Source organism: Streptomyces sp. NPDC002520 (assembly GCF_053595235.1).
In genome coordinates this window covers 1-55,331 of record NZ_JBSFXG010000051.1, presented here as the reverse complement: position 1 = coordinate 55,331, position 55,331 = coordinate 1, and the positions used below count along the sequence as shown (strand labels likewise).

The 55,331-nt window shown below is 71.4% G+C and carries 39 protein-coding genes and 2 pseudogenes; 23 read left to right on the top strand and 18 right to left on the bottom strand.

The window, feature by feature from the left end; translation table 11 throughout:
• Positions 1-140: 140 nt before the first annotated feature.
• Positions 141-497: a HesB/IscA family protein gene (locus ACWD5D_RS40690; RefSeq protein WP_094218235.1), complete on the bottom strand. Its 357-nt coding sequence runs from the start codon at positions 495-497 to the stop codon at positions 141-143.
• 263 nt (positions 498-760) lie between these two features.
• On the opposite strand from ACWD5D_RS40690, the gene nadA reads away from it, so the two are divergent.
• Positions 761-1,957: a quinolinate synthase NadA gene (gene nadA, locus ACWD5D_RS40685; protein WP_451377792.1), complete on the top strand. Its 1,197-nt coding sequence runs from the start codon at positions 761-763 to the stop codon at positions 1,955-1,957.
• A 70-nt stretch (positions 1,958-2,027) separates the two neighbouring features.
• On the opposite strand, the gene ACWD5D_RS40680 is transcribed toward nadA, so the two are convergent.
• Both ACWD5D_RS40680 and ACWD5D_RS40675 read right to left on the bottom strand, forming a co-directional pair.
• Positions 2,028-2,474, bottom strand: a complete 447-nt coding sequence (locus tag ACWD5D_RS40680) for a hypothetical protein (RefSeq protein ID WP_451377791.1) — start codon at positions 2,472-2,474, stop codon at positions 2,028-2,030.
• A 156-nt stretch (positions 2,475-2,630) separates the two neighbouring features.
• Positions 2,631-10,397, bottom strand: coding sequence for a golvesin C-terminal-like domain-containing protein (locus ACWD5D_RS40675; protein ID WP_451377794.1), 7,767 nt, complete (start codon positions 10,395-10,397; stop codon positions 2,631-2,633).
• Between the two features lie 1,307 nt (positions 10,398-11,704).
• Between ACWD5D_RS40675 and ACWD5D_RS40670 the strand changes: the two genes are divergently transcribed.
• Positions 11,705-12,319, top strand: a complete 615-nt coding sequence (locus ACWD5D_RS40670; protein WP_451377790.1) for a hypothetical protein — start codon at positions 11,705-11,707, stop codon at positions 12,317-12,319.
• A gap of 79 nt (positions 12,320-12,398) precedes the next feature.
• Here the strand turns inward: ACWD5D_RS40670 and ACWD5D_RS40665 are convergent, their stop codons facing one another.
• From ACWD5D_RS40665 to ACWD5D_RS40645, 5 genes are all read right to left on the bottom strand, one after another.
• A complete protein-coding gene (locus ACWD5D_RS40665; protein WP_451377789.1) occupies positions 12,399-15,533 on the bottom strand; it encodes an efflux RND transporter permease subunit in 3,135 nt (1,044 codons plus the stop codon).
• A gap of 156 nt (positions 15,534-15,689) precedes the next feature.
• Positions 15,690-16,373, bottom strand: a complete 684-nt coding sequence (locus ACWD5D_RS40660; protein ID WP_451377788.1) for a response regulator — start codon at positions 16,371-16,373, stop codon at positions 15,690-15,692.
• Entirely contained in the window at positions 16,370-17,590 is a 1,221-nt protein-coding gene (locus tag ACWD5D_RS40655; RefSeq protein ID WP_451377787.1) for a sensor histidine kinase, read from the bottom strand. Before ACWD5D_RS40655 ends, ACWD5D_RS40660 begins: the two co-directional genes overlap by 4 nt.
• 425 nt (positions 17,591-18,015) lie before the next feature.
• The gene (gene pspAA / locus ACWD5D_RS40650; RefSeq protein WP_451377786.1) at positions 18,016-18,294 is read right to left on the bottom strand and encodes a PspA-associated protein PspAA; all 279 of its coding nucleotides are present in this window, start codon (positions 18,292-18,294) and stop codon (positions 18,016-18,018) included.
• 33 nt (positions 18,295-18,327) lie between these two features.
• Complete coding sequence (locus tag ACWD5D_RS40645; RefSeq protein ID WP_451377785.1) at positions 18,328-19,119, bottom strand: PspA/IM30 family protein; 792 nt, start codon at positions 19,117-19,119, stop codon at positions 18,328-18,330.
• A gap of 279 nt (positions 19,120-19,398) precedes the next feature.
• On the opposite strand from ACWD5D_RS40645, the gene ACWD5D_RS40640 reads away from it, so the two are divergent.
• From ACWD5D_RS40640 to ACWD5D_RS40630, 3 genes are all read left to right on the top strand, one after another.
• Entirely contained in the window at positions 19,399-20,025 is a 627-nt protein-coding gene (locus ACWD5D_RS40640) for a DUF3043 domain-containing protein (RefSeq protein WP_451377784.1), read from the top strand.
• Positions 20,026-20,108: 83 nt separating this feature from the next.
• Entirely contained in the window at positions 20,109-20,846 is a 738-nt protein-coding gene (locus ACWD5D_RS40635; protein ID WP_451377783.1) for a class I SAM-dependent methyltransferase, read from the top strand.
• A gap of 56 nt (positions 20,847-20,902) precedes the next feature.
• Positions 20,903-21,970, top strand: a complete 1,068-nt coding sequence (locus tag ACWD5D_RS40630) for a S1C family serine protease (protein ID WP_451377782.1) — start codon at positions 20,903-20,905, stop codon at positions 21,968-21,970.
• Positions 21,971-22,038: 68 nt separating this feature from the next.
• Here ACWD5D_RS40630 and ACWD5D_RS40625 read toward each other — a convergent pair whose 3' ends face one another.
• On the bottom strand, positions 22,039-22,251 hold the full coding sequence (locus tag ACWD5D_RS40625) for a hypothetical protein (protein WP_451377781.1): 213 nt from the start codon (positions 22,249-22,251) through the stop codon (positions 22,039-22,041).
• Between the two features lie 224 nt (positions 22,252-22,475).
• On the opposite strand from ACWD5D_RS40625, the gene ACWD5D_RS40620 reads away from it, so the two are divergent.
• Entirely contained in the window at positions 22,476-23,678 is a 1,203-nt protein-coding gene (locus tag ACWD5D_RS40620; RefSeq protein WP_451377780.1) for a bifunctional adenosylcobinamide kinase/adenosylcobinamide-phosphate guanylyltransferase, read from the top strand.
• 56 nt (positions 23,679-23,734) lie between these two features.
• Here the strand turns inward: ACWD5D_RS40620 and ACWD5D_RS40615 are convergent, their stop codons facing one another.
• Positions 23,735-24,706, bottom strand: a complete 972-nt coding sequence (locus tag ACWD5D_RS40615) for a class I SAM-dependent methyltransferase (protein WP_451377779.1) — start codon at positions 24,704-24,706, stop codon at positions 23,735-23,737.
• Positions 24,707-24,839: 133 nt separating this feature from the next.
• Here ACWD5D_RS40615 and cobT point away from each other — a divergent pair, with 133 nt between their 5' ends.
• The 3 genes from cobT to ACWD5D_RS40600 all read left to right on the top strand — a co-directional run bounded on the left by cobT (position 24,840) and on the right by ACWD5D_RS40600 (position 28,606).
• On the top strand, positions 24,840-25,952 hold the full coding sequence (gene cobT / locus ACWD5D_RS40610; protein WP_451377778.1) for a nicotinate-nucleotide--dimethylbenzimidazole phosphoribosyltransferase: 1,113 nt from the start codon (positions 24,840-24,842) through the stop codon (positions 25,950-25,952).
• 118 nt (positions 25,953-26,070) lie between these two features.
• A complete protein-coding gene (locus tag ACWD5D_RS40605) occupies positions 26,071-27,867 on the top strand; it encodes a phosphatidylglycerol lysyltransferase domain-containing protein (protein WP_451377777.1) in 1,797 nt (598 codons plus the stop codon).
• Between the two features lie 10 nt (positions 27,868-27,877).
• Positions 27,878-28,606 (top strand): hypothetical protein, encoded by a 729-nt coding sequence (locus ACWD5D_RS40600; RefSeq protein WP_451377776.1) that lies wholly within the window; start codon positions 27,878-27,880, stop codon positions 28,604-28,606.
• Here the strand turns inward: ACWD5D_RS40600 and ACWD5D_RS40595 are convergent.
• Positions 28,546-29,310, bottom strand: coding sequence for a hypothetical protein (locus ACWD5D_RS40595; RefSeq protein ID WP_451377775.1), 765 nt, complete (start codon positions 29,308-29,310; stop codon positions 28,546-28,548). The genes ACWD5D_RS40600 and ACWD5D_RS40595 overlap by 61 nt on opposite strands.
• Positions 29,311-29,370: 60 nt before the next feature.
• Between ACWD5D_RS40595 and ACWD5D_RS40590 the strand changes: the two genes are divergently transcribed.
• A complete protein-coding gene (locus tag ACWD5D_RS40590; RefSeq protein ID WP_451377774.1) occupies positions 29,371-30,156 on the top strand; it encodes an adenosylcobinamide-GDP ribazoletransferase in 786 nt (261 codons plus the stop codon).
• Positions 30,157-30,190: 34 nt separating this feature from the next.
• On the opposite strand, the gene ACWD5D_RS40585 is transcribed toward ACWD5D_RS40590, so the two are convergent.
• The 4 genes and pseudogenes from ACWD5D_RS40585 to ACWD5D_RS40570 form a co-directional block, all read right to left on the bottom strand.
• Positions 30,191-30,841 (bottom strand): spherulation-specific family 4 protein, encoded by a 651-nt coding sequence (locus tag ACWD5D_RS40585; protein WP_451377773.1) that lies wholly within the window; start codon positions 30,839-30,841, stop codon positions 30,191-30,193.
• Positions 30,838-32,343, bottom strand: a complete 1,506-nt coding sequence (locus tag ACWD5D_RS40580) for a hypothetical protein (protein ID WP_451377772.1) — start codon at positions 32,341-32,343, stop codon at positions 30,838-30,840. The genes ACWD5D_RS40585 and ACWD5D_RS40580 overlap by 4 nt, the downstream gene beginning before the upstream one ends.
• On the bottom strand, positions 32,340-33,860 hold the full coding sequence (gene pelF, locus ACWD5D_RS40575; protein ID WP_451377771.1) for a GT4 family glycosyltransferase PelF: 1,521 nt from the start codon (positions 33,858-33,860) through the stop codon (positions 32,340-32,342). The genes ACWD5D_RS40580 and pelF overlap by 4 nt, the downstream gene beginning before the upstream one ends.
• A 119-nt stretch (positions 33,861-33,979) precedes the next feature.
• Positions 33,980-34,693: pseudogene (locus ACWD5D_RS40570) on the bottom strand (hypothetical protein); the annotation flags it as partial.
• Positions 34,694-35,006: 313 nt separating this feature from the next.
• Between ACWD5D_RS40570 and ACWD5D_RS40565 the strand changes: the two are divergent.
• From ACWD5D_RS40565 to ACWD5D_RS40540, 6 genes are all read left to right on the top strand, one after another.
• Entirely contained in the window at positions 35,007-36,533 is a 1,527-nt protein-coding gene (locus tag ACWD5D_RS40565; protein WP_451377770.1) for a leucyl aminopeptidase, read from the top strand.
• Positions 36,534-36,916: 383 nt separating this feature from the next.
• The gene (lpdA, locus tag ACWD5D_RS40560) at positions 36,917-38,305 is read left to right on the top strand and encodes a dihydrolipoyl dehydrogenase (protein WP_451377769.1); all 1,389 of its coding nucleotides are present in this window, start codon (positions 36,917-36,919) and stop codon (positions 38,303-38,305) included.
• Between the two features lie 61 nt (positions 38,306-38,366).
• A complete protein-coding gene (gene sucB, locus ACWD5D_RS40555) occupies positions 38,367-40,127 on the top strand; it encodes a 2-oxoglutarate dehydrogenase, E2 component, dihydrolipoamide succinyltransferase (RefSeq protein ID WP_451377768.1) in 1,761 nt (586 codons plus the stop codon).
• Positions 40,128-40,418: 291 nt separating this feature from the next.
• Positions 40,419-41,042, top strand: a complete 624-nt coding sequence (locus ACWD5D_RS40550) for a GntR family transcriptional regulator (RefSeq protein WP_451377767.1) — start codon at positions 40,419-40,421, stop codon at positions 41,040-41,042.
• A 298-nt stretch (positions 41,043-41,340) separates the two neighbouring features.
• Positions 41,341-44,052 (top strand): pyruvate dehydrogenase (acetyl-transferring), homodimeric type, encoded by a 2,712-nt coding sequence (gene aceE, locus ACWD5D_RS40545; protein WP_451377766.1) that lies wholly within the window; start codon positions 41,341-41,343, stop codon positions 44,050-44,052.
• Between the two features lie 160 nt (positions 44,053-44,212).
• Entirely contained in the window at positions 44,213-44,731 is a 519-nt protein-coding gene (locus tag ACWD5D_RS40540; RefSeq protein ID WP_451377793.1) for a DUF4240 domain-containing protein, read from the top strand.
• A gap of 217 nt (positions 44,732-44,948) precedes the next feature.
• Here ACWD5D_RS40540 and ACWD5D_RS40535 read toward each other — a convergent pair.
• A pseudogene (locus ACWD5D_RS40535) lies at positions 44,949-45,746 on the bottom strand (peptidoglycan recognition protein family protein); the annotation flags it as partial.
• 206 nt (positions 45,747-45,952) lie between these two features.
• Between ACWD5D_RS40535 and ACWD5D_RS40530 the strand changes: the two are divergent.
• A complete protein-coding gene (locus tag ACWD5D_RS40530) occupies positions 45,953-47,146 on the top strand; it encodes a MarP family serine protease (RefSeq protein WP_451377765.1) in 1,194 nt (397 codons plus the stop codon).
• 32 nt (positions 47,147-47,178) lie between these two features.
• On the opposite strand, the gene ACWD5D_RS40525 is transcribed toward ACWD5D_RS40530, so the two are convergent.
• Positions 47,179-47,667 (bottom strand): N-acetyltransferase family protein, encoded by a 489-nt coding sequence (locus ACWD5D_RS40525; RefSeq protein ID WP_451377764.1) that lies wholly within the window; start codon positions 47,665-47,667, stop codon positions 47,179-47,181.
• Positions 47,668-47,749: 82 nt separating this feature from the next.
• Between ACWD5D_RS40525 and ACWD5D_RS40520 the strand changes: the two genes are divergently transcribed.
• Both ACWD5D_RS40520 and ACWD5D_RS40515 read left to right on the top strand, forming a co-directional pair.
• Positions 47,750-48,646 carry a TIGR01777 family oxidoreductase gene (locus ACWD5D_RS40520; RefSeq protein WP_451377763.1) on the top strand — a complete coding sequence of 299 codons (897 nt, stop codon included), beginning with the start codon at positions 47,750-47,752 and terminating at the stop codon, positions 48,644-48,646.
• Positions 48,647-48,809: 163 nt separating this feature from the next.
• Entirely contained in the window at positions 48,810-50,174 is a 1,365-nt protein-coding gene (locus ACWD5D_RS40515; RefSeq protein ID WP_451377762.1) for an NAD(P)/FAD-dependent oxidoreductase, read from the top strand.
• A gap of 150 nt (positions 50,175-50,324) precedes the next feature.
• On the opposite strand, the gene ACWD5D_RS40510 is transcribed toward ACWD5D_RS40515, so the two are convergent.
• Positions 50,325-51,809, bottom strand: coding sequence for a regulator (locus ACWD5D_RS40510; RefSeq protein ID WP_451377761.1), 1,485 nt, complete (start codon positions 51,807-51,809; stop codon positions 50,325-50,327).
• 265 nt (positions 51,810-52,074) lie between these two features.
• Between ACWD5D_RS40510 and lipB the strand changes: the two genes are divergently transcribed.
• From lipB to ACWD5D_RS40490, 4 genes are all read left to right on the top strand, one after another.
• A complete protein-coding gene (gene lipB / locus ACWD5D_RS40505; RefSeq protein WP_451377760.1) occupies positions 52,075-52,872 on the top strand; it encodes a lipoyl(octanoyl) transferase LipB in 798 nt (265 codons plus the stop codon).
• A 124-nt stretch (positions 52,873-52,996) separates the two neighbouring features.
• The gene (lipA, locus tag ACWD5D_RS40500) at positions 52,997-53,962 is read left to right on the top strand and encodes a lipoyl synthase (RefSeq protein ID WP_451377759.1); all 966 of its coding nucleotides are present in this window, start codon (positions 52,997-52,999) and stop codon (positions 53,960-53,962) included.
• A gap of 226 nt (positions 53,963-54,188) precedes the next feature.
• Positions 54,189-54,386 carry an SCO2195 family GlnR-regulated protein gene (locus tag ACWD5D_RS40495; RefSeq protein WP_451377758.1) on the top strand — a complete coding sequence of 66 codons (198 nt, stop codon included), beginning with the start codon at positions 54,189-54,191 and terminating at the stop codon, positions 54,384-54,386.
• Between the two features lie 96 nt (positions 54,387-54,482).
• Entirely contained in the window at positions 54,483-55,187 is a 705-nt protein-coding gene (locus ACWD5D_RS40490) for a DUF4191 domain-containing protein (RefSeq protein WP_451377757.1), read from the top strand.
• Positions 55,188-55,331 lie beyond the last annotated feature (144 nt).

The window sequence follows — 55,331 nt, the reverse complement described above, 5'->3', positions numbered from 1 at the left end:
TTTATTTGATTTGTTTATTGAGGTGTGACGTGCGTTGCTGGGGGGGGGGGGGGCCCATAACAGCCGAGCGCGGCGGGCCCGCGCGGCACCCGCCGCCTTTCGCATGTCAGGCCGTGACCGACTCAGCCGCCGTGGCCGGCTCAGCTGAAGGAGTCGCCGCAGGCGCAGGAGCCCGTCGCGTTCGGGTTGTCGATCGTGAAGCCCTGCTTCTCGATCGTGTCCACGAAGTCGATGGTGGCGCCGCCGAGGTACGGGGCGCTCATGCGGTCGGTGACGACCTTGACGCCGCCGAAGTCCTTCTCCACGTCGCCGTCGAGCGCGCGCTCGTCGAAGAAGAGCTGGTAGCGCAGGCCGGAGCAGCCACCGGGCTGGACGGCGACGCGCAGCGCGAGGTCGTCACGGCCTTCCTGGTCGAGCAGGGCCTTGACCTTGGACGCGGCGGCGTCGGTCAGGACGATGCCGTCGGTGACGGTGCTGGTCTCGTCCGATACGGACATCTACATCTCTCCCGGGTTGTACGGAGACTGCTTGCCGACCAGTGCAACCGGCGTTTGGGCGGATTCATTCCGGGCCGGGCGTTCGCGTGGTCGCCTTTTTGCTTCCTTCCTCATGCTCGCACACGCCCGTGGACGCGGACAGCTGCCCGCGGGAGTCCCGAGGGGGATTCATGTCACATGGACGTTATGGCCGTCGTCAAAGTGACGTGAACGGGTTATGATAGATAACGTCAGTTAGACGAAAAGTAGAAAGGGTGTGTGTCGTGACCACCGCCCAGACCCCGGAGCTCGACGTTCAGCCGTCCCCGCTCGCCCTCCTGCTTCTCGGCCGAGAGGCCGACCCGAAGAGCGAGCGGGGCGTCGAGTGTCCCGGTGACCTGCCCTCGCCGTCCGACCCCGACCTGGTCGAGCGCGCCCGCGCGGCCAAGGAGAAGCTCGGCGACAGGGTCTTCGTGCTCGGCCACCACTACCAGCGCGACGAGGTCATCCAGTTCGCGGACGTCACGGGCGACTCCTTCAAGCTGGCCCGGGACGCGGCCGCGCGCCCGGAGGCCGAGTACATCGTCTTCTGCGGTGTGCACTTCATGGCCGAATCGGCGGACATCCTGACCTCCGACGCCCAGAAGGTCGTCCTGCCGGACCTGGCCGCCGGCTGCTCCATGGCCGACATGGCGACGGCCGAGCAGGTCGCCGAGTGCTGGGACGTGCTGACCGAGGCGGGCGTCGCCGACCAGGTGGTCCCCGTCTCGTACATGAACTCCTCCGCCGACATCAAGGCGTTCACCGGCAAGCACGGCGGCACCATCTGCACCTCGTCCAACGCCAAGCGGGCCCTGGACTGGGCCTTCGAGCAGGGGGAGCCCTCGGCAACAAAGGTCCTCTTCCTGCCGGACCAGCACCTGGGCCGCAACACCGCGGTGCGGGCCATGGGCATGTCCCTGGAGGACTGCGTCGTCTACAACCCGCACAAGCCGAACGGCGGGCTGACGGCGGACGAGTTGCGCGCCGCGAAGATGATCCTGTGGCGCGGCCACTGCTCGGTCCACGGCCGCTTCAGCCTGGACTCGGTCGACGACGTCCGTGCCCGCATCCCCGACGTGAACGTCCTCGTCCACCCGGAGTGCAAGCACGAGGTCGTGGCCGCGGCGGACTACGTCGGCTCGACCGAGTACATCATCAAGGCCCTGGAAGCGGCCCCGGCCGGCTCCAAGTGGGCCATCGGAACCGAGCTGAACCTGGTCCGCCGCCTGGCGAACCGTTTCGCTCCCGAGGGCAAGGAGATCGTCTTCCTCGACAAGACGGTCTGCTTCTGCTCGACCATGAACCGCATCGACCTGCCCCACCTGGTCTGGGCCCTGGAGTCCCTCGCCGAGGGCAACCTGGTCAACCGGATCGAGGTCGACAAGGAGACCGAGGCGTTCGCGAAGCTGGCGCTGGAGCGCATGCTCGCCCTGCCGTAGCCCTGACACGACCGTGCCCCGGCCACCGCTTCGGCGGCCGGGGCACGGTCGTGTCTTGGTCCTTGTACGTCTACGAGGTGCCGCCGGCGGTTTCGCCGGAGATCCGCTCCCAGGTCGCCGGGTAGTTCTCGGTGAGCATCTTCCGCAGCGCCGCGCCGGCCACCGGGCCGCACAGCCGTACCGCCCGGAGCAGGATCGCGCCGCTGTCCAGGAACTGCTCGTAGACCTCGAAGTACAGGGCGTTCTGAATGTGCGGATGGGGGTTCATCGCGAGGCCCTCGATGAACGCGAAGCACGCCCTCAGCGCCTCCTCGTCCGCCGGCTCCTCGCTCAGCCTCGGCAGCAGGACCGGCTGCACGAAGGCCGTCGGGAGGAAGTCGAACAGATCGGTCTCCGCGTCCGGCCAGGCCTCGAAGGCCGAGCGCTGCGGCTCCGGAACCTCCCGCAGCGCGTCGGCGGCCTGCGGCACCGTCCTGAGGTAGGCCCGGACGATGTCCGCGAACTCGATCTTCTCCACCTGTTGTCTCCACGGGCTCACTGGTGCGGTCTCACTGTTGCGGGCTCACTCTCGCGGGCTCACTGCTGTGCACGGGACAGGGCCCGGCACGGACGATCCGTGCCGGGCCCCCGCCTTTCACGTGCTGCTTCTCATGGGCTGCTCACGCAGCCGCGCCTAGGCGCAGGAGGGATTGGTGCTCGGGTCGCACACACCTCCGGCGTTGTCGTCGGGGAAGAACGGATCGGGCTCGCTGTCCGAGACCCCGAGGGGGTCGAACGTGTCCTTGAACATCTCCCAGGCGCCGCGCACCACACCGTACCGCTGGACGTAGCCCGGGGCCTGCGCCGCGGTCAGCAGACCGCCGGTGATGCCGAAGGCCTTGTAGCCGCCCCGCAGGTTCGCCGGCTCGCCGACCGGCCGCGGAGGAGCCTTCGGGTGCACCTGCTCGAATTCCTGTCCGGTGAGGTCCGACATCGACACCGCCTTGAGGATCTCCTCCCGGTTGCTCGAGATGTTCTTCAGCGTCTCCGGGTTGGACTGCACGTGCGCGGTGACGGCACCGGTCACGTCACGCGTGTTGAGCGCGTTCCACAGGTCGGTCGCCTCGCTCCGTGCCACCTTGAGGTCGGATTCCGACAGCAGGCCGTTGCCGCCCTTGAGGCGGTCCTTGCGGTCCAGCTCCAGCAGGTTCGCCAGGCCCTTCAGCTTGTTGGACGCCTTCTCCACGTGCCAGGTGCCGACCGGCTTGCCCGTGTTGTACTCGTGGATCAGCGCGGTGGCGGTGCGCCCGTCACCCTTGACGTCGGAGTCGGCGACCATGTCGCGGGCGTAGAGCTCCTTGATGATGTTGCCCAGCTTCTGGTTCTCCACGTGCGGCACGTGCGCGCGCGGCTTGGCCATGCCCGGGTTGAAGGTCTGCAGGCAGACCGAGCACCACTCCGGTGCCCCCGTGCCGCCGCACACGTCCAGGATCCCCTCCGCGCACGGCAGATGTCCGTCGAGCTCGACGAAGCTCGACGGGTTGCCGCCCCCGAAGGCGTACCGGTTGCCCGTGTACGGGTCGTTGCCGAGGCCCATGTCGGCGAGGGCGCCGTTGTACATGTCCAGGCTGGTGAAGCGGTTCAGGCCCGGACTGTAGTCGCGGAAGCCCATGTCGTAGGTGCCGGACTGGGCGTCCCAGCGCTTGGCGTTGTAGCGGTAGGGGTTGTACGCCTCCTTCGTCGGGTCGGCGGCGTTCGGTTTGTCGATACCGGTGAACTCGGACTCGTCGTCCTTGCCGTACGCGGTGTAGCCGTAGGTCGCCTTCGTGTCGCCGTTCTTGTCCGTCAGGGTCTCGACGTCGGTGTGGCCGTTGTAGCCGTAGTAGCCGTCCTCCGTCGTGCCGTCGCTGTTGTGCTTGACCTGCGACAGCCGCTCGCCCCACGGGCTGTACTGGTACGCCTTGGTCAGCGTGCCCGCGACCTTCTCGTCCAGCACCTCGTGCGACAGGCCCAGGTACTCGAAGTCCGTCGTCTTGCCGCCGGCGGTCTTCGAGATGGTGCGGTCCAGCGGGTCGAAGGCGTACGTGGTCGACTTCATCGCGCCCGTGTCGTCCATCTTCTGGGACTCCACGACGTGGTCGAAGCCGTCGTACACGCTCCGCTCGACGACCTTGCCGCCCGAGGTGACCGACTCCTGCCGGCCGAACGGGTCGTAGGTGTAGGAGAAGGCCGTGCCCGACGTGACCATCGACAGCAGTCGGTTGCGGTCGTAGTCGTACGTCGAGCTCACATTGCCGACGGTCTGGCTGATGACGTTGGCGTTGTCGTCGTGGACGTACGTCTCCGTGCCCGCGCCGTTGCCCGTCTTCACCGCCTGCTTCAGCCGGTCGACCGGGTCGTACGTGTAGTCCGTGGTGGACGTCAGGTACGACGCGTGGTTGTCGGCGTTCATCTTCTTCGCCACGTCCTGCGCCTTGTTGCCGTTGGCGTCGTAGGCGTAGGTGTGCGAGTCGACGAGGGTGCCGTTCGGCTTCTTCTCCGTGGTCGACCTGACCGGGCCGTCGAGGTAGTACGTGTAGTCGACGGTGTTGCCGTTGGCCTTGGTGTCCTTGAGGCGCAGGCCACGGTCGGTGTAGGTGTACGACGAGACCTTCGGCGAGGCGTCCGTGGCGGAATCGCCGACCGACACCGTCTTGACCAGGTCACGCAGGTCGTACGTGTACTTGGAGAACTGGTCGGGGTGCGTGACCGTCTCCATCAGGCCGTTGGCGTCGTAGGTGTACGACGTCGCCTTCTTGTCGGCTCCGTTCAGCGACTCCGTCACCTTCTGGACCTGGTTGAGGCCCGTGTAGGCGAGGGCGTACGCGTCGATCTTCGCGGTCGACGAGGTGTCGTCGATCTTGGTCAGGTTGCCGTTCGCGTCGTAGGTGTACGCGAAGGTCCGCTTCTCGTTGTCGGTGTCGGCGGAGTTGTCGCGGACGAGCTTGACGCCGTCGGCGACGACCGTGCCGCCGCTGTTCTGGAACAGCTGCAGCTTCGAGGCGTTGCCCTGCTTGAACGCGTAACTGCCGAGAGAGACCCAGGTGCCCTGGTTGGCGGCGGCGTTCTGGTCGATCGTCTTGTCGACCGTGCCACCGTCGTAGGTCAGGGTGTACTTCGCCGTCGTCGCGGCGCCCGTCACCTTCGGAACCTTCACGTACGCGGTGTACGTGCCGTCCTTGGGGACGTTGAGCGTCCACGCGAACGAATCGGTACCCGTGCCCGCGGCATGGGTCAGGTGGTTGTAACCCTGCTGACCGGCGATGTCACCGGCCGTCCAGGTGCCCGTCTTCGACGTGTTCTGGGTGTCGGAGTTGTCGGCCAGCACCACCGCGCTGCCCACCGGCACACCGTCGTCCGAACGCGACTTCAGCTTGCCGTCGGGGTAGTACGACCACGACATCGTGCGGTTCGAGGAGCCGCCCGACGAGGTGATGGTCCGGGCCGTCTGCTGGCCCTCGTCGTTGTAGTCGTACGTGGTGGCGATGGACCACGGGTCCGTGGAGGACTTCACCCAGCCGTTGTCGAAGTAGGCGTAGTTCGTCGTGTTGCGGACCGTCTCACCCGCCGACGGCGGCAGCGACGTCGCCTTCACCCGGCCGACCGTGTCGTACGAGGTCTGCGTGTAGACGTCGGCCTTGTTGTACCGGGAGTCCGCGGGGTCGTACGGCTGGTACTGCTTGACCGGCCGGTTCAGCGCGTCGTACTCGGTGCGCGAGGTGAACGCGGTGGTCGTACCGGCCTCGAAGGCACGCGGGGTGATCACCTTGGTGGTGTTGCCGACCTGGTCGTACTCGTACTTCGTCGTGCGGTACGTGACCGGCGCGGTGCCCTCGTGCGGGACCTGGACCTGGGTGACCTTGGCGCGCTCGTCGTAGGTGACGAGCGTGGTGTTGTTCTCGGCGTCCGTGGTCGACGTGACCAGGCCGTCCTTGTCGTACCCCTTCTTCGCGGTCTTGCCGGCCGCGTCCGTGACGACCGTGATCCGGTGGTCCAGGTCGTAGTCGGTCCTGGTGGTGTAGTCGGTGGTGTCGGCCGTCGCGTTCTTCTTCGGGTCGACGACCGTGACGACGTTGCCGACGTTGTCGTAGTCGTAACTGACCTTGTCACCGTTCGAGTTGACGGCGGAGGTCAGCTGGTAGACCGAGTCGTAGGTGCTGGTCGTGACGTAGTCGGTGGTGTCCGACGTGGTCAGGGTGCCCTTGGGCTCCGTCGTCGTCCTGAGGTTGCCGACCTTGTCGTACGTGTACGTCGAGGTCCGCTCGTCCGACGTCGGGGTGTCCTTGGGCGCGGTGGCCGAGATGACCTCGTCCGTGTTGTCGTACACCGCCGTCGACACCGCGCCGTTCGGCTCCGTGGACTTGGTGACGTTGTCGTTGGCGTCGTACTCCGGTGCCGGTGTGGTGATCAGGACACCGGCGTCCTGGTCCTTCGGCTCCGTCTTGACCAGCGGACGCCCGAAGGTGTCGTACGCCTGCGAGACCTTCTTGCCCAGCGCGTCGCTGACCTGAGTGACCTGGCCGCGCTCGTCGTACACGTAGGACGACGCGTTCTGCAGCGCGTCCGTGATGGTGCTGGGGTAGCCGGTCGGACCGAAGTCGCTGTACGCCGTCGGGTTGCCGTTGGCGTCCGTCGACCTGGTCAGCTGACCGTAGGCGTCGTAGTCGTACTTGGTGGTGTAGTCGTCCGGAACCGTCGTGGTCGCGACGCCCTTGGGGTCGGTGACCGTCTTCACGTTTCCGAAGCTGTCGTACCCGAACTGCCAGGCGCGGCCCTCAGGAGAGGTCTTGCGGAAGAGGTCCGCCGAGAAGCCGTCCGCACGCGTCTGGTACTCGTACTTCGCCGCGTTCGCGGGCCACTTGGAGCTGTCGGTGACACAGGTGGCCGTCTGGTCGGGGACGCCCGCCTTGTTGTTCTCCGCGTCGCGCTGCCAGAGCGGGTAGCCCGTCTTCTGGTCGTAGCAGTACGCGGTCCTGGCGCCGTTGGCCTCCTCCAGGTACGTGACGTTGTTGTCCGCGTCCCAGCTCATCTTCGTGCTCTGGGACTTGGCGTTGGTCGTCTGCACCGGGCGGCCGAAGTCGTCGGTGACGTACTTCGTCGTGTGGATCTCGGCGTCCGTGACCGTGGTGTCGACGAACTTGGTGTTCGCCGCGTCGGCCGCGTAGACGAAGCCGGTGTCACCGTTCAGGCGGTCGGTGATCGTCTTCGTCCACCAGTGGTAGGCCGGGTCGTCACCCGCCTTCGGCTCGTTGTACGCCAGCTTCGTGTCGTGGCCGCGCGGGTCGGTGGCCGTGACGAGCTTGACGTTCTTGTTGCCCTGGGTGGCGTCGTAGGTGAACTTGAACACCTTCGGCTGGGCGGAGCCGTCACCGTCGGTGAACTGACCGAGCAGACCCTTCGACGTGTAGAAGAAGGAGATCTTCCGGCCGCTGATGTCCGTGACGGACTTGATGTGGTCGTAGATCTTGGAGTTGGTCAGGTTGGTGCCGCTGGCCTTGGCGCCCGTGTCGTCGATGTAGTCGTACGACGCGTCGCCCTTCTTGAAGTAGTCGACCGTGAGGGACTGCCGGCCCGCCGGGTCCGTGATGTACGTGAGGAACTTCGTCGGCTTGTTGTTGGACTTGCGCTCCTCGTACGTGTACGACTGCGTGTTGCCGTTCTTGTCGGCGATGGACGTCATGTAGCCGTCGCAGCCGAACAGGAAGCGGGTGCCGTCCGGGCGCAGGAGGGTCCAGGCGTCCGGGACCGGGTCCTTGTCCGGGGTGCAGTCCAGGCCCGCCTTGGCGGTGATGCGGTAGTGGACGCCCGCGGGGGCCTTCCAGGTGCCGTCCGGCTGCTTGGTGAAGACGTGCGTGGTGCCGTCACCGTCGGGCAGACGGATCTCGGTCGGGTTGGGGTTGGGGTGGAAGTCCAGCGGCGCGCCCAGCCGGATCGGCCCGGCGAGCTGCGCGGTCCAGCCCGCACCCGACACCGTGTCACTCGTGTCGAGCGAGTTGTAGGAGAACCGGCCGAACGTGGTCAGACCACGGCCCGGGTTCGTGAACGCGTTGTACGACCATACGGTGTTGCCGGAGGCCAGGTTGTTCATCACGGTCGAGCCGGCACCGGTGTTCTTACCGGTGTAGGAGTAGAACTTCTCCAGGCCCAGCGCGTTCGAGGTCGGGTCCTCGACCGCCACGTTCTGCTTCAGCGTCGGGATGCCGCCAGTACCGGCGGACAGCCAGGTGCCGTCGGAGACCTTCTTGACGTCCCAGCCCAGCACGTAGTCGGTGCGCTTGCTGCCCGAGTCCGAGTTGATCGGGGTCTTGACCTGCGCCTTGATCGTCGTCGACTGGCCGGGCGAGAGCGCCGGGATCGCCGTCGACAGCTGGTTGCCGCCGTTCGTCACGTCCGTGCCGTCGGGGAGCTGCCAGGTGTACGACAGGACCCGCTCACCCGTCGCCCAGGCGGCGTTGGTGGTGTTGGTGACCGTGAAGTCCACCGTGTAGGTGGAGTTCGGGGTCATACGGGCCGGGGTCTGCGGCGCGTAGTACGTGTCGTCCGTCGTGGAGTCGACGTAGATCACGCGCAGCAGCGGGCCGATCTGCGGGTCGGCGGCCTCCGAGGCCAGGAACATCGTCTGCTCCTGCGGGCCCGTGGAGGTCTCGTCCTTCAGCTTGATCAGGGCGCCGTGGTTGGAGGTGGGGGTACGGGTCCAGCCCTGCGTGAGGGAGGTCGCGTCCCACCAGTGACGGCCCACGTCGGAGACCGTGGCGACGGTGTCGGAGACGGTTCCGGAGTAGTCGCCGCCCGCCGCGGTCCACGCGGTGGTGGTGCCGGCGTTGTTCCAGGTGGCCTGGGTCTCGGTGAAGTCCTTGTTCAGACCGTGGAGTTCGTAGATCGCACCGTTGGTCTTGGTGGTGGTCTCCGCACCCCACGTGAACAGCCGCGACTCCAGCACCGTGGCGGTGGTGGGGATCGCGGTGGTCGGGAACTTCATCACCGCGCGGGTCTTCTCGGTGGCGTTGGTGGGCGTGTTGTTGCCCACGCTCAGCCACTTCTGCCCCACACCGTCCCGGCCGATCGTGTCCAGGTTCGTCGTCGGGGTCGCGGAGGACAGGGTGGTGTCCGTGACCGCGCCCGCCGTGCCCTGGATCAGGCGCATCGTGCGGCCCGCCTTCGGCACACCGACGATGCGGGTCGGGGAGCCGAGGAGCTGGCCGCTCTTCGTCTTCACCGCCAGCTGGTAGTAGTACGACCGCCCGATCTCCACCGACGAGGAGTCCGGCGTCGGGGTCGCGGTGGTGTCCGTGTACGCCGTCACAGACTTCGAGACCGGCGCGACCAGGGTGGCCGCGGACGGGGTGAACGCCTGCTGCGTGGAGCGGTGCAGCTGGTACTCGACGATGTCGTTGCCCGTGTCACCGGTCGTGTTCGAGTAGGCCTTCCAGCTCAGCTCCGGACCCGTGCCGTGGACGACCGTCGGGGAGTTGAGAGTGGTGCCGACCTTGCCGTAGGTCACGGTCAGGCGCGGGATCGTGGCGGTCTCGCCGCCGTAGTCACCGTCGCCGGCCTCGTAACGGGGGCCGCCGACCGGGCCGGCCGTCGACTCGTCCGCCGCCTTCAGCACGAACCCGTTGTTCACCGACGAACCGTCCAGCCACTGCTGCACCGTGTCCGTCACCGGGAACTTGTGCCACTGGCTGTACTCGCCGATGTCCTTGTTGATCATCGCCGGGTTGGTGAAGCGGACCGCGTCCGCGATCACCGCCGTCGTCGCGGAGGCCGGGCCGTCGCCCAGGACGACCTTGCCCGCCGTACCGGCGGCGAAGTCGATCTGCGCGCCGTTCGCCAGCGGAGCCCACACACCGTTGGTGCCGGACTGCTGGTTCACCGTGTAGGTCGTGGAGCCCGTCTTGGACGTCACCGTGTACGGGGCGTTCGTCGCACGGTCGGTCGCCGCGACGTAGTGCACGTCGACCTGGTAGGTGCCCGCGTCCTTGATGTTCGGCTGCCAGGTGTACGCGTCCCCGGCGACCGCGTCCTTGTTGTAGTGGTAGTCCCCGCCCGTGGCGTACTGCGCCAGCGAAGACGTCGTCAGCGGCCAGGAACCGGTGGCCGCCGTCGTGCCCGCGTCGCCGTCGTCCACCGTGTAACTCGTGCCGGACAGCTCACCCGCCAGAGCACTGGTGTTGCTCCACGTCGCCGTCGACTCGTCCCAGGTGCCGGTCGCCCGGTGCACCTCGACCGGCACCTTCGTGCCGCCGCCGTCGTGGGCGTTGTCGAAGTACATCTCCAGCCGCGCCGAATCGATCTGCGTACCCGAAGGGATCTCACTCAACGGGAACTTGATCAGGGAACGGGCCGTGCCGGTGGCGGTCCGGCCGACCGACAGCTTCCAGCTCGTGTTGAAGTTCGTGGCCGGCTGGTCCGACAGGACCATCGTGTCCTGCGAGCCGCTCGGCGTCGGCGCGATCGTGATCGTGGGGTCGATGACGACCGGGTACTGGCGGTCCTTCGACGCCAGCCACTTCGCGTCCGGGGTCACGGTCAGCTTCCAGGACTTGCCGTCCCGGGTCAGCTTCTGTCGTACGGCCGTGCTGTAGGTCTTGCCGAAGACGGACTGGTCCGCCTTCTTCGCGTCCGTCATGAACGGCGCCGGGATCACCATCACCGGCGTGTTCGGCAGGGCGCCGTACAGCGCCACCGACCCGTCCTTACGAGCGCGCGGCACCAGACCGTCGGTGTCCAGCGTGAACGTGAACTTCAGCGGACCGGACGGGCGCTCGGCGAGGGTGATGTTCTCCTTCACCCGCCCCGGACCGACCCCGTACTCCAGGTCCGCGCCGTGCACCGCGTCCTTGTACGTGACCGTCGAGCCCTTCACCGACGGCTTCAGCGCACCGTCCGCACCCTCAAGGCCCAACGTGACCGTACGCCCGTCCGGCGACCGGAACCGCACCAGACGGCCGGCGTCCGAGCTGAACCAACTACGGCCCTCATTCGTCGTGTTGGCGAAGTCGAAGCCCTTGTCGTCCGTCGCGTGGACGGCCGTGTCGATCGACTTCCAGGCCGCCTTCTCGCCCGAGCCCGAGCCCGAGCGGTACGACGTCGGCACCGCGGACAGCTCCGCCTGCACCCGGCCGTCCGACAGCTGCCAGAACCGAGCCGTCGACGTCCGCCGCCCCGTCAGCTCCTTGACCCGCTTCGCCTTCGGAGCCTTCGCACCCCTCGGCAGCTTCTGCCGTTCCGCCACACCCAACTCGTCGTGCGACGGAGGCGCGGCCGGCTCATGACCGCCGTCGTCGCCGAACCATCCCTTGACGGTATCGACAATTCCCTTACCGTCACCACCACCGCCATCGCCGTCCGAACCGGACGCCGCATAAGCGACCTGCGGCAACGCGGTGCCGACCACCGCGGACACCACAAGGCATGCTATAAGCCTGCCCAACCTGGGTTTCACTGCAACCCTTTCCTTGTGTCATTCGTCATAAACATCGACCGCAAAAACATCCGGCCAGCCCCATCGGGGGAGGTCAGACGTAGCGGCGCCGCGGTTTTAACCACGCAGGTGGCAGCGTGTCAACTGAGTTCACAAATCCTGACAGTTCGCCTATCGAGGGAAATCGGCGCCCGGTTTGTCCACTCGCTGGCGGACGCTGCCCGGCGTCCTGTATAAGAGCCCGGATCCGGGAATTCCGGCAGGTGCGCGCGAAATCCGAGCGACCGATTCAAAAGGGACTTTTCATGGGCGCTGAAGAGCGGGAAACGACGGCGGACGCCGCCGACACCAAGGCGGTCGGCGAGAATGCCGACGAGAATTCCGCGCCCTCCCCGTCCTCCGCACCCTCCGCACCCTCCGCACCCTCCGCACCCTCCGCACCCGATGAGCCGACGCGCGCGTCCCGCCCCGATCGCACCGGATTCCTCGTCGGCGCCGCCCTGCTGGCGGCGTGCACCGGGCTCGTCCTCTACGGCGTGCTCGACAGCGCCGTGGACGACGGCGATCGGCGGCACGCCCCCACCGCCTCCGTGGTCTACGAGGTGACCGGCAGCGGCACCGCCGACATCACGTACCAGGCCCGCAGCGAGAAGGGGCAGGCCGTCACCGTTCGTGCCGCGCGGCTGCCCTGGCGTACGACGGTCGACGTGCCGCTCGGTCAGGACCCCGTCGTCAGCGTCGTTCTCGGCGAGAAGGGCGGCCAGGCCCACTGCAGCCTCACGGTGCGCGGCACGTACGTGCAGGGCGCCACCGCCTCGGGCAGGTTCGGGCGCGCCACGTGTTCCGGCGCGCTGCCCGGCCCGGCCGCGTCCTCCGACGGCTCGGGGGGCTCGGACGGCGCCGGCGCCACCGGCGGCTGAGCGTCCGTGTCCCGGCAGCGGCAATACGGAAGGGGCGCCCCGTGAGTCACGGGGCGCCCCTTCGCTGTGTTCACGGCCGTCAGACCTGTGCGGGCTCCGGTTCGCCGGACTCGGCGTCGGCACCGGTCTGGGCGGGCAGGCCCTCCTTCTTCGCCCGCTTCGCCGCCTTCCTCTTCGCGCGGCGCTCCTTGCGGAGCTCCAGCATCGCGTAGAGCGTCGGGACGAGGAGCAGGGTCAGCAGGGTCGACGTGATGAGACCGCCGATCACCACGACCGCGAGGGGCTGGGCGATGAAGCCGCCCTCGCCGGTGACCCCGAGGGCCATCGGGAGGAGGGCGAAGATCGTCGCCAGGGCCGTCATGAGGATCGGGCGGAGACGGTGGCGGCCACCCTCCACCACGGCCTCGACGATGCCGTAGCCCTGCCTGCGGTACTGGTTGATCAGGTCGATCAGCACGATCGCGTTGGTCACCACGATGCCGATCAGCATCAGCATGCCGATCATCGCCGGGACGCCCATCGGGGTGCCGGTGGCCACGAGGAGACCGATCGCGCCGGTCGCCGCGAACGGGATGGACACCAGCAGGATCAGCGGCTGGGCCAGCGAGCGGAACGTCGCCACCAGCAGCATGAACACGATCGCGATGGCCGCGAGCATGGCCAGGCCCAGGTTCTTGAACGCGTCGTCCTGGTCCGAGCTGACGCCGCCGATCGAGGCCGTGGCGCCCGCCGGGAGCTTCAGGGCCTTGATCTTCGCCTGCAGCTTGGTGCTGACCGCGCCGGTGTTGTCGCCGGTCGGCCGGGCCTTGATGGTGGCGGCGCGCTGCCCGTCGATACGGGTCATCGACACCGGGCCGTCGACCAGCTTCACCGAGGCGATGTCACCGAGCTTCACCGGGCCGAGGCGCAGGTTCTTCAGCTGGGCCAGGGTGGTGGCCGGCTTGGCGGACTTCACGACGACGTCGCGCTCGGTGTCGTCGAGGACCGCCTTGGCAGCCGTCGTACCGCGCACGGCCTGGGCGACCGCGGCGCCCAGCTTCTGGTCGTCGAAGCCGGCGGCGGCCGCCTTGGCGCCCGCCTTGACCGAGATCCGCGGCACGCTCTGGGAGAGGTCGCTGGTGACGTCGGTGACGTGGTCGAGGCCGGCCACGGCGCCGCGGACCTGCTCGGAGGCCGTGCGCAGGGACTGCGCGTCGGCGGCCTTCACCACGACGCTGAGGTCCTGGTTGCCGAAGCCGTCACCGGCGGACACGGTGGTCGTGCCGATGCCCTGGAGCTTCTTCAGCCCGTCCTCGAGGTGCTTCTGCACGTCACCGGAGGACGCGGAGCCCTCCAGCATGATCTGGTACGAGGCCTGGTTGCTGTCCGTGCCGCCGCCGAAGGCCGCCAGGAAGCCGGAGGAGCCGATGGTGACCTGGTAGTCCTTGACGCCCTTGGTCGTGGCGAGCAGGTCCTCGACCTTGCGGGCCTGGGCGTCGGTGGCCGAGAGGCTGGTGCCGGGCTTCAGCTGCTGCTTGACGGTGAGGACTTCCTGCTCGCCCTGGTCGAAGAAGTTCGTCTTCAGCAGACCGGACATGCCGAACGTGCCGACGAGCACGACCACCGCGATCAGCACGCTGGTGACGCGGCGGCGGGTGGCGAAGCGCAGGACGGGGACGTAGAGGCGCTGGAGACGGCTGTTCGCCTCCTTCTCCTCGGCCCTGCGGCGGGCCTCCTCGGCGTCCTCGGGGGTGCCCTTCGGGGCGCGCAGGAACCAGTACGACAGGACCGGCACCACCGTCAGCGACACCAGGAGCGAGGCGAGCAGGGCCGCCGTGACGGTGATGCTGAAGGAGCCGAACAGGGCGCCCACCATGCCGCCGACCAGACCGATCGGCAGGAACACGGCGACCGTGGTGAGGGTGGAGGAGGTGACCGCGCCGGCCACCTCGCGGACCGCGCCGAGGATCGCCTCCTTGCGCTCCTCGCCGTAGCCGAGGTGCCGCTTGATGTTCTCCAGGACCACGATCGAGTCGTCGACGACCCGGCCGATGGCGATGGTCAGCGCGCCCAGGGTGAGCATGTTCAGGGACAGGTCCCGGGTCCACAGCACGATGAGCGCGAGGACGACGGACAGCGGGATGGACACCGCGGTGACCAGCGTCGAGCGGATCGACGCGAGGAAGACCAGGATGATCAGGACCGCGAAGAGCAGGCCGAGCGCGCCCTCGGTGGTCAGGCCCTTGATGGACTTGGACACCGCCGGGCCCTGGTCGCTGACGACCGTGATCCTGGCGTCGGAGCCGAGGTCGGTGCGCAGGCCGGGCAGCTTGTCCTTGACCGCGCTCGAGATGCCGACCGCGCTGCCGTCGTGGTCCATGGTGACGGCGACGGCGAGGCTGGGCCGGCCGTCGGTGCGGGTGATGGAGTCGGCCGGGGCCGGCTGCTGCTTGACGGTGGCCACGTCGCCGAGGCGGACGGGCTTCTTCACGCCCTCGCCGGTGACCATGAGGTCCTGGATCTGCTTCAGCGAGGTGAAGCCGCCGCCGACCTGGACGGTGCGGTTGGCGCCGTCCTCGTCGAAGGAACCGGCCGGGACGGTCGCGCCGCCGGCCTGCAGGGCCTGGCCGAGGGAGACGGGGGTGAGTCCGGCCTTGGCGAGCTTCGCGTCGTTCGGCGTGACGGCGACCTGGAGGTCGCGGACGCCCATGACCTGGACCCGGCCGACGCCGTCGATGTCCTTCAGGGTGGGGACGACCGTCTTGTCGAGCCGGTCGGAGAGCGCCTGCTGGTCCTTGCCGGACGTGACGGCGAGGACGACGGTCGGGATGTCGTCCGTGGAGCCCGAGACGACCTGCGGGTCGACGTCGTTCGGCAACTGGGCACGGGCCCGGTTGACGGCCTGCTGGACATCGGTGACGAGCCGCTTGGTGTCATTGCCGTAGTCGAAGGACGCCATGATCAGGGCGTTGCCCTCACTGGCGGTGGAGGTGACACCGGTGATGCCGTCGACCGCCTGGAGGTTGTCCTCGATGGGCTCGACGACCTGCTTCTCGACGACGTCGGGAGAGGCACCCTGGTACGGCGCGATCACCGAGACCACGGGCAGTTCGATGGTGGGCAGCAGTTGTTGTTTGAGCTGGGGTATCGCGATCAGTCCGAAGACCAGCGCGATGAGGGACATCAGGCCGATCAGGGCCCGCTGCGCGAGGCTGAATCGGGACAGCCAGGACATGGGTTAAGGATCTCTCTTCTGTGAGCGGCAGAAGCTCGGCGGGACGCAGGTGCGCGCCCACCTCACACCCTGAGCCATGGTGGGGGCCCGTTCTGTAGCTCCCAGGTCCATTTCCTTATCCGCCGCCTACTCCCGGCGCAGTACGCCGGGTGGAGTTCACTCCATCCTCGGACGGACCAGACCGGACTCGTACGCGATGACGACGAGCTGGGCGCGGTCCCGGGCTCCCAGCTTGGCCATGGCACGGTTGACGTGCGTCTTCACCGTGAGCGGGCTGACCTCGAGGCGTTCGGCGATCTCGTCGTTGGAGTGGCCGCCCGCGACCTGGACGAGCACCTCCCGCTCCCGTCCGGTGAGGGCGTCGAGGCGTTCGAGGCGGGCGGGGTCGGGGTCGCCGCCGGCGGCGCCGCCCTGGGCGAGGAAGCGGGAGATCAGGCCCTTGGTGGCGGCCGGGGACAGCAGGGCCTCGCCGCCGGCGGCGAGGCGGATGGCGTTCAGGAGCTCCTCGGGCTCGCTGCCCTTGCCGAGGAAGCCGGAGGCGCCGGCGCGCAGGGCCTGGACGACGTAGTCGTCGACCTCGAAGGTGGTCAGGATGACCACGCGGACGTGCGCGAGGGCGGGGTCGGAGCAGATCTCGCGGGTGGCGGCGAGGCCGTCGGTGCCGGGCATCCGGATGTCCATGAGGACGACGTCGGCGTTCTGCTCCTTGGCCAGCCGGACCGCCTCGGCGCCGTCGGAGGCCTCCCCCACCACGGCCATGTCGGGCTCGGACTCGACGAGCACGCGGAACGCGCTGCGCAGCAGTGCCTGGTCGTCGGCGAGCAGGACACGGATCGTCATACGGGCTCCCCCTGGGCCGTCATGCGGGTCTTGACGGGCAGGATCGCATGGACGCGGAAACCCCGGCCGTAGCGGGGGCCGGTGGTCAGGGTGCCGCCGAGGGCGCTGACCCGCTCACGCATGCCGAGCAGTCCGTGTCCGCCGCCGGCCGCGGGCGGGGCGGAGTCCTCGGAGCCGTCGTCGAGCACGGTGACCTCGATGTTCGATCCCACGCGTACGACGCTGACCTCGGCCCTGGCACCCGGCCCCGCGTGCTTCTGCGCGTTGGTGAGGGCCTCCTGGATGATCCGGTAGGCGGCGAGGTCGACGGCGGCGGGCAGCGCGGTGTCCGGGTCGGCGCGGGCCACCTCGACGGGCAGCCCGGCGTTGCGGAACGTGCCGGCGAGTTCCTCCAGCCGGCTCAGGCCCGGAGCGGGCTCGGTCGGAGCCTCCGGATCGTCGGACTGCCGCAGCAGGCCGACGGTGGCGCGCAGCTCGTTGAGCGCGGAGCGGCTGGCCTCGCGGACGTGCCCGAGGGCCTCCTTGGCCTGGTCGGGCCGTTTGTCCATGACGTGCGCGGCGACGCCGGCCTGCACGTTGACCAGGGCGATGTGGTGGGCGACGACGTCGTGCAGGTCGCGGGCGATGCGCAGCCGCTCCTCGGCGACGCGGCGGCGCGCCTCCTCCTCGCGGGTGCGCTCGGCGCGTTCGGCGCGTTCCCGGATGGCCTGGATGAACGCGCGCCGACTGCGTACGGCGTCCCCGGCGGTGGCGCCGATGCCGGTCCAGGCGACGATGGCGAGGTTCTCCTGCGCGTACCAGGGCAGCGGTCCGGCGAGCATGGCGGCGGCGGTCAGCACGGTCATGGTGAGCAGGCCGACGCGCCAGGTGGTGGTGCGGTCCGTGGTGGAGGCGACGGTGTAGAGGGCGATCACCGCGGCCATGGCGACAGGGGCACGCGGATCACCGGTGACGCTCTCGACCACCGACAGCGCCCCGGTGACGGCGAGCACCGCCTTCGGAGCGCGCCGTCGCATCACGAGCGCGGCCGCGCCGAGCACCATCAGGACCAGGCTCAACGGATCCGGCGTACGGGCACCCCAGGACATCCCGTGCTCCCCGTCGGGCGCGACGAACGACCCCGCGATCATGCACAGCAGCACCACCGCGGCGATGGCCGCGTCCAGCGCGAGAGGGTGCGCCCTGAGGCTGCACCGGGCGCGTTCGAGAGTGCTCACCCCAAGAACAGTACGGGTCCCTGCAACGCGGGTCTGCCGCCTGGAGCCCTGTACTGCTGCCGACGCGGGCTACTCACCGACGCCGGGCACAGCGGCTCCCAGGGGCGCGGGGGTGTGCCGAATTGCGGCTCCGCCGCGCGTGCGCGACCGCACCCGTAGCCGGGGAACGCACCTGCACCCGGGAACGCTCCCGCAGACGAACGGCGCTCTCCCGCTGCCGCCCGGAGCCCGGCACTGCCGCTGACGCGGGCTCGCTCATCGGCGCGGGGCACGGCAACTTCCCAGGGGCGCGGGGCCGTATCGATATGCGGCTCCGCCGCGCGGGCGCGATCAGCCGCATCGCACCCGCACCCGGGAACGTGCCCCCGGACGAACGGCGCTCTCCCGCTGCCGCCGCCCCGGGTCGGGCCGGGCCGGAGGCATGCTCAGCCCGGGATCAGCCCGTCGTCGCCGAGCATCTCCCGGACCTCCGCCAGCGTCGCGTCGGAGGCCGGGAGAATCAGCTCGGAGGGTTCCAGCGCGTCGTCCGGCAGGGGCGTGCCGAACCGGCGGACGGCGTCGAGAAGGGTGCCGAGCGTGCGACGGAAGGCCTCCTCGTCGCCGCTCTCCATCTCCCGCAGGAGCTCGTCGTCCAGCTTGTTCAGCTCGGCGAAGTGGGAGTCCGCCAACTTCACCTGGCCCTCCCCCATGATCCGTACGATCACGTCGGCCTCCTCGGCTCGGGTCCCGGCGCCGGACTACTGCTTGTCGAAGCGCGGGGTGTCCTGCGGCTGCTGCTGGGGCTGCGCCTGGCCGGTGCCGCCCTCGATGGCCTGCTGCGGGGCTCCCCCGGCCAGCTCGGCCTTCATGCGCTGCAGTTCCAGCTCCACATCCGTACCACCGGAGATGCGGTCGAGCTCGGCGGCGATGTCGTCCTTGGCCATGCCGGTCGGGTCGTCCAGGGCGCCGGAGGCGAGCAGCTCGTCGATGGCGCCGGCCCGGGCCTGCAGCTGGGCGGTCTTGTCCTCGGCGCGCTGGATGGCCAGGCCGACGTCGCCCATCTCCTCGGAGATGCCGGAGAAGGCCTCGCCGATGCGGGTCTGGGCCTGGGCGGCGGTGTAGGTGGCCTTGATGGTCTCCTTCTTCGTGCGGAAGGCGTCCACCTTGGCCTGCAGTCGCTGGGCCGCGAGGGTGAGCTTCTCCTCCTCGCCCTGCAGCGTCGTGTGCTGGGTCTCGAGGTCCGTGACCTGCTGGTGGAGGGCGGCGCGGCGGGACAGCGCCTCGCGGGCCAGGTCCTCGCGGCCGAGGGCGAGCGCCTTGCGGCCCTGGTCCTCCAGCTTGGTCGACTGCTGCTGCAACTGGTTGAGCTGGAGCTCCAGGCGCTTGCGGCTGGTCGCCACGTCGGCGACACCGCGGCGCACCTTCTGCAGCAGCTCCAGCTGCTTCTGGTACGAGTAATCGAGGGTCTCGCGCGGGTCCTCGGCCCTGTCCAGGGCCTTGTTCGCCTTCGCGCGGAAGATCATCCCCATACGCTTCATGACACCGCTCATGGGCTTCGCGCGCCCCCTTCTGACGGACTCCAGCTCACAGATCCTGCGACAGAACCCACAGTACGGGCCCTGCATCCATTACCGCACCGTTCGGGGAGTGATGCGCTCATCCCCAAGGACGACTGCGGACTGTACTGATCCGGCGTGAGGAGTAGGTGGACCTCGGGGTGGGTCCCCCGGGACCTCTCGGTGACCGCCGGGTGAAGCGTCTGCAACGTCCCCTCTGTCCCCCTACAGACGTCCGGTGTTGCCGGATCGTTCCCCGGCGGGCTGGGGTCCATGCCGGTGAACCCCGTACGCTTGGGTTTTGTGTTCCGTAGCCGTGCCAAGGACGAGAAGGGCCGCGCCGACAAGGCGGCGGTGACCGACTCCAAGCAGACCCGTGACCCGCAGGCCCCCAAGGGCAGGCCCACGCCCAAACGCAGTGAGGCCCAGTCCCAGCGCCGCAGCGTCGCCAACACGCCGACGACCCGCAAGGACGCCGCGAAGCGTCAGCGCGAGGATCGTCGCCAGGCGCTGGAGCGGCAACGCCAGGCCCTGGCCACCGGCGACGAGCGCTATCTCCCGGCCCGCGACAAGGGTCCGGTCCGCAAGCTCGCCCGCGACTGGGTGGACTCGCGCTTCAACGTGGCGGAGTTCTTCCTGCCGCTGGCCATCGTGATCCTCGTCCTCAGCGTGGTCCAGGTGCCCTCCATCCAGAGCATCGCGCTGCTGCTGTGGCTGGTCGTGATCGTGCTGATCGTGGTCGACGCGGCCTTCAGCGGCTTCCGGCTGAAGAAGCGGCTGGCCGAGCGCTTCCCCGACCAGAGCCGCCGGGGCGCCGTCGCCTACGCCCTGATGCGCTCGCTCCAGATGCGTCGGCTCCGCCTGCCGAAGCCCCAGGTCAAGCGCGGAGAGCGGCCCTGAGCGCAGACGCCTTCACCGGAGGTGCGGCCGACGCCTGGCTGAGCGGGCTGGGCGCGCTGCGTGATGTCGTACGACAGGAACTGGTGGCCCGGCAGCTCGACGAGCAGATAGCCGGGCGGTTCCCCGTCGGACAGCGGCTGCGGGTGCTCGACGTCGGGATGGGCCAGGGCACGCAGGCGCTGCGGCTGGCCCGGCTCGGGCACCAGGTGACCGGTGTCGAGCAGGACGCGACGATGATCGCGGCCGCGCGGGAGGCCCTGGCCGGTGAGCCGGAGGGCATCCGCGAGCGGGTCCGGCTGGTGCAGGGCGACGGGCGCGACACCGGTGTGCACTTCCTGCCGGGCAGCTTCGACGTGGTGCTGTGCCACGGAGTCCTGATGTACGTGGCGGAGCCAGACCCGCTGGTGGCGGGTCTGGCCCGGATGCTCGCGCCCGGCGGCCTGCTCTCGTTGCTGGTGCGCAACGGCGACGGGCTCGCGATGCGGCCGGGCCTGTCCGGGGACTGGGCGGGCGCACTGGCCGCCTTCGACAGCACCGCCTATCTCCCCCATTCTCGAATCGACTCGAACGGGGGGACCCCCACCCGCCTGGGCCTGGACGTCCGCGCCGACCGTCTGTCGGCCCTGACCGCCACCCTCGCCGGCATCGCCGCCCCGCTGCACGCCTGGTACGGCGTGCGGGTCTTCACCGACACGGCGGCGGACGGCACGCCGGTCCCGGAGGACCTGGAGACGCTGCTGGCGGTCGAGGAGCGGGCGGGCCGCACGGACCCGTACCGGGGCGTCGCGGCGCTGCTGCATCTGTGCGGGGTACGCGGCTAAGCCCTCTGGGCGTATCCGGCGGGCTCGTACGTCCATCCCGCGGTGAGACTCGGGACATGGACGCTTCCCGTACCCGGGCTCTCGCCAGGTGTGCCCCGGTCGCCGTGCTCGTCTGCGCCGCCTTCCTCGCCTCCGGCTGCACGGGGTCGATGTCGTCGGCGCTGGGGGACGGCTCGACCACCGGGGCGGCGGTGCCGATGACCGCGGAGGACCTCCAGGCCCGGTACCAGAAGATCATCAAGGAGGTCCTGCCGTCGGTCGTCCAGATCCAGGCGAGCTCCGACCTCGGCTCCGGGGTGGTGTACGACGACCAGGGCCACATCATCACCAACGCGCACGTGGTCGGCTCCGAGAGGACCTTCCAGGTCACCACGGCCAACAGCGAGGAGCCGCTGAGCGCGAGTCTGGTCTACTCCTACCCGGACCAGGACCTCGCGGTGATCAAGCTGGACAGGATTCCGGCCGGGCTGAAGCCTGCGGTGTTCGCGGACTCCGAGAAGGTGGAGGTCGGCCAGATCATGCTGGCCATGGGATCGCCGCTCGGACTGTCCTCCAGCGTGACGCAGGGCATCGTGTCCGCGACCGGACGGACCGTCAGCGAGGGCGACTCGGACGGCGGAACGGGCGCCACCATCGCCAACATGGTGCAGACGTCGGCCGCCATCAACCCCGGCAACAGCGGGGGCGCCCTGGTCAACCTCGAGGGGCAGGTCATCGGCATCCCCACGCTCGCCGCCGCCGATCCCGACCTCGGCAACGCGGCGCCCGGGATCGGGTTCGCCATCCCCTCCTCGATGGTGAAGACGGTCGCCGACCAGATCGTCCGCAGCGGCAAGGTCGTGGACTCCGGCCGTGCCGCGCTCGGCATCACCGCGCGCACGGTCGTGAACGAGAGCTACCAGCCGGCCGGGGCCGCCGTGGTCGATGTCCTCAGCGGCGGCCCGGCCGACGGGGCGGGGCTGCGGCCGGGCGATGTCATCACCAAGCTGGGCCACACCACGATCACCACGACCACGGCACTCTCCGAGACACTGGCCGGGGACAAGCCGGGTCAGCGGACGGCGGTGACCTTCGAGCGCGCCGGCCGTGCGCGGTCGGTGGAGGTGACACTGGGCGAGCAATGAGGAGCAGTGAGGAGCAGTGAGAGGCGACGAGAAAGCCCCCTCACCGTCCCCACGCGGCCCCGGACGGGCTACTCCGCGTCCGCGTGCAGGCTCATCGGGCCGTAGATCCGAGTGCTGTCCTCGGACAGGAACACCTGGTCCGCGCCGCCCTCCAGCAGCGCCTTCCAGTTCTCGCCGATCCAGGACTCGGCGTCCCCCTGCGTGGTGAACTCCTCGGGCTGCACCGCGGGCTCGACCTCCGTCCCGTCGGCCTTCTCGAACCGCCACGTCCATGCCGTCATATGGGCCTCCTTTGATCCACCTCGTGCGCGAAGCGTATGCGCTCCGCCGGGTCGGCTGTTAGAGGTGCCTCGGGTCGTGACCCGTCCGCGGGCGAGCGGGCGCTCGTCGCTCCCCCACTCTCGACCTCTCCCCCGTCGCGGCGAAGTCACCTGTCGATACTGCCCCGCGCCCCCTGGGGGACCGCGGTGAGCGGTGTTCGCAAGGGCAGGGGAAAATCGATCTCGTGGAAGTGACTCTGCTCGGTACCGGTGCCCCCGCGGGGCTGCCCCGCCCCGACTGTCCATGTGCGGTGTGTGCGACCGCGCTCGGCGAGGACGCGCGGGCGGCGACCGCGTTGCTCGTGGACGGGGCGTTGCTGCTGGACCTGACGCCGGGAGCCGCGTTCGCGGCGGCGCGGGCCGGGCACTCGCTCGGCGGGGTGCGGCAGGTGCTGCTGTCGCACCCGCACGACGGGCCGCCCGTGGAGGTGCCGGCCGGGCTGCCGCAGCCTGTCCGGGTGCCGGACGGGCGGGAGTTGGCGCTGCTGACGGGGCATCGTGTGCGGGCGGTGGCGATGGACGCGGGCGGCACCGGCTACGCGGTGACCGGCCCGGACGGGCAGCGGCTGCTGTACCTGCCGCCGGGCGGGGCGCCCGCGGGCCTGGAGGAGGGGACCGCGGAGTCGTACCACATGGTCCTCGCCGACGTCGTGGGGCGCCCGGACGCGGCGGCCCGGCTGCGGGCGGTCGGTGCCGTCGGGCCGACCACGGACGTCGTCGCCGTCCATCTCGACCACGACGTGCCGCAGGGCGCCGAGTTGCGGCGCCGGCTCGCGGCGGCCGGGGCGCGGGCGGTGCCGGACGGTACGACGCTGGTGGTCGGGGCGTACGAGGACGTGCCGGACGTGCCGCGCCGGACGCTGGTGCTGGGCGGGGCGCGCTCGGGGAAGTCGGTGGAGGCCGAGCGACGGCTGGAGTCCTTCCCGGACGTGCTGTACGTGGCGACCGGCGGAACGCGGGGCGGCGACACCGAGTGGGCCGCCCGGGTGGCCGCGCACCGGGAACGCCGGCCGGGGTCGTGGCGTACGACGGAGACGACCGATCTGGTGCCGCTGCTCGCCGAGGAGGGGCCGCCGCTCCTGGTCGACTGCCTGTCGCTGTGGCTGACGGACGTCATGGACTCCGTCGGGGCGTGGGACGACGCGGAGTGGGCGGGCGGCGGCGAGAAGGCGCTGCGCGAGCGGGTACGGGACCTCACGGAAGCGGTGCGCAACTCCCGCCGCACGGTGGTGGCCGTCTCCAACGAGGTCGGCTCCGGCATCGTGCCTGCCACGGCGTCCGGACGCCGGTACCGCGACGAACTCGGCCGGTTGAACGCGGCGTTCGCGAACGAGTGCGAGCAGGTGCTCCTGGTGGTCGCCGGGCAGGCTCTGGTGCTGCGGGGCTGAGGGACACGCGGCGGCAGTCGAGGACCAAGCGCGGCCCCAACGGCGGGCGGCCGAGGTCAGACGTCCCGGCGGGCGACCAGGCGGTACGCGTTGGAGAGGCCGGTGCGGCGGGCGAAGGGCGACATGGCGTGATCGAGGGCCGAGGCTGCCGAAAGGAGCGGGGTGGCGGCCCTCCTGGCCAGTGGGGGCACATAGGTCAGCACCAGCGCCACCGCGGCCGTGAGGTCGTACGGAAGGTGGGGCGCTCTTCGGTCCGTGACGACGATCGTGAAGCCCTGCGACTCCAGCTCCGCCCTGAGGTTGGGCAACGGCATCAGGTGGAGGTGGCGGGGCTGGCCGTACGGCAGCCACCACTTGCCCAGCAGCCTCGCGAACGCGCTGTGCGGGTCGGCGACTTCGACGACGAGGTGTCCGCCGGGGCGCAGCGCGATGAGGGCGGCGCGGAGTTCCGCGCGGGGGTCGCTCACGTGCTCCAGGTGGTGGAACATGCTGACCACGTCGTAGCGGGCGCGCAGCCGCTCGGCCATGCCCGGCGTGCTCAGGTGACCCCGGTGGGCCTCCTCGACGCGCCCCTCCACGAGCGCCCACGCCACCCGGGCCGTCGCGTCGAGACCGTCGAAACTGGTGTACGGGAAGAACTCCTTCGCGGCCTCGGGGAACCGGGCGTGCCCGGTGCCCACGTCCAGCCAGCTCTCCGGATCGGGCAGCGCCGACAGCGCCCGGGCGGCCGCACGGTGGCGGCGCCGGACCGACCGGGCGGACAGGATGCGTGCGGCGAACTCCTCCAGGTGCCGTTCGTAGAAGTCGCGGTGGTAGAAGGCGAGTCCCTCCGCGGTGAGGCGGGGGTTCTGGAAGGCGTGGCCGCACTCGTCGCACGCGTCGAGCACGAACGTGCCCGACCGCTGGCGCAGCGGGTCCGCCGTGCGCAGCCGGGTGCGCAGTCGTAGCGACCCGCACCAGGGGCAGTCCTCGCGGCGCGCCTGGAAGAACGGGTCGGTGACCGGCGAGGTGAGGGTCGAGGGCGGCATGGGCGGCTCCCTGTGCGACATTCCGCTGCAAAGCGGAACGTATGGGATCCCGATCTTGGGTGCAACGACGTCATGTCGGTGTGGTGGCGGTGTGGCGCGGAAACGGTCGTGTGCTGGCGGTACTGTTCGGCGAATGAGCAGGCTTAATCTCGACGACTTCACCGATCTGATCGAGCGCCCTGACGGGGGCGTACGCCGTGACGCCGAGGCTCGGCGGGAGCGCCAGGTCGTGCCGCCCGGGTCGCTCGGGCGCCTCGACGAGCTGGGCGAGTGGCTGGCCGCCGCGCAGGGCGCCGTTCCGGTACGGCCGGTCGAACGGCCCCGGGTGGTGCTCTTCGCCGGTGACCACGGGGTCGCCGGACTCGGCGTCTCCGCACGGCCGGCGGGCAGCGCGGAGCAGCTGGTGCGGGCGGTGCTGGAGGGCGGCAGCGCGGTGTCGGTGCTCGCGCGGCGCCAGGAGGTGCCCGTGCGGGTCGTGGACATGGCCCTGGACTGCGCGCCGGACGCGTTTCCCGAGGAGGTCGGACGCCACCGGGTGCGGCGTGGCAGCGGTCGCATCGACATCGAGGACGCGCTGACGACGGAGGATGCCGAGGCGGCGTTCCGGGCGGGGGTCGCCGTCGCCGACGAGGAGGCCGACTCGGGGACCGATCTGGTGGTGCTCGGCGATATCAGCGTGGGCGGGACGACGGCGGCGGCGGTGCTGGTCGCCGCGCTGTGCGGGACCGACGCGTCGGTGGTGACCGGGCGGGGCGGGTTCGCGATCGACGACCTGGCGTGGATGCGCAAGTGCGCGGCGATCCGGGACGCGCTGCGGCGGGCGCGGCCGGTCCTCGGGGATCAGCTGCAGCTGCTCGCGACCGTGGGCGGGGCGGATCTGGCGGCGATGACCGGGTTCCTGCTGCAGTGCGCGGTGCGGAAGCTGCCGGTGATCCTGGACGGCGTCGTGGCCGCCGCGTGCGCGCTGGTCGCGCAGCGGGTCGCCTTCCGGGCGCCGGACTGGTGGCTGGCGGGGCACGACAGCGGGGAGCCGGGCCAGGCGAAGGCGCTGGACCGGATGGCCCTGGAACCGCTGCTGGACCAGGGTGTGAGGCTCGGCGAGGGCGTCGGCGCGCTGCTGGCACTCCCGCTGGTCCGCGCCGCGGCGGCACTGGCGGCGGAGCTCCCCGAGAAGCCGGAGACCGAGGACCCCGAGAAACCCGAGGACCCCGAGGACCCCGAGAAAGAGGCCACGGAGGCGGAGTAACCGGTCCCGGCCGGCCGGACAGAGGTCGCGCCCACCCCCGCCGTGCGGACAGAGGTCGTGCCCGGGTGCGGGGTGGGATCGGTGCGGTCGGCGGGGTGGGCCAATATGATCCTCCCTCATGGGAGATGCCCGAATTGCCGCGGAACAGGAAGCGAGCCCGGGACGCCCGGGTGACACGGTGCGGTCGGGCGGCGCAGCCTCTTCGCGGGCCGCGGCCTTCGCCGTCTGGTACCTGCGGGCCGTCACCTTCATCAACTTCCTCAGCGCCGTCTGGGTGTCGCTCGGCCAGGACGTGCGCCGGCACAACCAGGAGAACTTCTTCACGCCGTACCTGCTGACGGCCGGTTTCGCCTCGGGCGTGTTCACCGCGTTCCTTGCGATCACCATGCGGCGGCGCAAGCGGGCCGCGTGGATTCTGAACCTGGTGCTGAGCGGCCTGTTCCTGGCCCTGTTCGCCTTCGCCATGGCGTTCCCGGAGATCCGGCAGTACGCGCAGAACTGGATCTCGCTGGTGCTGACGGCCGCGTTCGTGGGCGCGCTGCTGGTCGGGCGCCGGGAGTTCTACGCCAAGGGTGACCGGTCCAACCCGCGGCTCGCCGCGACCGTGGCCGTCGGCGGCGGTCTGGTGGCCTCGCTGCTCGCCGGGCTGCTGGTGACGGTCACCAACCAGGCGCCGGACGGGGCCCGTTCGACGTTCCTGGAGCGCTGGCACTACGGCGCCCTGCGGCTGGTGTCGGTGGCCGCGGAGGAGTCCCGCTTCCCGGGCATCGACCCGCCCAACTGGGCGAACGTGGCCATCAACGTCCTCAGTACGGTCCTGGTCCTCGCCGTCTTCTACGCCGCCTTCCGCTCCCGCCGTGCCGTCGACCCGCTCACCGAGGACGACGAGAAGCGGCTGCGGGCCCTGCTGGACCGGCACGGTGACCGGGATTCGCTCGGCTACTTCGCGCTGCGCCGGGAGAAGAGTGTGGTGTGGTCGCCGACCGGGAAGGCGGCCGTCGCCTACCGGGTGGTCGGCGGGGTGAGCCTGGCCTCCGGCGATCCGATCGGGGATCCGGAGGCGTGGCCCGGGGCGATCGCGCCGTGGCTGGCCGAGGCCCGGGCGCACGGCTGGATCCCGGCGGTGATGGGGACGAGCGAGGAGGCCGGGACCATCTACGCCCGGCACGGTCTGGACGCGCTGGAGCTGGGTGACGAGGCGCTCGTGGAGGTTGCCGAGTTCACTCTGGAGGGGCGGGCCATGCGGACCGTCCGGCAGGCGTACAACCGGGTGAAGCGGGCCGGGTACGAGGTGCGGATCCGGCGGCACGCGGACATCCCCGCGGACGAGATGGCACACCTCGTCGAGCGCGCGGACGACTGGCGGGACGGAGCGACCGAACGCGGGTTCAGCATGGCGCTCGGCCGGCTCGGGGACCCCGAGGACGGGCAGTGCGTGATGCTGGAGTGCACCGACGGCGAGGGGAGGCTGCGGGCCCTGCTGTCGTTCGTGCCGTGGGGTCCGCACGGGCTGTCCCTGGACCTGATGCGGCGGGACCGGGACTCCGACAACGGGCTGATGGAGTTCATGGTCATCGAGCTGCTGCGGCGGGCCGGGGAGATCGGCATCACGCAGGTCTCGCTCAACTTCGCGATGTTCCGGTCGGTCTTCGAACGCGGCGCGCGCCTGGGTGCGGGACCGGTGCTGAGGCTGTGGCGGTCGCTGCTCAGCTTCTTCTCCCGCTGGTGGCAGATCGAGTCGCTCTACCGCGCCAACGCGAAGTACCGTCCCATTTGGGAGCCTCGGTTCCTGCTCTTCGAGAAGAGCGCGGACCTGCCGCGCATCGGCCTCGCGTCGGCGCGCGCGGAGGGGTTCCTGGAGGCGCCGGGCCTGCCGAAGTGGCTGCACCGGCGGCACCTGGACACGCACCGATGAGGAACGCCCGATGAGACGACTCGCCCGATGGGCCCGGGCGGAGTGGGGGCTGCTGTACGTCACCGTGCGCGACCGCCTGCTGGAGCGGGGGCCGTGGGCGATTCCCGTGACGCTGGCGGGGGTGTGCCTGACCGCGCTCCTGCAGTACGTGCAGAACCAGCCGTGGGGCTTTCAGCTGGTGCAGAACCTGGGTGCCGTACGCGCCCAGGCCCCGTTGGGGCCGGCACTGCTGCGCACGCCGCTGTCCGTGTACGTCCCGGCGCTGGACCTGCCGGTGTGGGGGGCGCTGGCGCAGATCCTGTTCGTGTTCGGGATCGCCGAGATCTGCCTGGGCTGGGCGCGGACGCTGACCATCGCGTACGTCGCCACGCTCGCCGGGACGCTGTACGCGCGCGTCGGCATCGCGCTCGGCCCGCACGCCCCGTTCGGTCTGCCCGCCTCCTACGCGCAGGTGGTGGACACCGGCCCCTCGGCGGCCGTGGTGGGGCTCGCCGTGTTCGTGGCCTGGCGGTACGGCGCCGACGTGACGGCGAGCGCGGTGACCGCCGCGATAGTCGCGGAGGTGCTGGTCAAGGAGAACCTGGCGGGCAAGGAGCACCTGGCCGCGCTGAGCGCGGTGGGGCTGCTGTGTCTGCTGTCGGCGGCGCGGCACCGCTACGGGTCCTCGCCGCTGCCGGTTCACCGGCTGTCGGGCAGGCGGGCCGGGCGCGGGTCGGGTTTGCCGCCGATCCAGTCCTGAACGATGCGCCGGGGCACGGCCCAGCGGCGGTCGTGGTGGTACGAGCGCAGGGTGGCCTTGGCGCGGGCGCGGGGGCGGTTGCCGTAGAAGCGGCGGGCCCACGGGGAGCCGGAGCGGGCCAGCCGGACCGCGCCGACGAGGGCGATCACGGGCACGACCGCCCCGAAGATCGCGATGCGGGTCTTGCCCTTGCTCAGTGCGACGAGGGCGAAGAGGAAGTTCACGACGATGGTGGCGACGACGGTGCCGCGGCTCTGGAGTTCCTCCTGGGAGAGGTCGTTGACGCCGAACGGCGAGAAGCCGGCCAGCAGCAGCCCGACCAGGGCGGCGGTGACCGCGACGACCTCGACGCTCTTGCGGCCCTCGGCGCTCCAGTAGACGTCGTCGAGGTGCAGGATCAGGGCGAACTCGTCGAGCACCAGCCCCGCGCCGATGCCGAAGACGACGGCGGAGACGGCCGCCTCGGCGCCGTGCCGGTCGCTGGCGACCGCGCCGAAGCCGCCGACGACGGTGAGGACGACGCCGGGCACCACGTGGTGGATGTGCAGCCCGCCCGCCTTGATGTTGCCGAACGGACCCTTGCCGGCCCGGATGAGGCGCGTGATGATCCGGGTGACGACGAAGGTGAACACGAAGGCGGCAAGCGCCAGCAGGAGCGGGAGTTTGCCCGGCTCCAGGATGTTCCGCGCCCACCAGTGCCCCATGTGCGCACTTTATCCCCGGGTGCCTCGGGGAGCCCGCCACCCGCCGGGTAGCCTGCGCCGGTGCTCACGACCTCCCCCTTCGACGGACTCCGCTTCGCCTTCGGCACCCTCACCGTGCTGCCCGTACGGGTGCGCCGCTGGGACCGCCGGGCCGCCCGCGCGGGCATGCTGAACGCCCCGGTGGCCGGGCTGGCGGTCGGGGGCGGCGCGGCCGGGCTCGGGCTGCTGCTCCTCCTCCTGGGTGCCGGTCCGCTGCTCGCCGCCGTCGCCTCGGTGGCCGTGCCGGCCGCGCTGACCCGGGGGCTGCACCTCGACGGGCTCGCGGACACGGCGGACGGGCTGGGCAGCGGGAAGCCCGCCGAGGACGCCCTGCGGATCATGAAGCAGTCGGACATCGGGCCGTTCGGGGTGATCACCCTGCTGCTGGTGCTGCTGGCCCAGGTCGCCGTGCTGGCGCAGCTGTACGCCGACTCGTGGGTGCGGGGCGGGATCGCGGCGGTGATCTCGGCGGTCGTGGCCCGGCTGGCGCTCACCCTGGCCGCGCGCACCGGGGTGCCTGCCGCCCGCCCGGAGGGCCTGGGGGCGGCGGTCGCCGGAGTGGTGCCGGTGCCGGGCGCGCTGGCGGTCACGGCCGCCTTCACGATCGTCTCGGCGGCCTGGGGGACGGCCTTCGGCCCCCTCGGAGCCCTCCACGCCGCGGCCGCCGTCCTGCTGGCGCTGGCCGCCGCCGAACTCCTTCTGCGCCGCTGCCTGCGTCGCTTCGGCGGGGTCACCGGGGACGTGTTCGGCGCCCTCGCGGAGACGGCGGCGACGACCGCGCTCGTGGTGCTGTCCCTGGGGCGTTAGCCCCTCCGGCCGGCACCTCGGTGGTGGGCGCGCCTCAGCGGGCGGAGCCCAGCCCGTGGGGCAGCGTGCCCCAGGGGTGAGCACCCGTGCCGGGCACCGCGCAGTGCACGTCCGCGCCCCGCTCCCGGGCCGCCGCCTCGACGTCCGCGCCGGCCGGCACGCCGTACACCAGGTGGCACAGCCGCACCCCGGGCGGACGGTGCCGGGGCCCCGCGGGGGTGCGCCGGTACGCGGTCCAGGGGCCCTCGAAGGTGACCAGGAGGTCGGCCAGGGCCGCGTACGCCGGGTGCGGCGGGGTGCCGTGGTTCAGCGCCAGCGCGGTGCAGCCGAGGCCGCGGGCGGTCGCGGCCAGCCGCTCGTAGCGGGGCGACTCGCCGAGTCCCGAGGGCACTTGGTCGAGGAAGTCGCCGTGGGTGCCGTACCACTCGCGGTGCCGGCGCAGATCGCGCACGACGTCCTCGTACGGCCGTGTGCCGTAGCCGGTGTCGGTGTAGCCGAGCAGGGTGACGCCCGCGGTCCGCAGCCGGGCGGCGGTCTCGGCGAAGGCCGGGTCGGGCCGGTCGCCGGGGCCGCTGGCCGGGTTGAGGACGACGCCGTACAGGCGGGGCGCCGCAGCGAGGATCGCCGCCCACTCGGCGGGGCGGACCGCGGGGTGCTCGTAGTACGGGACCAGCAGGGTGTTCATCGGTGTGCGGTCACCCTTCCGAGCAGGCCGCAGGCCAGGCCGGCCTGGGCGGTGGCCGCGGCCGCGTACACGACGAGGGCGACGGTCCCCGGTGCGCCGGTGTGGGTGAGCAGTGCCAGGCTCTGGGCGAGGGCGGCCGCGCAGCACACCCCCGCCGCGCCGAGCACGGTGCCGAAGGACTGGAGCAGCAGTCCCGTCCACAGGACCGCGCCGAGCGCGAGGAGCCCGGCCAGCCGGACGCCGGTGGGCACGGGGGCGTGCGGCCACAGGGCTGCGGTGGCGAGCGCCAGGGCGAGCAGGGCGGCCAGGTAGCCGGCGAGGCAGCGGGCCAGGGTGCGGGCCGCGTGCCGGCAAAACGCCCGCGACGTCCCGCTGGCCCGCAGCCCGGCGAGGCTGCCGCACCGGAACCGGTACAGCAGCCATTCGGCGGCGCCCATGCTGAGCGTCAGGGCCACGGCGGCCGGCGCCTCGACGGCGCCGCGCCCGGCGCCGGTGAGGACGTCACCGAGGGCGGCGTACACGACCAGCACGCCTGTGCCGAGGCCGAAGACGGCGTACGGCAGGGAGGCGAGGAGCGGGGGGCCGGCGACCGCGGGGCGTGCGCGGCCGGCGCCGTGGCGGCCGGGCGGGAGCAGCGCGACGAGCCGCGTGGTCCAGGTGCCGTCGCCCGAGTCCTTGAGGGCCGGGGCGACTTCGAGGAGGCCGAGGGTGGCCACGGCGCTGAGGGAGGTCACCAGGAGGAGCAGGCGGACGGGTTCGGGGACGGGATGGGCGAGGGTGAACAGGGCGCCCGCCGTCATGGGGAGCAGGGCGGCGAGCAGGGCCCGCTCGCGGCCCAGCACGAGCAGCACGCCGGACGCGCCGAGGTAGCAGGACTGTCCGGCGGCGAACGCGGCGGCGGCCGGGTGTGCGGTGTCCGCGGCGGCGAGGGCGACGAGAGTGCCGAGCAACATGCCCGCCGGGGCGCCGACGAGCAGGCAGCGGTGGGCCGCCGGGCGGTCGCCGAGGCTCAGCCAGGAGTGGGCGCGGTGGGCGAGCCCCTGGTTCCAGGCCCAGCCGCACAGCGCCACCGCCAGCAGCGGGAAGGTGCCCGCCGGCAGGCCGTACGCCTCGCGCGGTCCGGCGAGCAGCGGGGCGCCCAGGACGTAGGCGAGCCCCGGCAGTGCGAAGACGAGCCCGCGCAGCAGGCAGCCGGGCAGGTCGGCCCGCCAGGGGGCGGGGTGGGCGCCGTCGGGTTCGGGGTGCCGGCGCGGGGTGCGGTCGTAGAGTTCCTCGGCGAGCGCGAAGGAGTCCCGGACGCCGTAGCGCTCGCGTATCCGGTCGTCGGTGAGGCCGTCGGCCTCCAGCAGGGCCGCCACCTCGTCGGGGTGGACGGCGGCGGCGACGAACGCGCCGAGTTCGCGGGCGAGTTCGTCGATCGGGTCGGTCGGCGTGCGGTTCGGCCGCCGGGGCTGCTTCGGGATACCGGGCAGGGTGGCGGGGATGCGCACGTGTTCGCTCACCAGTCGGTCCCGTCCGTCGCGACGGCCGCGTACCAGGGGTCGTGCAGCTCCCGGGTCCAGTCGGCGACCGTCTCGACCGTCGGCTCGTACACCTCGGGGAGGCCGGCGAGCTCCTGGTAGATGGTGCGGAAGTTGTCGACCGAGCGGCGCAGCGTGAACCGGTCGATCACCCGCTGCCGGGCCAGCCCGCCCAGGCGCAGGCGCCGTTCGTCGTCGCGCAGCAGGGTCAGGGCGGCGGCCGCCGTCTTCTCCGGTTCGCGCGGCGGTACGACCAGACCGGTGTCGCCGACGGCCTCGCGGACCCCGCCGACGTCGGTCGAGACGGTGGTACGGCCGCAGGACATGGCCTCGATGATCGAGAACGGGAAGCCCTCGGAGATGGAGGTGAGCATGACGATGTGGCCGGCCGCGTAGGCCCGCCAGACCTCGCTGACGCGGCCCTCGAAGGTGAGGCCGTCGGTGATGCCGAGTTCGGCGGCGAGCTTCTCCAGGCGGGTGCGGTAGGCCTCGCCGCCGGGCGGGACGGGGCCGAAGAGCCGGAGCCGGGTCTCGGGGATCTCGGCGCGGACCAGGGCGTAGGCGCGCAGCAGGGTCTCCAGGTCCTTGATGGGGTCGATGCGGCCGCACCAGGTGAGGGTGGGCGCGTCGGGTTCGGGGCCGGCGTGCGGGAAGGCGTGCGGATCGACGCCGTTGTAGACCGTGCGGATGCGGTCGGTGTCGGCGCCGCCGCGCTCCTCCCAGCGGCGGTTGTACCGGTTGCACGGTGTGATCAGGTCGGCCGCGCGGTAGCCGTGTGAATTCAGTTCACGGTAGAAGCCGAGCATGAACGCCTTCACGGGCCAGCGCTCGCCCTCCCCGCGCCGCTCCAGATAGCGCTCGCGCAGGTAGATGCCGTGCTCGGTGAGCAGGAACGGCACCCCGTCCAGGTGGTGCGCGGCGAGCGCGGGCAGGGTCGCCAGGCCGCTGCTGACGGCGTGCGCCACCGAGTCCTCGGGGATCTTCACGCCCAGCGGACGCAGGGCGTGTTCCAGCAGGTCGACGGCGGTCAGCGCGTCGTGCACGGTGGGGTGGGCGGCCGCCGTCGACAGATGCGGCATCGTCCAGATCCACTGCAGCGAGCGCAGCGCCGACTCGGTGCGCAGGGCGGCCGCGAGCCACCCCTCGCGGGCGATCCGGGCCAGCTCGTACAGCGCCTCGCCGAAGTCGCAGCGCGCCTCGGGGTCGAGGAAGGAGAGCAGGAGCTGTTCGTACGCGTCGGTGAAGCGGCGCCGGGCCCTGCCGTACGGGGCGCGGGCGCGGCCGGGGCGCGGACCCCAGGTGGGCACGGTGACGTGCCGGCGGACGTTGGGCGGCAGCTCCCAGACCACGGGCTCGCGGCCGCCGCCGACGAGCGAGACGAGATGGAAGGTCACCTCCGGCATGCCCTTGACGAGCTGGTCGCACCAGGTGCTGACCCCGCCGTGGACATGGGGATAGGTGCCTTCGGTGAGCATGGTGACATGACGGCCGGTACGCATCGCTGCGCGGCTTCCCCCCTGTTTTTCGGATGATGTGGGGGAACTGCGGACCGCCGCCCGAGTGCGGGTCCGGTGTGGCTGGTCGCGCCGCTCCCCGCGCCCCTTCGGGGGCGCTCCCCCTACGGCAACTTCAGCGTGAGCGCGGACTGGAGCAGGGCCGGCGTCCCCCACGCCGAGCGCTCGCCCGCGTACGCGGTGCCGAAGGTGGTCGTGCCGAGCAGGAGTTGCTGCCGGGTCCCCTCCGGCACCGTCACCGGGATCGGGGTGCCGGACGGGGCGGTGACGGTCACCGTGTTGCCGATGCGGTAGGCGGTGACCTTGCCGCCGTCGAGCGCGGTCTGCCACGTGGCCCGGTTCTGGAGTTCGGCGCCGATGGCGCTCTGGCGCAGGTTGACGATCGGGGTGTCGGCGGCGAACAGCGCCTGGTAGTCGGCGAGGACCCGGTCCAGGACGGGGTAGAGGACGCGGTCCTCGGCCAGGTTGGACTGGTGGGCGTAGTGCGGGCGCGGGTCGTTGCTCAGCACGTGCCCGAGGTCGGTGCGGGCCTCCGCCGGCACGATGTGGCCGGTGTAGCCGGTGGCCGTGTCCAGCGGCTGCGGCAGACAGGTCGAGGTCGGGTTGTTCTCGCAGATCCCGCTGCCGCCGTCGGCCCTGGACGTGTAGATCCAGTTGTACTCGTCGGCCATCTCCGCCTTGGTGCCGACGTTGTAGTACACGTTCATCGGGTAGCGGGGCACGGTGAGCGTGCCGGTGCCCACGGTCCGCTGCTGGGATTCGCGGGAGTTGTCCGAGGCGGTCCACTTCACGCCGTTCGCGGCGAGCGCCGGCCCGAGGGTGGTGAATTCGCGGAGGATCAGTGGAAATCTCGCGATTCGGCGGGACGATGACCCGCCGGAACCCGACGAGTGTGGCTCAGGTCACCGGCATCCAGGGTGAGATGTGGACACGACGCCACGCACAGGTGAACACCCGCAGGAATGAGCGAACGGGCGCACGCGCGTAGTCTCGTTCCGGGTGTTCGCCGACAGGTGAAGGCCCCGGTTGCCACACACCCCCAGGCCAGGACCTAGGGTCGGCTCTCGGGCCCGGTCGACCCACCCCCATTCGGCCAATGCAACTTCACATCGGAAGCGAGATCTCACCACCGTGACTGCTCTGACTCTCAGCACCGCCGCGGCGCCCGGCCTGCGGGCCGACGCGATCGTGATCGGTGTCGCCAAGGGTGCCAAGGGACCCGTCGTCGCGCCGGGCGCGGACGCCGTGGACAACGCGTACGACGGCAAGCTGGCCGGCGTCCTGGAGACCCTCGGTGCCTCGGGTGCCGAGGGCGAGCTGACGAAGCTGCCCGCCCCGGCGGGCTTCAAGGCACCGCTCGTGGTGGCGGTGGGCCTGGGCGCGGAGCCCGAGAAGGACGCCGCGTACGACGACGAGGCGCTGCGCCGGGCCGCCGGCGTGGCGGCCCGCGCCCTCTCCGGGGCCAAGAAGGCCGCGCTCGCCCTGCCCGTCGACGGCCCCGGTGCCCTGGGCGCGATCGCCGAGGGTGTGCTGCTCGGCGCGTACTCCTTCGACGCGTACAAGGAGAACGGCAAGGACGCCAAGGGCAAGAACGGCAAGGCTCCGCTGGCGGAGGCCGCGCTGCTCGGCGGCAAGCCCCGCGACGCGGCCCACAAGGAGGCCGTCGCCCGTGCCGTCGCGGTCTCCGAGGAGCTGAACCGCGCCCGCGACCTCGTCAACACCCCGCCGAACGACCTGACTCCGGAGGCCTTCGCCGCCGTCGCGCAGACCGCGGCCAAGGAGCACGGCATCAAGGTGCAGGTGCTCGACGACAAGGCGCTCACCAAGGGCGGCTACGGCGGCATCCTCGGCGTCGGCAGCGGCTCGGCGGCGACCCCGCGCCTGGTCAAGCTGTCGTACACGCACCCGAAGGCCGCCAAGAGCCTCGCGTTCGTCGGCAAGGGCATCACCTACGACTCGGGCGGCATCTCCCTCAAGCCGGCCGGTCACAACGAGACGATGAAGTGCGACATGAGCGGTGCCGCCGCCGTGTTCGCCGCGGTCGTCGCCGCCGCCCGGCTCGGCCTGGAGGTCAACGTCACCGGCTGGCTGGCGCTGGCCGAGAACATGCCCTCCGGCTCCGCCGTGCGCCCCGGTGACGTGCTGCGCATGTACAGCGGCAAGACCGTCGAGGTGCTCAACACCGACGCGGAGGGCCGGCTGGTGCTGGCCGACGCGCTGTGGGCCGCCTCGCAGGAGAAGCCGGACGCGATCGTGGACGTCGCCACGCTCACCGGCGCGATGATGCTGGCGCTGGGCAGCCGGACGTTCGGGATCATGGCCAACGACGAGGCGTTCCGCACCGCGCTGCACGAGGCCGCGGAGGAGGTCGGCGAGCCGGCCTGGCCGATGCCGCTGCCGGAGCACCTGCGCAAGGGGATGGAGTCCACCGTCGCCGACATCGCGAACATGGGTGAGCGGATGGGCGGCGGCCTGGTCGCCGGTCTGTTCCTGCGCGAGTTCGTCGCCGACGGCATCACCTGGGCCCACCTCGACATCGCCGGTCCCGCGTTCAACGAGGGCGGCTCCTTCGGGTACACGCCGAAGGGCGGCACGGGTTCGGCCGTGCGGACCCTGGTCCGGCTCGCGGAGCTGACCGCCGCCGGCGACCTGGGCTGAGTCGCCTGAGATCTCGGTCGCTTCCGTGATACGGCGGCGGCAGGGGCGTGGGGGTTGTTCACGCGGTTCCCCGCGCCCCTCGGGGTCGGCTGTCGCCGACCTCCCTCGCAGGTGAGGGCGGGGGCGGTCGCGGTCCGCGCGATGGAGCCGTATATCAAAGGCGGCCTCGGGGCTCTTCGGCGGACCGCTCTTTCCGTTCCTTTCAAGTGAACGTGGGGCGTCTCACACCCCGGCCCGGCGTCTCGATTCCGTCGGACAGGTGCAAAGATGGAGCCCGGCAGGACAGGGCCCCACCAAAGGGCCGAAGCATCAAGCGGCCGGACACCAGCCGCCCGCCGGTCACCGCAGACCGGCGCAAGGCGCACATGCATGGAGGACGTGACGTGGCGAACGACGCCAGCACCGTTTTCGACCTAGTGATCCTCGGCGGTGGTAGCGGTGGTTACGCCGCGGCCCTGCGCGGGGCGCAGCTGGGCCTGGACGTCGCCCTGATCGAGAAGGACAAGGTCGGCGGCACCTGCCTGCACCGGGGTTGCATCCCCACCAAGGCCCTGCTGCACGCGGGCGAGGTCGCCGACCAGGCTCGCGAGAGCGAGCAGTTCGGCGTCAAGGCCACCTTCGAGGGCATCGACGTCCCGGCCGTCCACAAGTACAAGGACGGCGTCGTCGCCGGCCTGTACAAGGGTCTGCAGGGCCTGATCGCCTCCCGCAAGGTGAACTACATCGAGGGTGAGGGCCGTCTGTCCTCCCCGACCTCCGTCGATGTCAACGGTCAGCGCATCCAGGGCCGCCACGTGCTGCTGGCGACCGGCTCCGTGCCGAAGTCGCTGCCGGGCCTGGAGATCGACGGCAACCGGATCATCTCCTCCGACCACGCCCTCGTCCTGGACCGCGTGCCGAAGTCCGCGATCATCCTGGGCGGCGGTGTCATCGGCGTCGAGTTCGCCTCGGCGTGGAAGTCCTTCGGCTCCGACGTCACGGTCATCGAGGGCCTCAAGCACCTCGTCCCGGTCGAGGACGAGAACTCCTCCAAGCTTCTTGAGCGCGCGTTCCGCAAGCGCGGCATCAAGTTCAACCTGGGCACCTTCTTCCAGAAGGCCGAGTACACCCAGGACGGTGTCAAGGTCACCCTGGCCGACGGCAAGGAGTTCGAGGCGGAGATCCTCCTCGTCGCCGTCGGCCGCGGCCCGGTCTCGCAGGGCCTCGGCTACGAGGAGCAGGGCGTCGCGATGGACCGCGGCTACGTCCTGGTCGACGAGTACATGCGGACGAACGTCCCGACCATCTCCGCCGTCGGCGACCTCGTCCCGACCCTCCAGCTCGCGCACGTCGGTTTCGCCGAGGGCATCCTGGTGGCGGAGCGTCTGGCCGGTCTGAAGACCGTCCCGGTCGACTACGACGGCGTCCCCCGGGTCACGTACTGCCAGCCGGAGGTCGCCTCCGTGGGTATCACCGAGGCCAAGGCCAAGGAGATCTACGGCGCGGACAAGGTCGTCGCTCTGAAGTACAACCTGGCGGGCAACGGCAAGAGCAAGATCCTGAACACCGCGGGCGAGATCAAGCTCGTCCAGGTGAAGGACGGTGCCGTGGTCGGCGTCCACATGGTGGGCGACCGTATGGGCGAGCAGGTCGGCGAGGCCCAGCTGATCTACAACTGGGAGGCGCTGCCCGCCGAGGTCGCCCAGCTCATCCACGCCCACCCGACGCAGAACGAGGCGCTCGGCGAGGCACACCTGGCGCTGGCCGGCAAGCCGCTTCACTCCCACGACTGACCTTCGGTCAACGGGCGCGACGACACAGACTTTCCGCAATTCGTAAGGAGCAACCGAAACCATGGCGGTTTCCGTAACCCTTCCGGCGCTCGGTGAGAGCGTCACCGAGGGCACTGTCACCCGCTGGCTGAAGGCCGAGGGCGAGCGCGTCGAGGCCGACGAGCCGCTGCTGGAGGTGTCGACCGACAAGGTCGACACCGAGATCCCCTCGCCCGTCTCCGGTGTCCTGTCCTCCATCAAGGTCGCCGAGGACGAGACGGTCGAGGTCGGCGCCGAGCTGGCCGTCATCGACGACGGCTCGGGTGCGCCCGCCGCCGCCCCGGCCCCGGCCGCCGCCGAGGCTCCGGCCCCGGTCGCCGAGCCCGCCCCGGCGCCGGTCGCCGCGGCCCCGGCTCCGGCCGCCCCGGCCCCCGCCGCCGCGCCCGCCGCCCCCGCAGGGGCCGGCGCCACCGGCACGGACGTGGTCCTGCCGGCGCTCGGTGAGTCCGTCACCGAGGGCACCGTCACCCGCTGGCTGAAGTCGGTGGGCGAGACCGTCGAGGCCGACGAGCCGCTGCTCGAGGTCTCCACGGACAAGGTCGACACCGAGATCCCGGCGCCCACCTCCGGTGTGCTCCTGGAGATCGTGGTGAACGAGGACGAGACCGCCGAGGTCGGCGCCAAGCTCGCCGTCATCGGCGCCCCGGGTGCTGCCCCGGCCGCCGCTCCGGCTCCGGCCGCCCCGGCGCCCGCCGCCGCTGCCCCGGCCGCTCCGGCCCCCGCCGCTCCGGCTCCGGCGCCTGTCGCCGCCGCCCCGGCTCCGGTGGCTCCGGCCGCTCCGGCGCCCGCCCCGGCCCCGGTCACCCCGGCCCCCGCCGCCGCTCCGGCCGCCGCCCAGGCGACCGACGAGGGCGCCTACGTCACCCCGCTGGTGCGCAAGCTCGCCGCCGAGAACGGCGTCGACCTGTCCACCGTCAAGGGCACTGGCGTCGGCGGCCGTATCCGCAAGCAGGACGTCATCGCCGCCGCCGAGGCCGCGAAGGCCGCCGCCGCTGCCCCGGCTCCGGCCGCCGCCGCTCCGGCTGCCGCCGCCAGGAAGGCTCCGGCCCTCGAGGTCTCCCCGCTGCGCGGCCAGACCGTCAAGATGCCTCGCATCCGCAAGGTCATCGGCGACAACATGGTCAAGGCGCTGCACGAGCAGGCTCAGCTGTCGTCGGTCGTGGAGGTCGACGTCACGCGCCTGATGAAGCTGCGCGCCCGGGCGAAGGACGCCTTCGCGGCCCGTGAGGGCGTCAAGCTCTCCCCGATGCCGTTCTTCGTCAAGGCCGCCGCGCAGGCGCTGAAGGCCCACCCGGTCATCAACGCCAAGATCAACGAGGCCGAGGGGACCATCACCTACTTCGACTCCGAGAACATCGGTATCGCGGTGGACTCCGAGAAGGGCCTGATGACCCCGGTCATCAAGCACGCGGGCGACCTCAACATCGCCGGTATCGCCAAGGCCACGGCCGAGCTGGCCGGCAAGGTCCGCGGCAACAAGATCACCCCGGACGAGCTGTCCGGCGCGACCTTCACCATCTCCAACACCGGTTCGCGCGGCGCCCTGTTCGACACGATCATCGTGCCGCCGGGCCAGGTCGCGATCCTCGGCCTCGGTGCCACGGTCAAGCGTCCGGCCGTCATCGAGACCGAGGAGGGCACGGTCATCGGCGTCCGCGACATGACCTACCTGACCCTCTCCTACGACCACCGCCTGGTCGACGGCGCCGACGCGGCCCGTTACCTGACGACGGTCAAGGCGATCCTGGAGGCGGGCGAGTTCGAGGTCGAGCTCGGCCTGTAATCGCCGCCCTGGTGCGACACATCGGTGCCCTTGCCCGGAAGTTCCGGGCAAGGGCACCGGCGTTTGGGGGCGCGGGGCCGTACCGGCATGAGGCTGCGCCGCACGGGCGCGAGGACCACGCTCGACCCGCGGCCGCCCGACGACGGACGGAACCGGGTCGTCAGGCGCCCTCTGCCCCAGCTGTACGCCGTGTAAGCCTCGTCTCACCTGCACCAGAGCACCCCCGTCGGCCCCACCAGCGGAGCGAACCCGCCGTATTGTCTAAACGTCAGCCCTCCCTAAGGAGCCCTCATGACCGCGCCCGTCGTCCACTCGCTGCGCGAACAGATCCGCGAGCACATCGTGGAGGGGATCGTCAGCGGGCGCTGGCAGCCGGGTGAGCGCATCGTGGAGCGGCGGATCGCGACCGAGCTGGAGGTCAGCCAGACCCCGGTCCGCGAGGCGCTGCGCGAGCTGGAGTCGCTGCGCCTGATCGAGTCCGCGCCGAACAAGGGCGTGCGGGTCCGCAACCTGACCGCGGCGGACCTGGAGGAGAGCTACCCGGTCCGGGCCGGCCTGGAGGCCATCGCGGCGGAGCTGGCCGCCGAACGCCTCGCGGTGGACTGCTCGGCCCTGGAGTCGCACGTGCTGGCCCTGTACGAGGCCGACCGCGCCGCCGACGGCACCGCCCAGGTCCGCCACACGGTCGACTTCCACCGGGAACTCGTGCGCGCCGCCGGCAACTCGGTGCTGCTGCACACCTGGGAAGGGCTCGGCATCGAGGTCTTCACGGCGCTGTCCATCCGCTGGCTGGGCACGGTCCAGCAGTCGTACGCGGAGGAGCACGAGGAGCTGGTGCAGGCCTTCAAGCGCCGGGATCCGCAGATCGCGGAGCTGGTGAAGGCGCACGTCCTCGGCTGCGCGCCGCGCGCTTGATCCAGGAGAGCGTGCCCCCGCTCATACGCCGCCCCACCTGCGAAAACAAGGCGATTCCGCGTCACCGGGTGCCAGGGACGAAGGCACCGCGTGCCGACTTTCTCGGAATCGAGACTTTTTGACCTTCGACCCTTTGATCGATCATCGATCAGGGAGTTAGAGTCACCGACGGACACGCGACGGAGTCGCACATCGACGCCGCCACCGAAGTCCGCCTGCCCTGTCCTGCCAAAGACCTAGGGCAACCCCCGACCCCTTTACCCATGAGGGAACCCCTTCGACTGAGGAAGGCGGCGACATGACCGACCCCAAGGCCATCCAGCCGAGCGCGCTCGACCAGCTCCCGGACCGCGACCCGGAGGAGACCGCCGAATGGCAGGCCTCTCTCGACGCCGTCACGAGGGAGGCCGGGCCGCATCGCGCCGCATACCTGATGCGGCGCACGCTGGAGCGCGCCGAGGCGGGCGGCATCGCGCTGCCGAAGCTCCTCGAGACCGACTACGTCAACACCATCCCCACCTCCGCCGAGCCGGGCCTGCCCGGTGACCCGGAGATGGAAGCCCGCATCACCGGGTGGAACCGCTGGAACGCGGCCGCCATGGTGACCCGCGGCGCCAAGCACGGCGTCGGCGGCCACATCGCCACCTTCGCCTCCGCGGCCTGGCTCTACGAGACCGGCTTCAACCACTTCTTCAAGGGCAAGGAATCCCAGGAGGCCGCCGGCTCCGGCGACCAGCTGTACATCCAGGGCCACGCCTCCCCCGGCATCTACGCCCGCGCCTTCCTCGACGGCCGCCTGACCGAGGCCCACCTGGACAACTTCCGTCAGGAGTCCGGCGGCAACGGCCTGCCGTCGTACCCGCACCCGCGCCGGCTGCCCTGGCTGTGGGAGTTCCCGACGGTGTCCATGGGCCTCGGCCCGCTGTCGGCGATCTACCAGGCGCGCTTCAACCGCTACCTCACCAACCGCGGCATCAAGGACGTCTCCGCCTCGCACGTGTGGGCGTTCCTCGGCGACGGCGAGATGGACGAGCCGGAGTCGACGGCGGCCCTCGCGCTCGCCGCCCGTGAGGAGCTGGACAACCTCACCTTCGTCATCAACTGCAACCTGCAGCGCCTCGACGGCCCGGTCCGCGCCAACTTCAAGATCGTGCAGGAGCTGGAGGCCCAGTTCCGCGGCGCCGGCTGGAACGTCGTCAAGACGCTGTGGGGCACCGCCTGGGACGAGCTGTTCGCCCTCGACACCACGGGCGCGCTCGTACGCCGCCTGCGCGAGGTACCGGACGCGCAGATCCAGACCTACCAGACCCGCGACGCCGCCTACATCCGCGCCGACTTCTTCGGCAAGGACCCGGCGCTCGCCGAGATGGCGAAGCTGCTGAGCGACGACAAGATCCTCGAGTGCTTCCACCTCTCGCGCGGTGGTCACGAGGCCCGCAAGGTCTACGCCGCGTACAAGGCCGCCGTCGAGCACAAGGGCGCGCCGACCGTGATCCTGGCCCAGACGGTCAAGGGCCACACCCTCGGCGACGGCTTCGCGTCGAAGAACGCCAACCACCAGATGAAGAAGCTGACGGTGGACGAGTTCAAGTCGATGCGGGACCTGCTCGACCTGCCGATCAAGGACAGCGACTTCGTCGACGGCGTGGTGCCTTACGGCCACCCGGGCGCCGACTCCCCCGAGGTCCGCTACCTCCAGGAGCGCCGCGCGGCCCTCGGCGGCCCGGCCCCGGCCCGTCGTACGCACGCGCTGGCCCCGCTGCCCGCCCCCGCCGAGAAGGCCTTCGCCTCCTTCGACAAGGGCTCCGGCTCGCAGAACGTGGCCACCACCATGGCCTTCGTCCGCCTCGTCAAGGACCTGGTCCGCGACAAGGAGACGGGCAAGCGCTGGGTGCCGATCGTCCCCGACGAGGCGCGCACCTTCGGTATGGAGAGCCTCTTCCCGTCCCTCGGCATCTACTCGCCGAAGGGCCAGACGTACGAGCCGGTCGACCGCGACCAGCTGATGTACTACAAGGAGGCCAAGAACGGTCAGATCCTCAACGAGGGGATCACCGAGGCCGGTTCGATGGCCGACTTCATCGCCGCGTCCAGCGCGTACGCGACGCACGGCGAGGCGATGATCCCGTTCTACATCTTCTACTCGATGTTCGGCTGGCAGCGCACGGCCGACCAGATGTGGCAGCTCGGCGACCAGCTCGGCCGCGGCTTCCTCGTCGGCGCGACCGCCGGCCGTACGACCCTGACCGGCGAGGGCCTCCAGCACGCCGACGGCCACTCCCCGGTGATCGCGGCCACCAACCCGGCGGCGCTGACGTACGACCCCGCGTTCGCCTACGAGATCGCGGTGATCGTCCGTGAGGGTCTGCGCCGGATGTACGGCGAAGCCAGGCCGGGCGAGGACCAGAACGTCTTCTACTACCTGACGGTCTACAACGAGCCGATGCCGCAGCCGGCCAAGCCGGCCGGGCTCGGCATCGACGAGGGCATCGTCAAGGGTCTGTACCGCTTCAACACGGCGGAGTCCGCCGGCGTCACCGCCGCCGCCAACGCCCCGCGCATCCAACTGCTGAGCTCCGGTACGGCGATCCACTGGGCCCTTCAGGCGCAGAAGCTGCTCGCCGACGACTGGGGTGTGGCCGCCGACGTGTGGTCCGCGACCTCCTGGTCGGAGCTGCGCCGGGACGCCCTGGAGGCCGACGCGGCCCTGCTGCGCGGCGAGGAGCGCGTGCCGTACGTCCGCCAGGCCCTGCAGGGCGCCGAGGGCCCGGTCCTCGCCGTCTCCGACTACATGCGCCAGGTCCCGGACCAGATCGCGCAGTGGGTCGAGCAGGACTGGTCCTCGCTGGGCGCGGACGGCTTCGGCCTCTCCGACACCCGCGAGGCCGCCCGCCGCCACTTCGGTGTCGACGCCGAGTCGATCGTCGTCGCCGCCCTGGCCCAGCTCGCCAGGCGCGGCGAGATCAAGGCCACGGCGGTGAAGGAGGCCCGGGACAAGTACGGGCTGTGACCGTCCAGGTCCGGTGAGGGGGTACGGCAGCCGCCGTACCCCCTCTTCGCCGTCGGTTCCGTCGGTGCTGTACGGACGTACGGACACCTGATAACGATCCGCCGCACTCCGGCGCACTCCACGTGCGGCCCACCGGCTCAGGCCCGATGCTGGTCCCGTGATGGACGAGACGGAGTTCTGGGCGCTGATCGACGCCACCCGCGAGGCCGCCGAGGGCGACCCCGAGGAGCAGGCGGACCTGCTGGTCGACCGGCTGCTCCAGCTGGACCCGGAGATGGTCCTGGACTTCGCCCGTCACTTCGAGGCCCGCTACAACCGCGCCTACCGCTGGGACCTGTGGGGTGCCGCCTGGGTGCTGCTGGACGGGGCCAGCGACGACGCGTTCGACTTCTTCCGCTGCTGGCTGATCGGCGCCGGCCGGGAGGTCTTCGAGGGCGCCCTGCACGACCCGGACGCCCTCGCCGACCTGCTGGACGACTTCGACGAGGAGATCGACGGGGACGGCGAGGAGCTGGGCTACGCCGCCGACGAGGCGTACGAGCAGCTCACCGGGACCGTCGCCCCGGATCTGGGCATCGCCCCGGCCCCCTCGGAACCGGAGGGCACACCGGTCGACCTGGAGAACGACCGGGTGCTCGCCGAGCGGTATCCCCGGCTGTGGGAGCGCTTCAGGGACTGACGCCGCCGGCTGGAAGCGGGGTGAGGACCGACTCCGGCAGGGGCTTCGGCATGGGCGTCCCGGGACTGGCCGCGGGCATCTGGGGCGTCGTCGTGGTCGTCAGGGGAATGTCCGCGTTCGACCGGGGGTCCACTGTGGGTGTGCCGTCACCGACCGCCGGTGCCGGCGGCCGGGTGCCCGCCGCGGGCGTCCGGGGACGGGCCGGTGTCGGGGGGAGACGGCCCTGCAGCCGGGCCGCGGCCTCCCGGATGGAGGGCAGCCGGGCGCTCAGGGCGGCGCCGGGGCAGCTGGTCGGGTAGCCGTCGTTGTGGCCGGAGACGGCGAGCAGGGTGGCGGTGGTGCCGGCCTTGTAGCGGCTGAGGCCGTTGCTGGAGACGAGGCGGACGCCGGCGCGCGGGTCGATGTCGGCGAGGCCCAGTTTCCAGGCGGCGACGCGGGCGATCGCGTCGGTCATGGCCCGGGGCACGGGGACGCCCGCGGTGAAGGTGCCGAGGGCCGCGATGCCGGCGGTGCGGTGGTTGAAGCCCTGGGTGTGGGCGCCGGTGACGGCCAGCTCGGTACCTCCGGCGCGGCCCTCGTAGATGGTGCCGCAGCGGTCGACGAGGAAGTTGTAGCCGATGTCGTCCCAGTCGCGGGCGCCGGTCTGGCCCGAGTACAGGGAGCGGATGATGCGCGGTGTGTCGGCGCAGTCGTAGCCGTTGGGCGAGTCGGTGTGGTGGACGAAGACGGCGATCACCTTGTCGTCGTAGCGCGGCGGCGGCTGGGTGCGCTGGGTGGTGCTGTCCAGCCAGGAGGAGCGCGGCACGATGACCGGGCGGGCCGCGCGGTGCGGCGTCGCGGCCTGGGCGGGGGCGGGCCGGGCGACCTGGGCGGTGTCGGTGCTCTCGTAGCCCTGGGCGCTCAGGATCAGTGCGAGAACGGCGGCCAGGCCGGGCAGACTGCCGAGCAGGACGAGGACGGGACGGGGCACGGGTAGGGGCACGGCTCGCCACTTGCGTGGTCCGGGCCCTCGCATGAGACGCATGCGCCCACTCTCGGACCGGTCCGCCCCGTTCGCGACGTGTGACGTGCCACCTGGCGGAACCATCCCCCAGGTGCAGGACGTTTCTGGAGATACACGCACTCGTGCACCGCACGGCCCCGGGTGGCCGCTTCGGAGCGCATGACTGATCATCGGGCCTGTCCCGCCCGTACTGGAGGGTCCGAGAGAAAGGCGGCTCCGTGGACCTGCTCGACCTGGTGCTCGTACTGGTGCTCGTCCTCTACGCGGCGTCCGGCTACCGGCGTGGGCTGGTGGCCGGATGCGTGTCGCTGGCCGGGTTCGTGGGCGGCGCGGTCATCGGCGTGTGGGCGCTGCCCTGGGTGACCGGGCTGGCGACGCGCGGCTCGGCGACGGCGACGGTGCTGGCCGTGCTGACGGTGCTGGTGCCGGGCATGGTGGGGCACGAGCTGGCGGGCCGGCTGGCGCTGCGGCTGCGCCATGAGCTGGACCGGGCCGGCCGGGGTCCGCTGCGGGTGGCGGACGGGATCGGGGGCGCGGCGGCCAACACGGTCGCCGTACTGATCGTGGCCTGGGTCGCGGCGAGCGTGCTGGGGGCGGCGCCGTCCCAGACGCTGACGACGCAGATCCGGAACTCGGCGCTGCTCGGCGCGGTGCAGCGGACGATGCCGGAGACGACGCCGACGTGGTTCTCGCGGGCCACCTCCGCGCTGACCGAGGCGGGGTTCCCGCAGGTCTTCAACCCGTTCGAGAACGAGTCGACGGCCCAGGTGGCCAAGCCCTCCGGCGACAGCGTCACGGCGGAGGCGACGCAGGCGGCCAGGCTGAGCACGGTGAAGATCGAGGGTGCCTCCGGGACCGAGGGCCGCGAGGGCAGCGGCTTCGTCTACGCGCCGCAGCACGTGATGACGAACGCGCACGTGGTGGCCGGCATCGACGACCCGAGCGTGCGGGTGGGCGGGGTCGGGCGGTCGTACGAGGCGCGGGTGGTGCTCTTCGACCCCGCCCGGGACGTGGCGGTGCTGTACGTGCCCCGGCTGCGCGCCCCCGTGCTGCGGTTCGACGGTCTCGCGAGCCGCGGCCAGGCGGCGGTGGTCGCGGGCTATCCGCAGGACGGCAGCCTGAACCTCCAGGCGGCGACGGTGGGCAACCGGGTGCGGGCGACCGGCCAGAACATCTACAACGACGGCACGGTCACCCGGGAGATCTACTCCATCCGCTCGACGGTCCGGCCGGGCAACTCCGGCGGCCCGCTGCTGACCACCGGCGGCCGGGTGTTCGGCGTGGTCTTCGCCCGCTCCACCACGGACTCCGAGACGGGGTACGCGCTCACGGCGGACGAGGTGGCGGACGACGCCACGCGGGCGGCGACGGCCACGGCGCCGGTGGACACGGGCGAGCTGGTGACGTCGTAGGAGCCGAGCCTCGCGACGCGTCGCCGTCGGGCTTACAGAGAGCGGCCCATGAGCACGTCGTCGACGTAGGCGCCGGCCAGGAAGAACTCCTCCGGCTGGATTCCCTCGACGACGAACCCCTCGGACTCGTACAGCTTGCGGGCCGGGGTGTTGTGGCCGAGCACGCGCAGGGTGAGTCGTCGGGCCCCGCGCCGGCGTGCCTCGTCGACGGCGGCCCGGATCAGCCGCCGCCCGACGCCCAGGCCGCGTGCCGTCTCGGCGACGGCGAACCCCTGGATCGACAGGACGTGCGTGTTCGAGGCGAGCCGGGTGGGGTGGGCGAGGCGGATGTATCCGGCGATGCCCTCGTCGAGTGCGGCGACGAGGAAGTCGGCCGGCGGATGGCTCTCGTCGAACAACGGCGTGTACGGCGGCTGCGGCTCGGGCGTCACCGCGTGCAGGGTGGACCATGTGGCGCGGTCGAGGGCGGACAGTTCCGGTTCGTCGTCGTCCACGGCGACGCGTATGTACGGCTCGGGCATGGCGATCACTCTACGGCGGCCGTTCCCGGACACTCGCCCGGTTTTCCACGGAACCCGGGGCCTGCGCGCGCATGCTGGGGTCATGCAGCGTTCAAGAGTCGCGGTGGCGGGTGCGTCCGGTCTGATCGGCAGCGCTCTGGTGCGGTCCCTGACCGCCGACGGGCACGAGGTGGTGCGGCTGGTCCGCCGTGGGGCGCGAGGAGGGCAGGAGGTCTGCTGGGATCCCGAGGGGAGTTACGTGGACATGGCGGGGCTGGCCGGCTGCGACGTGGTGGTCAATCTGGCCGGGGCCGGGGTGGGCGACCACCGCTGGACGCCGGAGTACAAGCGGCGGATCCGGGACAGCCGGGTGCTGGGCACGGCGGCGCTGGCGGAGGCGGTGGCCGCGCTGCCCGAACCGCCGCGGGTGTTCGTGAACGGCAGCGCGATCGGCATCTACGGCGACACCGGTGACCGGGTCGTGGACGAGGACACGCCTCCCGGGGACGGCTTCCTCGCCTCGGTGTGCGTGGAGTGGGAGGAGGCCGCCGCGCCCGCCGAGGAGGCGGGGGTGCGCACGGTGTTCCCGCGCACCGGGCTGGTGGTGGCCCGGTCGGGCGGGGCCTGGGGGCGGCTGTTCCCGCTGTTCCGGGCGGGGCTCGGGGGGCGCCTGGGGGACGGCCGGCAGTACTGGTCGTACATCGCGCTGCAGGACGAGGTCGCCGCGATCCGTTATCTCATCGATCACGACGAGCTGTCCGGGCCGTTCAACCTGACCGCGCCCGAGCCGCTGACGAACCGTGAGATCACCGCGGCGATGGGGCGGGTGCTGCACCGGCCGACGGTGTTCACGGTGCCGGCGCCGGTGCTGCGGACGGCGCTCGGCGAGATGGCCGGGGATGTGCTCGGCAGCCAGCGGGTGGTGCCGAAGCGGTTGTCGGAGTCGGGGTTCCGGTTCGCGTTCCCGGGGATCGAGGATGCGGTGCGCGCAGCGGCGTGAGCGCGCATATGTGACCGTATGCGACCTCCATGCGACCGTGCCCTGTTGATGCGCGACTGCTCCTGGCCGATCACGGACCTAACCTCGAGCCGAACTCGAGTATCCCTGGAGCCTGTTGGGGGCATGACGTCTCCACCGGCCGCGCAACCACAGGAGGGGCCTCGTGCTTGAGCCCGCGTACCAGGTGGACGTCGTCATCGTGGGAGCCGGGATCGCCGGACTCTCGGCGGCCCGTCGGCTCACCAGCGCAGGAGTAACCACCGCAGTCCTGGAGGCCGCCCCGTACCCGGGCGGCCGTATGTCGACCGAGAAGGTCGACGGCTTCCGGCTCGACCGCATCGGGCAGTTGCTGTCCACGTCCTATCCCGAACTCGGCCTGACCCCGGGGCTCGAGTCGCTCGCCCTGCGCCGCTTCGCCCCCGGCGTCCTGCTGCACCACGACGGGCGCAGGCACCGTGCGGGCGCCCCGGCGGCCAGAGGGAGCGCAAGGGGCGCACTCCATGTGGCGCGCGCTCTTGCGAGCGCCCCCAGGGGGCCGGCGGCGTCCCCGGGGCGGGTGAGTGCGCCGGTGGGCGGCGCCGTCGACCAGGCCCGGCTCGGCACCGCGCTGGGCCGGATCGCGGCCACGCCCGTCGAACGCCTGCTGTCCCGACCGGAGTTGCCCGCCGCGCAGGCTCTGGCGGCACACGGGTTGCCCGCCCGCACCATCGAGGGCTTCCTGCGCCCGTTGCTCACCGCGCTGCTCTGCGACCCCGAGCTGAGCACGTCCAGCCGGTGCGCCGACCTGGCGCTGCGCTCGTTCGCGAGCGGGCGGCTGTGCGTGCCGGAGGGGGGTGCCGAGGCGCTGCCGGAGCTGCTGGCCGGAGCGCTGCCGCCCAGCACCGTGCACACCGGGGTGCGGGTCACCTCCGTGTCCACGACCTCGGTGACCACCGCCGAGCACGGGGTGATCCGCTGCCGTGCGGTGCTGCTGGCGACCGACGCGCGGGCGGCGGCCGAGCTGCTGCCGGGCCTGCGGGTGCCGGACTTCCACCCGGTGACGGTCGTCCACCACACCACGGACGACCAGGGCCCGGCACTCTGCGCGGACACGTCGCTGCTCCTGGACGCCGACCGTGGCGGACCGGTGGCCCACACGGCCGTGCTCAGCTCCGTCGACCCCAGCCGGGCGCCCGCCGGGCGGCTGCTGATCTCCTCGACCGTGCTCGGCCGCCCGCCCGAGGACCTCGACACCGCGGTACGCATCCACCTCTCCCGGCTCTACGGCACCTCGACGCGGCGCTGGGAGACGCTGGCCGTCCACCACACCCCCGAGGCCGTCCCCACGATGCGCCCCCCGCACGACCTGCGCCGCCCCGTACGCCTTCTGGCCGGCCTCTACGTCTGCGGCGACCACCGCGACACCAGCACCGTCCAGGGCGCCCTCCACTCCGCCCACCGCGCCACGACCGCCATCCTGCGCGATCTGGCCGCGACAACCCCGATGCGGCACGCGGACCCGACCCCGACCTTGCCGAAGGCGGCATAAAGCCCCGGAAGAAGCCCCCGGAGGAAGCGCCCCGAAAGGGGCGCGGGCCCCATCCGACATGCGGCTCCGCCGGGGGCACGTCGAGCCACGACGACGTGTCACCCGGCGAACGACCGCCACCCGCGACGGCTCAAGCGCCGCACGGCCCCCTCACCCGAGAGCCGCGACCTTCTCGCGATACCCCCGCACCGGTGCCGCGTCCTTGTACGGCTCCAAGCGGCGCTCGAAGTCCCTCAGGTACTCGTGCGCCCGCGCGGAGCGCATCTCGGCGGCCTGGCCCGCGGCCTCGGCCGCCAGGGCGCAGGCCTGGTCGAGTTCGCCGAGGCCAAGGCAGGCGGTGGCGAGGACGACACGGCAGAAGAGCCGGCTGCGGGCGTAGGAGGGGGCGCGCAGCTGGAGGGAGCGTTCCGCGTGCTGGGCGGCGGCCCGGTACTGCTGCAGGTCGCGGTGGCAGTGCGCGAACTCGCCGGCCAGCTGCGCCTCGTCGACGAAGCGCGCCCAGTACGGCACCTCGTCCCCGGGCCCCGCCGCCTCCAGGGCGCGCTCGGCCCGCACCAGGGCGCTCGTGCACGCCCGCACCTCGCCGAGCACACCGTGCGCCCGCGCCTCGGCGGTGTGCAGCAGCGCCTGCACGACCGGGGGCGCGCCGGTGCCGACCCCCTGCTGCGCGACCCGCGCCAGCTGCACGGCCTCCCTGCCGTGCCCGAGGTGGACGGCCTGGCGGCTCATGGTGACCAGCGCGTACGAGCCGTACGTGCGGTCCCCGGCCGCCTGGGCCAGCCGCAGGGCCTGCACGAAGTAGCGCTGGGCGAGTCCGTGCGCGGCGATGTCGAAGGACGTCCAGCCGGCGAGGCGGGTGAGGTCGGCGGCCGCTGCGAACAGGCGGCGGCCGGTCTGCTCGCCGTACACCCCGCGCAGCATCGGCTCGCACTCGTGCTCCAGATAGCGCACCAGCGCCTGGCGCGCGTGCCCGCCGCCGTACTGGTCGTCGAGGGTGCGGAACAGCTCCCCGACCGAGCGCAGCGCGGCGATGTCGCCGCCGCCGACCCGGTGCCCGGGTGCGCGCTCGGCATGGCCGCGGGGGCGGGGCGGGGCGAGCACGGCCTCGGGCCGGTCCTTGGCGCCCGGCCGGTCCCGGCCGGCGCCGGTCCGGCCCTGGGCGGGCACCCGGGGCACCGCCTCGCGGGCCACCCGGTCGTCGGGCTTGCCGATCAGCCAGTCCCGGCTGGGCACGACGAGCCCGGCCGGGGTGAAGGCGATCTTGCGCAGCTCGACATGGCTGCCGGAGTCCTTGCGCCACAGCCCGCTGACGATGTCGACGGCCTCCTCGGGGGTCGCCGCGAACTCCAGCCCGGCGTACACCGGCGCACAGGCGTCCAGTCCGAGGTCCTGGGCCGTGAGCCGGCGCCCGAGCCGGCGGGTGAACACCTCGGCGATGAGGGCCGGTGTCGTGCCTCTGGGCTGCTGCCCGCGCAGCCAGCGGGTGACGGACGTCTTGTCGTATCTGAGATCCAGCCCGTGCTCCAGGCCGAGCTGGTCGACGCGACGGGCCAGACCCGCGTTGGAGAACCCCGCCTCTGCGATGAGCGCGGCGAGCTGGCGGTTGGGGGTGCGCTGCGCGGGTCGGTCCGTCATCTGCGGTGCGGTCTCCTGCCTTCCAGGCCTCTGAGGTGCCGGATTGCCCGTGAGCAGCCCTTTTGGCCTCATGAACGGCGCGAATGTAGCGGAGAGTGAGCGTCCGGTCGCACCCTTCCCCGTGCATTCATCCGATCGTGTGAGGATTGCCTGCTGGGCTGACGCGGTCCGGTCGGACGTACAGTGGCGTGGGCGCGATACGTGCCTGACACACCCATCACCGGGAGACCGGGGGTGCCACGGAATGCCAAGGGAGGCGCTTGCCGTGAGTGAGTTGCGGTTCGTCCGCATGGGGTTCGGTGCGGATGCCGTCGAGTACCAGGAGGCGTGGGACGAGCAGCGCCGGATCCACGCGGCCCGGTTCGCCGACGAGATCTCCGACACCGTGCTGCTGCTGGAGCACCCCCCGGTGTACACGGCGGGCCGCCGCACCGAGGACAGCGAGCGCCCCCTCGACGGCACCCCGGTCGTCGACGTGGACCGCGGCGGCAAGATCACCTGGCACGGCCCCGGTCAGCTGGTGGGCTACCCGATCCAGAAGCTGCCCCGCCCGGTGGACGTGGTCGCGCACGTGCGCCGCCTGGAGGAGGCGCTCATCCGCACCTGCGCCGAGTACGGCGTCGAGACCACCCGGGTCGAGGGCCGCAGCGGGGTCTGGGTGCTGGGCGACCCGGTCGAGCGGCGCCCCGCCCTCGGCGGACTCTCCCTGGACCTCGACCCCCGCCTGAACGACGAGGAGTTCGACCCCCGCCTGAACGGGCCGGAGTACGCCCCCTCCAACGCCGGGCAGCGCCGCGAGGACCGCAAGATCGCCGCGATCGGCATCCGCGTCGCCAAGGGCGTCACGATGCACGGCTTCTCCTTCAACGTGAACCCGGACAACCGCTGGTTCGACCGGATCATCCCGTGCGGCATCCGCGACGCGGGCGTCGCCTCGCTCGCAAGCGAGCTGGGCCGGGACATCACGGTCGAGGAGGTCCTGCCGGTCGTGGAGAAACACCTGAAGGACATCCTGGAGAACGCGGACCTCAAGCCTCGCGTGATCGAGAAGGCGTCCGCCTGACGTCAGGAATGCGCCCTGCGGGTCCCTGGTCGGCCTCACAGGTAGGGCTCAATTAGCACGGGCGTACCCTGATGTACGCCGAAGAATCGAAGACCACGTCTAAGCAATCAGCAGGGAGCCGGTCGTGTCCGCAGTCACACCCGACGGACGCAAGATGCTGCGCCTGGAGGTCCGCAACAGCCAGACCCCCATCGAGCGCAAGCCCGAGTGGATCAAGACCCGGGCGAAAATGGGCCCCGAGTACACGAAGATGCAGAGCCTCGTGAAGAGCGAGGGGCTGCACACGGTCTGCCAGGAAGCCGGCTGCCCGAACATCTACGAGTGCTGGGAGGACCGCGAGGCGACCTTCCTCATCGGCGGCGACCAGTGCACCCGGCGCTGTGACTTCTGCCAGATCGACACCGGCAAGCCCGAGGCGCTCGACCGCGACGAGCCGCGCCGCGTCGGCGAGTCCGTTGTCACGATGGACCTGAACTACGCCACCATCACCGGCGTCGCCCGCGACGACCTGGAGGACGGCGGCGCCTGGCTGTACGCGGAGACCGTGCGCCAGATCCACCGGCAGACCGCGGCCCGCGAGGCCGGCCGCACGAAGGTGGAGCTGCTGGCCCCCGACTTCAACGCGGTCCCGGAGCAGCTGGCCGAGGTCTTCGAGTCCCGCCCCGAGGTCTTCGCGCACAACGTCGAGACGGTCCCCCGGATCTTCAAGCGGATCCGCCCCGGCTTCCGCTACGAGCGCTCCCTGAAGGTCATCACAGAGGCCCGCGACTTCGGCCTGGTCACCAAGTCCAACCTGATCCTCGGCATGGGCGAGACCCGCGAGGAGGTCGGCGAGGCGCTGAAGCAGCTGCACGACGCGGGCTGCGAGCTGGTCACCATCACCCAGTACCTGCGCCCCTCCGTGCGCCACCACCCGGTGGAGCGCTGGGTGAAGCCGCAGGAGTTCGTGGAGCTGAAGGAGGAGGCCGAGCAGATCGGCTTCTCCGGTGTGATGTCCGGCCCGCTGGTGCGGTCCTCGTACCGCGCCGGGCGCCTCTACCGGATGGCTGTCGAGAAGCGTGGCACGTACATCGCCGCCCAGGCGGTGTGAGCAAGGCGTGTGAATTCTCGCACAAGTTACTACTGGCCAGTAGTGGCCGAGTCGACGCGGTCCTGACCGTCCTCGCAGATGAGGGCGACCGTCAGGGCCGCGTCAGCGTTTCCGCGCTCCCTATAAAGGTTTCATTGGCGTTTGACCGGTCGGTCACGCCCTGGTAACACCAATGAGTGACCCTGGTATCACACGACGTAGACCCGAACCGAGGGGGACCTCGACCATGCAGGCCGCGCCCGTTCGCGCCACCGCCATCCCGACCTTCACCGGCGCCCTCCGCGCCGTCGAGTCGCTGCTCATGAGCAGCGGCCAGCGCACCGCCCGCCGTAACGCCTGGACCTCCGTGCTGGAGGACCGCCGCCGCGCCAAGGACAGGGTCGAGGCGCAGCGCGTGCTGGAGCAGGCGACCACCCGCTCCTGACCCCACCCCGACCCCCGTACCCCCGCCGCCTCCCCTTCCGCCCCCGACACGGCACTGCCGTCGTGGGCGCTCCGGGGGCCACGTAGACTTCGTGGCATGGCGAGGAAGGAACCCGCGGCGGACGCCGCGAACGCAGGGCGACTGAAGCAGATCGCTCTCACGTACAAGATGACCCGCAAGGCCGACAAGAAGATCGGTCTTGTACTCGCGGCCGTCGGCATCGGCACCCTCGGTGTCTTCCTCGCGATCGGCTTCTTGATCGGTCACCCGGTCTATCTGGGCATCTTCGGTCTGCTGGTCGCGCTGCTGGCGTCGGCGATCGTGTTCGGCCGCCGGGCCGAGCGGGCCGCCTTCGGTCAGATGGAGGGCCAGCCGGGCGCGGCCGCCGCGGTCCTGGACAACATCGGCCGGGGCTGGACGACCACCCCGGCGGTGGCGATGAACCGCAGCCAGGACGTGGTGCACCGCGCGGTCGGCAAGGCCGGCATCGTGCTGGTCGCCGAGGGCAACCCGAACCGGGTGAAGAGCCTGCTGGCCGCCGAGAAGAAGAAGATGAACCGCATCGTGGCGGACGTCCCGGTGCACGACGTGATCGTCGGCAACGGCGAGGGCCAGATCGCGCTGAAGAAGCTGCGCACGACCATGCTGAAGTACCCGCGCGTGCTCACCGGCCCCCAGGTGACCGCCGCCAACGACCGGCTGCGCGCCATGGGCGACCTGATGAGCAACATGCCGGTGCCCAAGGGCCCGATGCCCAAGGGCGCGCGGATGCCGAAGGGCGGCGGCCCGAAGGCCCGCTGAGGTCCCGCGTACGCATACGACGAGGGGGGCGCCCGGAACTGGTTCCGGGCGCCCCCCCCCGGGGAAGGCGGGGCAGGGCGGGGGATTGCGGGGGGGGGGGGGGGGGCGCCCGCCCGCGGACCGCGCCGACCCCCAGAGCGCGCG

Bases quoted from the DNA above. Each gene is read 5' to 3' on its own strand.
- ACWD5D_RS40640 (WP_451377784.1), top strand. From the start codon at position 19,399: ATGCCGGTGAACCCCGTACGCTTGGGTTTTGTGTTCCGTAGCCGTGCC.
- sucB (WP_451377768.1), top strand. From the start codon at position 38,367: ATGGCGGTTTCCGTAACCCTTCCGGCGCTCGGTGAGAGCGTCACCGAG.
- cobT (WP_451377778.1), top strand. From the start codon at position 24,840: ATGAGCAGGCTTAATCTCGACGACTTCACCGATCTGATCGAGCGCCCT.
- ACWD5D_RS40605 (WP_451377777.1), top strand. From the start codon at position 26,071: ATGGGAGATGCCCGAATTGCCGCGGAACAGGAAGCGAGCCCGGGACGC.
- ACWD5D_RS40520 (WP_451377763.1), top strand. From the start codon at position 47,750: ATGCAGCGTTCAAGAGTCGCGGTGGCGGGTGCGTCCGGTCTGATCGGC.
- ACWD5D_RS40490 (WP_451377757.1), top strand. From the start codon at position 54,483: ATGGCGAGGAAGGAACCCGCGGCGGACGCCGCGAACGCAGGGCGACTG.
- ACWD5D_RS40665 (WP_451377789.1), bottom strand. From the start codon at position 15,533: ATGTCCTGGCTGTCCCGATTCAGCCTCGCGCAGCGGGCCCTGATCGGC.
- pelF (WP_451377771.1), bottom strand. From the start codon at position 33,860: ATGCGTACCGGCCGTCATGTCACCATGCTCACCGAAGGCACCTATCCC.
- aceE (WP_451377766.1), top strand. From the start codon at position 41,341: ATGACCGACCCCAAGGCCATCCAGCCGAGCGCGCTCGACCAGCTCCCG.
- ACWD5D_RS40660 (WP_451377788.1), bottom strand. From the start codon at position 16,373: ATGACGATCCGTGTCCTGCTCGCCGACGACCAGGCACTGCTGCGCAGC.
- ACWD5D_RS40525 (WP_451377764.1), bottom strand. From the start codon at position 47,667: ATGCCCGAGCCGTACATACGCGTCGCCGTGGACGACGACGAACCGGAA.
- ACWD5D_RS40690 (WP_094218235.1), bottom strand. From the start codon at position 497: ATGTCCGTATCGGACGAGACCAGCACCGTCACCGACGGCATCGTCCTG.
- ACWD5D_RS40670 (WP_451377790.1), top strand. From the start codon at position 11,705: ATGGGCGCTGAAGAGCGGGAAACGACGGCGGACGCCGCCGACACCAAG.
- ACWD5D_RS40595 (WP_451377775.1), bottom strand. From the start codon at position 29,310: ATGGGGCACTGGTGGGCGCGGAACATCCTGGAGCCGGGCAAACTCCCG.
- ACWD5D_RS40615 (WP_451377779.1), bottom strand. From the start codon at position 24,706: ATGCCGCCCTCGACCCTCACCTCGCCGGTCACCGACCCGTTCTTCCAG.
- ACWD5D_RS40675 (WP_451377794.1), bottom strand. From the start codon at position 10,397: ATGGTCCTGTCGGACCAGCCGGCCACGAACTTCAACACGAGCTGGAAG.
- ACWD5D_RS40510 (WP_451377761.1), bottom strand. From the start codon at position 51,809: ATGACGGACCGACCCGCGCAGCGCACCCCCAACCGCCAGCTCGCCGCG.
- ACWD5D_RS40585 (WP_451377773.1), bottom strand. From the start codon at position 30,841: ATGAACACCCTGCTGGTCCCGTACTACGAGCACCCCGCGGTCCGCCCC.
- ACWD5D_RS40645 (WP_451377785.1), bottom strand. From the start codon at position 19,119: ATGAGCGGTGTCATGAAGCGTATGGGGATGATCTTCCGCGCGAAGGCG.
- ACWD5D_RS40540 (WP_451377793.1), top strand. From the start codon at position 44,213: ATGGACGAGACGGAGTTCTGGGCGCTGATCGACGCCACCCGCGAGGCC.
- ACWD5D_RS40600 (WP_451377776.1), top strand. From the start codon at position 27,878: ATGAGACGACTCGCCCGATGGGCCCGGGCGGAGTGGGGGCTGCTGTAC.
- ACWD5D_RS40495 (WP_451377758.1), top strand. From the start codon at position 54,189: ATGCAGGCCGCGCCCGTTCGCGCCACCGCCATCCCGACCTTCACCGGC.
- ACWD5D_RS40550 (WP_451377767.1), top strand. From the start codon at position 40,419: ATGACCGCGCCCGTCGTCCACTCGCTGCGCGAACAGATCCGCGAGCAC.
- ACWD5D_RS40630 (WP_451377782.1), top strand. From the start codon at position 20,903: ATGGACGCTTCCCGTACCCGGGCTCTCGCCAGGTGTGCCCCGGTCGCC.
- ACWD5D_RS40625 (WP_451377781.1), bottom strand. From the start codon at position 22,251: ATGACGGCATGGACGTGGCGGTTCGAGAAGGCCGACGGGACGGAGGTC.